Annotated in this window: 47 protein-coding genes and 2 pseudogenes; 24 read left to right on the forward strand and 25 right to left on the reverse strand. The window is 63.0% G+C overall.

Annotation, left to right across the window (positions count from 1 at the left end; all coding sequences use genetic code 11):
• Nucleotides 1–108 precede the first annotated feature (108 nt).
• Complete coding sequence (locus B3397_RS14115) at nt 109–1,083, forward strand: 2-hydroxyacid dehydrogenase (protein WP_296251102.1); 975 nt, start codon at nt 109–111, stop codon at nt 1,081–1,083.
• 161 nt (nt 1,084–1,244) lie between these two features.
• On the opposite strand, the gene B3397_RS14120 is transcribed toward B3397_RS14115, so the two are convergent.
• Nucleotides 1,245–2,141: a DMT family transporter gene (locus B3397_RS14120; RefSeq protein WP_296251104.1), complete on the reverse strand. Its 897-nt coding sequence runs from the start codon at nt 2,139–2,141 to the stop codon at nt 1,245–1,247.
• A 135-nt stretch (nt 2,142–2,276) separates the two neighbouring features.
• Here B3397_RS14120 and B3397_RS14125 point away from each other — a divergent pair, with 135 nt between their 5' ends.
• On the forward strand, nt 2,277–3,155 hold the full coding sequence (locus tag B3397_RS14125; protein WP_296251302.1) for an AraC family transcriptional regulator: 879 nt from the start codon (nt 2,277–2,279) through the stop codon (nt 3,153–3,155).
• Nucleotides 3,156–3,170: 15 nt separating this feature from the next.
• On the opposite strand, the gene B3397_RS14130 is transcribed toward B3397_RS14125, so the two are convergent.
• The 6 genes from B3397_RS14130 to B3397_RS14155 are packed head-to-tail and all read right to left on the reverse strand — an operon-like array spanning nt 3,171 to nt 9,350.
• Nucleotides 3,171–5,558 (reverse strand): TonB-dependent siderophore receptor, encoded by a 2,388-nt coding sequence (locus B3397_RS14130; protein WP_296251107.1) that lies wholly within the window; start codon nt 5,556–5,558, stop codon nt 3,171–3,173.
• A gap of 15 nt (nt 5,559–5,573) precedes the next feature.
• A complete protein-coding gene (locus B3397_RS14135; protein ID WP_296251108.1) occupies nt 5,574–6,557 on the reverse strand; it encodes a FecR family protein in 984 nt (327 codons plus the stop codon).
• A complete protein-coding gene (locus tag B3397_RS14140; protein WP_296251110.1) occupies nt 6,554–7,138 on the reverse strand; it encodes an RNA polymerase sigma factor in 585 nt (194 codons plus the stop codon). The genes B3397_RS14135 and B3397_RS14140 overlap by 4 nt, the downstream gene beginning before the upstream one ends.
• Before the next feature lie 3 nt (nt 7,139–7,141).
• On the reverse strand, nt 7,142–7,468 hold the full coding sequence (locus B3397_RS14145) for a DUF3325 domain-containing protein (RefSeq protein ID WP_296251303.1): 327 nt from the start codon (nt 7,466–7,468) through the stop codon (nt 7,142–7,144).
• Nucleotides 7,468–9,048, reverse strand: coding sequence for a PepSY-associated TM helix domain-containing protein (locus B3397_RS14150; RefSeq protein WP_296251112.1), 1,581 nt, complete (start codon nt 9,046–9,048; stop codon nt 7,468–7,470). Before B3397_RS14150 ends, B3397_RS14145 begins: the two co-directional genes overlap by 1 nt.
• Nucleotides 9,045–9,350, reverse strand: a complete 306-nt coding sequence (locus B3397_RS14155; RefSeq protein ID WP_296251113.1) for a DUF3649 domain-containing protein — start codon at nt 9,348–9,350, stop codon at nt 9,045–9,047. Before B3397_RS14155 ends, B3397_RS14150 begins: the two co-directional genes overlap by 4 nt.
• Nucleotides 9,351–9,561: 211 nt before the next feature.
• Between B3397_RS14155 and B3397_RS14160 the strand changes: the two genes are divergently transcribed.
• The 5 genes from B3397_RS14160 to B3397_RS14180 all read left to right on the forward strand — a co-directional run bounded on the left by B3397_RS14160 (nt 9,562) and on the right by B3397_RS14180 (nt 14,794).
• The gene (locus tag B3397_RS14160; RefSeq protein WP_296251116.1) at nt 9,562–10,065 is read left to right on the forward strand and encodes a sigma-70 family RNA polymerase sigma factor; all 504 of its coding nucleotides are present in this window, start codon (nt 9,562–9,564) and stop codon (nt 10,063–10,065) included.
• Nucleotides 10,062–11,015: a FecR domain-containing protein gene (locus B3397_RS14165; RefSeq protein ID WP_296251119.1), complete on the forward strand. Its 954-nt coding sequence runs from the start codon at nt 10,062–10,064 to the stop codon at nt 11,013–11,015. Before B3397_RS14160 ends, B3397_RS14165 begins: the two co-directional genes overlap by 4 nt.
• A 111-nt stretch (nt 11,016–11,126) precedes the next feature.
• Nucleotides 11,127–13,484 carry a TonB-dependent Fe(3+) dicitrate receptor FecA gene (gene fecA / locus B3397_RS14170; RefSeq protein ID WP_296251121.1) on the forward strand — a complete coding sequence of 786 codons (2,358 nt, stop codon included), beginning with the start codon at nt 11,127–11,129 and terminating at the stop codon, nt 13,482–13,484.
• 347 nt (nt 13,485–13,831) lie between these two features.
• Nucleotides 13,832–14,236, forward strand: a complete 405-nt coding sequence (locus tag B3397_RS14175; protein WP_296251125.1) for an HPF/RaiA family ribosome-associated protein — start codon at nt 13,832–13,834, stop codon at nt 14,234–14,236.
• Nucleotides 14,237–14,458: 222 nt separating this feature from the next.
• Nucleotides 14,459–14,794 carry a DUF3509 domain-containing protein gene (locus tag B3397_RS14180; protein ID WP_296251129.1) on the forward strand — a complete coding sequence of 112 codons (336 nt, stop codon included), beginning with the start codon at nt 14,459–14,461 and terminating at the stop codon, nt 14,792–14,794.
• A 40-nt stretch (nt 14,795–14,834) separates the two neighbouring features.
• On the opposite strand, the gene B3397_RS14185 is transcribed toward B3397_RS14180, so the two are convergent.
• A complete protein-coding gene (locus B3397_RS14185; RefSeq protein ID WP_296251130.1) occupies nt 14,835–15,275 on the reverse strand; it encodes a phosphate-starvation-inducible protein PsiE in 441 nt (146 codons plus the stop codon).
• Between the two features lie 208 nt (nt 15,276–15,483).
• Between B3397_RS14185 and B3397_RS14190 the strand changes: the two genes are divergently transcribed.
• Nucleotides 15,484–15,798, forward strand: a complete 315-nt coding sequence (locus tag B3397_RS14190; protein WP_296251131.1) for a YebG family protein — start codon at nt 15,484–15,486, stop codon at nt 15,796–15,798.
• A gap of 586 nt (nt 15,799–16,384) precedes the next feature.
• On the opposite strand, the gene B3397_RS14195 is transcribed toward B3397_RS14190, so the two are convergent.
• Nucleotides 16,385–17,407, reverse strand: coding sequence for a Leu/Phe/Val dehydrogenase (locus B3397_RS14195; protein ID WP_296251132.1), 1,023 nt, complete (start codon nt 17,405–17,407; stop codon nt 16,385–16,387).
• A gap of 107 nt (nt 17,408–17,514) precedes the next feature.
• On the opposite strand from B3397_RS14195, the gene B3397_RS14200 reads away from it, so the two are divergent.
• On the forward strand, nt 17,515–18,321 hold the full coding sequence (locus B3397_RS14200) for a SirB1 family protein (RefSeq protein ID WP_296251134.1): 807 nt from the start codon (nt 17,515–17,517) through the stop codon (nt 18,319–18,321).
• A 16-nt stretch (nt 18,322–18,337) separates the two neighbouring features.
• Here B3397_RS14200 and fahA read toward each other — a convergent pair whose 3' ends face one another.
• From fahA to B3397_RS14220, 4 genes and pseudogenes are all read right to left on the reverse strand, one after another.
• Nucleotides 18,338–19,636, reverse strand: coding sequence for a fumarylacetoacetase (gene fahA, locus B3397_RS14205; RefSeq protein ID WP_296251136.1), 1,299 nt, complete (start codon nt 19,634–19,636; stop codon nt 18,338–18,340).
• A gap of 3 nt (nt 19,637–19,639) precedes the next feature.
• Nucleotides 19,640–20,929, reverse strand: a complete 1,290-nt coding sequence (gene hmgA / locus B3397_RS14210) for a homogentisate 1,2-dioxygenase (protein ID WP_296251137.1) — start codon at nt 20,927–20,929, stop codon at nt 19,640–19,642.
• 392 nt (nt 20,930–21,321) lie between these two features.
• Nucleotides 21,322–22,185 (reverse strand): annotated as a pseudogene (locus B3397_RS14215) (alpha/beta fold hydrolase); the annotation flags it as partial.
• A 172-nt stretch (nt 22,186–22,357) separates the two neighbouring features.
• Nucleotides 22,358–22,813: a flavodoxin gene (locus tag B3397_RS14220; protein WP_296251141.1), complete on the reverse strand. Its 456-nt coding sequence runs from the start codon at nt 22,811–22,813 to the stop codon at nt 22,358–22,360.
• A 140-nt stretch (nt 22,814–22,953) separates the two neighbouring features.
• On the opposite strand from B3397_RS14220, the gene B3397_RS14225 reads away from it, so the two are divergent.
• Both B3397_RS14225 and B3397_RS14230 read left to right on the forward strand, forming a co-directional pair.
• Nucleotides 22,954–23,415 carry a PAS domain-containing protein gene (locus B3397_RS14225; RefSeq protein WP_296251142.1) on the forward strand — a complete coding sequence of 154 codons (462 nt, stop codon included), beginning with the start codon at nt 22,954–22,956 and terminating at the stop codon, nt 23,413–23,415.
• Between the two features lie 63 nt (nt 23,416–23,478).
• Nucleotides 23,479–24,081, forward strand: coding sequence for a PilZ domain-containing protein (locus B3397_RS14230; protein ID WP_296251143.1), 603 nt, complete (start codon nt 23,479–23,481; stop codon nt 24,079–24,081).
• 15 nt (nt 24,082–24,096) lie between these two features.
• On the opposite strand, the gene B3397_RS14235 is transcribed toward B3397_RS14230, so the two are convergent.
• A complete protein-coding gene (locus tag B3397_RS14235) occupies nt 24,097–25,014 on the reverse strand; it encodes a MerR family transcriptional regulator (protein WP_296251144.1) in 918 nt (305 codons plus the stop codon).
• Between the two features lie 238 nt (nt 25,015–25,252).
• Here B3397_RS14235 and B3397_RS14240 point away from each other — a divergent pair, with 238 nt between their 5' ends.
• The 5 genes from B3397_RS14240 to B3397_RS14260 all read left to right on the forward strand — a co-directional run bounded on the left by B3397_RS14240 (nt 25,253) and on the right by B3397_RS14260 (nt 27,768).
• Nucleotides 25,253–25,819 (forward strand): antibiotic biosynthesis monooxygenase, encoded by a 567-nt coding sequence (locus B3397_RS14240; RefSeq protein ID WP_296251145.1) that lies wholly within the window; start codon nt 25,253–25,255, stop codon nt 25,817–25,819.
• 119 nt (nt 25,820–25,938) lie between these two features.
• Nucleotides 25,939–26,640 (forward strand): dihydromonapterin reductase, encoded by a 702-nt coding sequence (folM, locus tag B3397_RS14245; RefSeq protein ID WP_296251147.1) that lies wholly within the window; start codon nt 25,939–25,941, stop codon nt 26,638–26,640.
• 67 nt (nt 26,641–26,707) lie between these two features.
• The gene (gene folX / locus B3397_RS14250) at nt 26,708–27,079 is read left to right on the forward strand and encodes a dihydroneopterin triphosphate 2'-epimerase (RefSeq protein WP_296251150.1); all 372 of its coding nucleotides are present in this window, start codon (nt 26,708–26,710) and stop codon (nt 27,077–27,079) included.
• A gap of 58 nt (nt 27,080–27,137) precedes the next feature.
• Nucleotides 27,138–27,434, forward strand: a complete 297-nt coding sequence (locus tag B3397_RS14255) for a DUF1244 domain-containing protein (protein WP_296251152.1) — start codon at nt 27,138–27,140, stop codon at nt 27,432–27,434.
• Entirely contained in the window at nt 27,427–27,768 is a 342-nt protein-coding gene (locus B3397_RS14260) for a HopJ type III effector protein (RefSeq protein WP_296251153.1), read from the forward strand. The genes B3397_RS14255 and B3397_RS14260 overlap by 8 nt, the downstream gene beginning before the upstream one ends.
• Before the next feature lie 478 nt (nt 27,769–28,246).
• Here B3397_RS14260 and trxB read toward each other — a convergent pair whose 3' ends face one another.
• Both trxB and B3397_RS14270 read right to left on the reverse strand, forming a co-directional pair.
• Nucleotides 28,247–29,209 carry a thioredoxin-disulfide reductase gene (trxB, locus tag B3397_RS14265; RefSeq protein WP_296251155.1) on the reverse strand — a complete coding sequence of 321 codons (963 nt, stop codon included), beginning with the start codon at nt 29,207–29,209 and terminating at the stop codon, nt 28,247–28,249.
• Between the two features lie 120 nt (nt 29,210–29,329).
• A complete protein-coding gene (locus tag B3397_RS14270) occupies nt 29,330–29,929 on the reverse strand; it encodes a peroxiredoxin (protein WP_296251157.1) in 600 nt (199 codons plus the stop codon).
• A gap of 236 nt (nt 29,930–30,165) precedes the next feature.
• Here B3397_RS14270 and cysZ point away from each other — a divergent pair, with 236 nt between their 5' ends.
• Nucleotides 30,166–30,894 (forward strand): sulfate transporter CysZ, encoded by a 729-nt coding sequence (cysZ, locus tag B3397_RS14275; protein ID WP_296251159.1) that lies wholly within the window; start codon nt 30,166–30,168, stop codon nt 30,892–30,894.
• Between the two features lie 123 nt (nt 30,895–31,017).
• Nucleotides 31,018–32,193: a glycosyltransferase family 4 protein gene (locus B3397_RS14280; protein ID WP_414704389.1), complete on the forward strand. Its 1,176-nt coding sequence runs from the start codon at nt 31,018–31,020 to the stop codon at nt 32,191–32,193.
• Here the strand turns inward: B3397_RS14280 and B3397_RS14285 are convergent.
• The 3 genes from B3397_RS14285 to B3397_RS14295 form a co-directional block, all read right to left on the reverse strand.
• Complete coding sequence (locus B3397_RS14285) at nt 32,186–33,289, reverse strand: NADH:flavin oxidoreductase (RefSeq protein ID WP_296251161.1); 1,104 nt, start codon at nt 33,287–33,289, stop codon at nt 32,186–32,188. The two genes, B3397_RS14280 and B3397_RS14285, sit on opposite strands and share 8 nt — an antisense overlap.
• Before the next feature lie 180 nt (nt 33,290–33,469).
• Complete coding sequence (locus B3397_RS14290; protein ID WP_296251163.1) at nt 33,470–33,952, reverse strand: glutathione peroxidase; 483 nt, start codon at nt 33,950–33,952, stop codon at nt 33,470–33,472.
• Between the two features lie 163 nt (nt 33,953–34,115).
• Nucleotides 34,116–34,601 carry an FKBP-type peptidyl-prolyl cis-trans isomerase gene (locus tag B3397_RS14295; protein WP_296251165.1) on the reverse strand — a complete coding sequence of 162 codons (486 nt, stop codon included), beginning with the start codon at nt 34,599–34,601 and terminating at the stop codon, nt 34,116–34,118.
• On the opposite strand from B3397_RS14295, the pseudogene B3397_RS14300 reads away from it, so the two are divergent.
• The 4 genes and pseudogenes from B3397_RS14300 to B3397_RS14315 all read left to right on the forward strand — a co-directional run.
• Nucleotides 34,570–34,668 (forward strand): annotated as a pseudogene (locus B3397_RS14300) (DUF3565 domain-containing protein); the annotation flags it as partial. The gene B3397_RS14295 and the pseudogene B3397_RS14300 sit on opposite strands and share 32 nt — an antisense overlap.
• Before the next feature lie 170 nt (nt 34,669–34,838).
• Nucleotides 34,839–36,971 (forward strand): phosphate acetyltransferase, encoded by a 2,133-nt coding sequence (gene pta / locus B3397_RS14305; RefSeq protein WP_296251167.1) that lies wholly within the window; start codon nt 34,839–34,841, stop codon nt 36,969–36,971.
• A gap of 51 nt (nt 36,972–37,022) precedes the next feature.
• On the forward strand, nt 37,023–37,172 hold the full coding sequence (locus B3397_RS14310) for a hypothetical protein (protein ID WP_296251169.1): 150 nt from the start codon (nt 37,023–37,025) through the stop codon (nt 37,170–37,172).
• Nucleotides 37,172–40,420 carry an ATP-binding protein gene (locus tag B3397_RS14315; RefSeq protein WP_296251172.1) on the forward strand — a complete coding sequence of 1,083 codons (3,249 nt, stop codon included), beginning with the start codon at nt 37,172–37,174 and terminating at the stop codon, nt 40,418–40,420. The genes B3397_RS14310 and B3397_RS14315 overlap by 1 nt, the downstream gene beginning before the upstream one ends.
• A gap of 62 nt (nt 40,421–40,482) precedes the next feature.
• Here B3397_RS14315 and B3397_RS14320 read toward each other — a convergent pair whose 3' ends face one another.
• Nucleotides 40,483–41,181: an OmpA family protein gene (locus B3397_RS14320; RefSeq protein WP_296251174.1), complete on the reverse strand. Its 699-nt coding sequence runs from the start codon at nt 41,179–41,181 to the stop codon at nt 40,483–40,485.
• A 291-nt stretch (nt 41,182–41,472) separates the two neighbouring features.
• On the opposite strand from B3397_RS14320, the gene vapB reads away from it, so the two are divergent.
• Both vapB and B3397_RS14330 read left to right on the forward strand, forming a co-directional pair.
• On the forward strand, nt 41,473–41,715 hold the full coding sequence (gene vapB, locus B3397_RS14325) for a type II toxin-antitoxin system VapB family antitoxin (protein WP_296251176.1): 243 nt from the start codon (nt 41,473–41,475) through the stop codon (nt 41,713–41,715).
• Between the two features lie 19 nt (nt 41,716–41,734).
• On the forward strand, nt 41,735–42,136 hold the full coding sequence (locus B3397_RS14330) for a type II toxin-antitoxin system VapC family toxin (RefSeq protein ID WP_296251307.1): 402 nt from the start codon (nt 41,735–41,737) through the stop codon (nt 42,134–42,136).
• Between the two features lie 12 nt (nt 42,137–42,148).
• Here B3397_RS14330 and B3397_RS14335 read toward each other — a convergent pair whose 3' ends face one another.
• The 5 genes from B3397_RS14335 to B3397_RS14355 form a co-directional block, all read right to left on the reverse strand.
• Nucleotides 42,149–44,878: a LuxR C-terminal-related transcriptional regulator gene (locus B3397_RS14335; RefSeq protein ID WP_414704390.1), complete on the reverse strand. Its 2,730-nt coding sequence runs from the start codon at nt 44,876–44,878 to the stop codon at nt 42,149–42,151.
• Between the two features lie 391 nt (nt 44,879–45,269).
• Nucleotides 45,270–46,634: a DUF1329 domain-containing protein gene (locus B3397_RS14340; protein ID WP_296251178.1), complete on the reverse strand. Its 1,365-nt coding sequence runs from the start codon at nt 46,632–46,634 to the stop codon at nt 45,270–45,272.
• Nucleotides 46,635–46,660: 26 nt separating this feature from the next.
• The gene (locus B3397_RS14345) at nt 46,661–48,538 is read right to left on the reverse strand and encodes a DUF1302 domain-containing protein (RefSeq protein ID WP_296251180.1); all 1,878 of its coding nucleotides are present in this window, start codon (nt 48,536–48,538) and stop codon (nt 46,661–46,663) included.
• 335 nt (nt 48,539–48,873) lie between these two features.
• Nucleotides 48,874–50,553, reverse strand: coding sequence for a fatty acid--CoA ligase (locus B3397_RS14350; protein WP_296251182.1), 1,680 nt, complete (start codon nt 50,551–50,553; stop codon nt 48,874–48,876).
• 113 nt (nt 50,554–50,666) lie between these two features.
• Nucleotides 50,667–51,296 (reverse strand): LysE family translocator, encoded by a 630-nt coding sequence (locus B3397_RS14355; RefSeq protein WP_296251184.1) that lies wholly within the window; start codon nt 51,294–51,296, stop codon nt 50,667–50,669.
• Nucleotides 51,297–51,560: the final 264 nt, after the last annotated feature.

The following is a 51,560-nucleotide window of genomic DNA, read 5'->3' on the forward strand; positions in this document are numbered from 1 at the left end:
GAGGGGACCATTCACCGCCAATCCCCAACCCTGCACGCACCCAATTGTCTCCCCCCTAGTGCAAATGTTAGCGTGCTTACATTCATCCGCCCGACGAGCACAATCCCAATGAAAAAAACCGTACTGGCCTTCAGTCGCATCACGCCGCCCATGGTCGAGCGCCTCGAACAGCACTTCAACGTCATCGTCCCCAACCCCAAGCAGGGCGATATCGCCGCGCAATTCAACGAAGCTCTGCCCCAGGCCCACGGATTGATCGGTGCCGGGCGCAAGCTGGGCCGTGAACAGCTGGCCAGCGCCGCGCAGCTGGAGGTGGTGTCCAGCGTTTCGGTGGGCTACGACAACTACGATGTGGGCTACTTCAACGAGCGCGGCATCATGCTCACCAATACCCCTGACGTGCTGACGGAAAGCACCGCGGACCTTGGGTTCTCGCTCATCATGAGCAGTGCCCGTCGGGTCGCCGAGCTGGATGCCTGGACCAAGGCCGGCCAGTGGAAAGCCACGGTCTCGCCGGAACAGTTCGGCACTGACGTGTTCGGCAAGACCCTGGGCATCGTCGGCCTGGGTAACATCGGCGCGGCCGTGGCACGCCGTGGTCGGCTGGGTTTCAACATGCCGATCCTGTACAGCGGCAACAGCCGCAAGCCAGAGCTGGAACAAGAGTTGGGCGCGCAATTTCGCAGTCTGGCCGAGTTGCTGGCCGAAGCGGACTTCGTGTGCCTGGTGGTGCCGTTGAGCGAGAAGACCCGACACCTGATCGGCGCCGCCGAGTTCAAGCAGATGAAGCGCAGTGCGATTCTGGTGAACATTTCCCGGGGGCCAGTGGTGGACGAGACGGCGCTGGTCGATGCCTTGCGCAACGGCGATATCCGCGGCGCGGGACTGGACGTATACGAGAAGGAACCGCTGGCGGAGTCGCCGTTGTTCCAGTTGAGCAACGCGGTGACCTTGCCGCATATCGGCTCGGCCACCTCGCAGACTCGCGAAGCCATGGCCAACCGAGCCATGGACAACCTGACCGCAGCGCTGCTGGGCAAGCGCCCCCAGGACCTGGTGAATCCGCAGGTGTTCAACGGCTGACCTGGCACACATTTGTGCTGTCCATGCCGACGCCTTCGCGGCTGCACGCCGCTCCTACAAACCCCCACCCCCCTGTAGGAGCGGCGTAAAAGCCGCGAAGAGCCCACCACCAATCCCCTGTAGGAGCGGCGTAAAAGCCGCGAAGGCGTCGCCACGCTCCATCAGGCTGCCTTCAACACCGGCACCACTGCTTTGGGTTTCCTGAACACCAACACATTGCCCAGCATCACCAGCACCAACCCGGCCAACGCCGGCGTCGTCCACTGGTAGCCTTCCATGTACGCCGACACATTCAGCGCCACCAACGGAAACAGCACGGTGCAGTAGGCCGCCCGCTCCGGTCCCATCCGCCCGACCAAAGTCAGATACGCGGTGAAACCGATCACCGACCCTGGAATCACCAGATACAACAACGAGCCCAGGTACTGCCCACTCCAGTCCATCGTGAATGGCACCCCGCTGACCAGGCAATACATCGCCAGCATCCCTGCCCCATAGGCCATCCCCCAGGCATTGGTCGTCATAGGTCGCAGGCCGGCTTTCTGCTGCAGGCTGGAAAGCATGTTGCCCGCCGAGAAACACAGGGTACCCAGCAGCGCCAGCCCCAGGCCAAACAAGGTCTGCGCACTGGCCTGGTGGCTGCCCAGCTCTGGCCAGAACAGCAGGCCCAATCCCGACAACCCGAGTGCCCCGCCCGCCAGCACATTAGCGGCGATCCGCTGGCCGAAGAACAGCCGTGCGTTCAAGGCGTTCCACAAGGTTGCCGTAGAGAACACCACAGCGATGAGTCCGGTGGGTACCCACTGGCTGGCCGTCAGGAAACACATGAAATTGACACAGAACAGGCACAGCCCCTGTGCCACACACACCAGATGCCCGCGCCGATCCATCGGTTGCAGACGGCGCGCGATCAGCAGGATCACAAACAGCACCAAGGCCGCCAAGGCGAAGCGGTACACAATGGACACCGGAATGGCGACCACGCCCAACTGCAACTTGAGGGCGATCCAGGTGGTGCCCCAGATCAATACGGTCAGCAGATACAGCGATAGGTTCATGGCAGTGCCCTCCTGAGCAGGCTGCCATTGTCCAAGCCCCCCGTGCGGCGCCGCTTGCATAAACTTGCGCTTTTTCGCACCGCCTGGCTGGCAAGCCAATGCCCAGGCAGTACCATGCACGTCGAGGTATCGACCATGACGGCATTGCAGCACATCCAGGTATTCCAGGCTTTGCACAGCTCGGCCAACGCACGCCTGGAGCACAGCGCAGAACTGGGTGACGGCCTGGTAGCGGCACTGTGGAACAACCACCATGACGCCCAGGAATACCAGGCACCCACCCACCACACCCTGTCCTGCTACATTGGCGGCGGCACCGGCACCTTCCGCCGTGATCGGCCATGGGAAAAGGGCGCCCCGGACAAACTGTGCATCCTGCCGGCCGGTCATGAGTCGGCCTGGGTGATCAATGGCGACATCCGCCTGGCCCATCTGTATTTCAGCGAGGAGCAGTTTGCCCTGGGCTGCATCGCCCTGCTGGACCGCGAGCCGCGGGAAATGCAGTTGCGCGAAGATACCTTCCTCGATGACGCGCAGCAGGCGCGGCGCTTTCGTCAGCTCATCGCCATGAACTGGACCGAACCCGGCGAGCGCCTGCTCACCAGCAGCCTGGCCCACGAGATGCTCAGTCACGCGGTGCTCAACCAGGTTGGGGTACGCGAGGGCCTGCGCTTGAAAGGGGGTCTGGCGGCGCATCAACGGCGCCTGCTGCGCGAGTACATCGAGGCGAACCTGGCTGAACCCTTGAGCCTGGGCCAGTTGGCCGGGCTGTGCAGCCTGTCCGAATACCATTTTGCGCGGATGTTCCGCACCAGCTTCGGCCTGCCGCCTCATCAATACGTGCTGGCCCGCCGCATCGTGCGGGCCCGCATGCTGCTGCGCGAGGGGCGACTGCCGCTGGGTGAGGTGGGCCTGGCGTGTGGCTTTGCCAGTGCCAGTCATTTCACCAATCGATTCCGGCAGGTGATGGGGGCGGCGCCGGGGGAGTATCGAATGGCATTTGCCAGAGGATGATTGTGCAGGTGCGGCCTAGAACTCCAGGGTGGTCGAAATCGACAGCTGCCGGGCATCCCCCATCGACACAAAGTAACGGTTCACGCTGGAGGTGTAATACACCCGGTCGAACAGGTTTTTCAGGTTCACCTGCAGCCCTAGCTTCTGCCCCTGGAAAGTGGTGTCGTAACGGGCAAAGGCATCGGCCACCGTGTACGCCGGCAGGTCGAAGTCATTCTGCGGGTTGCCGGCCCGCTCCCCGACAAAGTGGGCGCCAGTACCCAACCGCAGGCGGTCGCCGCCCAGCACCGCGCCCCACTCATACACCCCATACAGCGCGCCGCTGTGGCGGGCGACATTCTGCAGGCGGTTGCCTTGATAGTTCGGGTCGCGCGCCACCCAGGCATCGGTAAAGGCATAGTTGCCGACCAGGCTCCAGCGCTCGCTGAGCTGCCCGCTGAAGTCCAGCTCCAGGCCCCGTGAACGCACTTCACCGGCATTGCTGTAGGTGGTGTTGGTGGTCGCGGCATCGTAGTTGGCCACCAGCACGTTGCGTTTGCGCAGGTCGAACAGCGCCAGATTGGCCTCCAGACCGTCGACCCCTTCGAACTTGATACCCACTTCCCAGGCTTTGGCCTGCTCCGGGGCGATGGCCGAATCGATCACCGTGCCACCGCTCAACGCAGCGATGGTGGAATTGGGTTTGAAAGACTCGCTGTAGCTGGCATAGAACGACAGTTCAGTGGACGGTTGATACACCAGCCCGGCGCGCGGCACCCAAGCCTGGCCGGTGGCATCGGTATTGACCTGAAACGGCCGACCCTTGCCGGCCAGTTGGTCGTAGCGCTGATAGCGTGCCCCCGCCACCAGTAACCATTGCTCGCTCAAGTGCAGCGAATCCTGGATGAACAACGCGTTGCTGCGCAGGGTATCGCTCTGATTGCTGTCGGCGGCGCTGACCTGGGAGCCCTCGACCTCGCGTCCATACACCGGGTTCAAGTAGCTGAAGGTGGCCAGGCTGCGCTGGCGGATCAGTTCGCCGCGGTAAATCTTGCGGTACTCGTCATCCACGCCCAGCAACAGGTCATGCTGCACGCCCGCCACCTCCAGCTCACCGGCCAAGGTCAACAGCATGAAGCGGTCGCTGCTCAGGGCGCCGCCGGTGCCGTCCATACTGCGCGTCAGCGTGCCTTGGGCACTGTCCACGGCGGTGACCCGCACTTGACTGGCATCGTAGGTCTCGCGGTTGTAGCTGTAACCCAGATGCAGCCGCCACGAGTCCGCCAGGCGATGGTCGACTTCCAGACGGTACCAGTCCGAGCGGCCGCGCATGTCGTTGAACGGCTCGTCCAGGCGACGACTGGCGGGAATGTCGAGGGGCCGTTGGGTGACCGGATCGATGGCCGTGCCTCGGTCGAAGGGGTAGACGAACTCACGGTGTTCATAACTGGCCAGCACCTGGGTATCTTCGCCCAGCCACGCCAACGACGGCGCCACCAGTGTCTCGCGGTGCCCGCCGTAGTTGCGCCAGTAGTCCTCGTCCGCATGGTCCAGAATCAATCGATAGGCCAGGTTGGATGACCCCAGAGCTCCCGTGCTGTCCAGGCTTGCACCCTGGCCATTGTTGCCGCCCGCGTAACGGGAACCACGCACGGTCACGGCGTGGTAGGCGTCGAGCTGCGGGCGTTTGCTGACCACATTGATCACCCCTCCCGGGTCCTGGATGCCATAGAGCAAACTCGCCGGCCCCTTGAGTACCTCGACCTGCTCGGCGGTGGCATTGAGGTTGCGGCCCTGCACCATGGGCATGCCATCGCGCAGGATAGAACCATCGCGGTTGTCGCCGAAGCCTCGTTTCATCAGGGTGTCCTGCGTGCTGCCCAGGGTATTGCCTTGAGTCACGCCGCTGACATTGACCAGGGCGTCATCGAGATTGCGCGGTGCCTGGTCGCGCAACACCTGGGCGGGCACCACATTGACCGTTTGCGCGCTGTCACGGCCAGCGCTGCCGCGCAGCACGGCCGGATGGTCCGGTGCCTGGTAGTCCGCCAGCGGCCAGGCGCGGGATGAGATCGCTGTCGCGCCCAACTCCATGATCGGTGCCATGGCCATCTCCCTGGCCTGGTCCTGCCGCCGCGGCAGCACGGTCAGGCTGCCCGGCCCCAGTCGCTGCCAGGTCAAGGGCGTATCGCCAAGGAGTCGCTGCAGCGCCGCCTCGGCCGTCATCTGGCCAGAGACCGCCGGGGCCTGCACGTCATAGGCGTTCTCATCGGTGTAGATCACGCTCAGTCCGGTGATCCGGCTGAACTGACTGAGCGACTGCGGCAGGGATTGGGCAGGCAGGGCGAAGGAATAACGCGTCTCGGCGGCAACCTGCCCTGTCCAGGCACAGGCGCAGACCAACAGCAGGGCATATCGCAGCATCGGCGGCCCCGGCCTTCAGCGCAGCACGATCATGCCGCCGGGCAGCTTGTGCTGAGCGAACCCCAGTACCCGCTGCAGCGAATCCAACACCGCTTGCGGCTTGTCGCTGGGGAAGCTGCCGCTGATGGTCCGCTGGCCCAGCTCGTTGCTGAACAGCAGGATGCGTCCCGGGTAGTAGCGGCCCAGGTCGCGTACCACATCCGCCAGCGGTGCCTTGTAGTAGTTCAGCCAGCCCTCGCGCCAGGCCAGTTGCGCGGTGCTGTCCACGGCATGCTGGGGTTGCGCCACGCCATTGCTGTAGGCCACTTGCCGATTAGCGCCAAGCACCTGCTGCTCCGGGCTTTTCTGCGCGCTGACCGCCACGCGCCCTTCGAGCACCGTCACCTGAGCGCCTTCGTTGTGCAGGCGCACCTCGAACTGGGTGCCCAGCACCTTGGCTTCACCGTCTGCGGCCTGCACCACGAAAGGCTCGCCCGTATGCGCAACGTGAAAGAACGCCGCGCCACGGCGCAGTTGCACACGCCGCATGCCATGGCTGAAGTCCACGGCAATGGCGCTGTTGGCATCCAGGATGACTTCGGAATTATCGGCCAGGGTCACGCTGCGCAGGTGGCCCACGGGGGCCACGTAATCGGCGCCCAGGTCCTGGACCTGCTCCAGCGGGTTCCAACCGGCGCCGACGCCGATCATCAGTACCAGACACGCGGCAACGGCCAAGGCCGCAGCCCAGTGTCGAGACGCGGGCGGCCGAGGCGCGTCCATGGCCGCCAGGTAGCCCTGCAACGCATGGGCGTCTTCCCGAGCCAACTCACCGGCCGGCCCCTCGCACAACTCCCACAGCACTTGCGCGCGGACATAGGCCTCGGCGTGGGCGGGGTCGGCGTGCAGCCAGGTATTGAAGCGCATGCGTTCAGCGGCATCGGGCTGGTCGCGCAAGCGGGTCAGCCAGGCCAGGGCCTGGTCTTCCTGTTCGGCGGTCACCACAAGGTTGCTGTTCATGGGCCGTCGATCCCTGGCTGGCGTGACGCGATAATGGGTTCGCGCAGGCTGGCCTTGCACGCTTGAAGAGCGCGCATCATATGTTTTTCCACCGCACTTTGGGAGAGATCCATGGCCCGTGCGATATCGGCGTAGGTGCGGCCATGGATCCGATTGAGCAAGAAAATCTGCCGAGTGCGTTCCGGCAACCCCCGCAGCGCCGCCTCGACATGGCGCAGGTCGGTGCTGGCCTGCAGGGCGATCTGCGGCTCGGGGACACTGTCCTCGTCGGGCGGCAGAAGCTGGTCGTTGGCTCGATTCCTCGCACCCTGACTGCGCAGATGGTCGATGGCGATATTGGTGGCGCAGCGCAGTAGATAGGTAGGCAGCTCGTCGACCTGCACCAGAGGCCGTCGCCAGAACCGCACAAACAGATCCTGAACCAGATCGGCCGCAGTGGCCTTGCAGCCTACCCGACGGCTGACCAGCGCTTCCATCTGCGCCCGCTGCGCCAGGAACACCTCGAGGAAACGGGCCCGTGGGTCGGCAGTGTCACCTGGGCGGTCGTGCTGCGGCTCCGGTCCGGCGCTTGTGCGGTGCACCGATCAGAACCGCGCCAATGCCACGAAGGGCCCCAGCAGCACTCCGACGCCCGCCAGGGCCAGTGCCCAGCGCGGCCGGTAGGGCAACAGCCACACCAGCAGCACCGCACTGCCCATCAGCACGGCGGTCCAGCGCACCAGGCCCATCGCCCAGCCGGCACTCATGACCGACGCCCACAGCGAGAAGCCCAACAAGGCCCAGCCCGCCATTCGCAACTGCACCTTGCGCCCGGCCGTAGGCGTGATGCCGAGCATCTGCTGATGATGTCGTTCCATCGCCAGGCACAAGGCACTGAAACCTGCATAACTGAGCATGCCTGCTGCAAGCATCACTGCACCTCACCTTCAACCATCGTCCGCACCCGTGCCGCCCGATCCTTGGGCTGAACAACGGCCGTGGCTCTGCGGCGCAATTTCAACACGACCCAGGCCAGCAACAGGCCGCAGCCCAAGGCACTCAGATCGACACCGGCCATGACCCAGTCGCCAGCCGCGATGGAGGCCGGCAGCCCCTGCTCGGTGGTCAGCAGGTTCAACACCGGCAGTGCGGCGAACGCCAGCGCGGCCAGGCTCAGTTGCTCGACCCAAGCCGTAGGCCCCTTACGGAGCAGGGCGTGAACCAGACACAGCAGCCAGACCACGAAGAAGGTGTCGACTTCCAGGCCGGCGCGGCCAGGGGTGGCCACCGGGATCAGGCGATTGGCCCAGAAGAACCCCGCCACCGCCAGCAACAGCCCCGCCATGCTGGCGATATTGAGCACTTCCACCAGGCGCAGTTCCAGCGGCCGCACCCCACTGCGGGCGTGCTTGAGCTGGCGTTTGTTCAACCACATCACCAGCCCGGTGCCGATCAACAACGTGCTACCGACGCCGCTGAGGAAGTACAGCCAGCGCAGGACCGGGCCGGCAAACAGCCCCATATGCAGCCCATAGAAAGTGCCACCGATGACCATGGGCGTAGCGCTGGCCCGAGGTTGTTCGAGCGTGGCGCCGGTGACGCCGTTGAAGGTGATGGCGGCACCCAGATCGCGACTGACGCTGTCTCCACCATGCCGGTTGAAACTGACCTGGGCATTGACGTCACCGGGAGCTTGTACACTCACCCGGCCGATGCGTCCGCCGGGCCACTGCTGCTCGGCACGCTCGTACAGGCTGCCCAGAGGCAGCAGGGGCGCGGCCTGCCCAGCCGCCACCACCCTGGCGCCGCCGGGGAACAGATCGTTGAAGAACGCCTGGGTATCACCGCCATAACGGGTGACGATACTGGCCGGCATCAGCATGGTCATGAAGATCACCAGACTGCTGTAGCTGATCATCAGGTGGAAGGGCAATACCAGCACACCCACGGCGTTATGCCCATCGAGCCAGGAGCGCGCGCCCTTGCCGGGACGAAAGGTGAAGAACTCCTTGAAGATTTTCTTGTGGGTGATGATGCCGGTGATCAAGGTGACGAACATCACCATCGCGGCCAGGCTGCTGAGCCAGCGCCCCCACGGATAGCCCATCTGCAGCTCATAGTGGAAACGGTAGAAGAAGTCGCCGCCCCGGCTGTCACGGGCTTGCACTTCGGTGCCGGTGAGCGGGTCGAGGGTCTTGCGGGTGAAGCTGCCGCGGCCCGTCTTGCCCGGGTCCTGCCACATCACCGTAAGCGCCGGCTCGCGCTCATCCGGCAGGCCGATGAACCAGCGCGAGGATTGGCCGGCATTGGCCTGCAGGTAGCGTTGCGCATGCTCCAGGCTGGCTCGGCCATCGACCGCGCGCAAGGGCAGTTCCGGTTGCGCCCAGTGGCTGATCTCTTCCTTGAAATAGGACAAGGTGCCCGTCAGGAAGATGGCAAACAACAGCCAGCCGAACACCAGTCCGGCCCAGGTGTGCAGCCAGGCCATCGCCTGCCGGAAACCTTCTCTCATGGTTGGTAGAGCCAATGCAGCACGCCGCTGGCCGCCGCCAGCACCAAAGCCGGCATCGCCAGGCCCAACCAGGCGCGCCCGGCCGTACGGCAGGCAAAGCACCACAGCACCGCCACCAGGTACACCAGAAACGACAGCATCATGGCGCTGACCACGGCTTCGCCCCGGGCCATGGGCAGCAACCAGGCCACGCAGACGCTGGAAAGGGCTGCGAGCACGTAGCCGCCGAGGACGGCAGCCAGCACCCTTGAAGCCACGGCCCAACGATAGGAGGCGGGCACGCCGCCGACTTTGCTTCTCATGAATGACCTTCGACCGCCGCGCAACGGCGCAGGAAATGATAGCCCGCAAGTTTAATGATAAATATTCTCATACGCAAAGAGATCCTTCGCTACACGCGACTGTTCGTGTATCGACAGCGACACATGGCTGCCTTGCTGAAACGGTCATCACCCCCGTAGAATACGAACAATTCTTATTCTGCTGCGCATCCATGGCGCCGGAGTGTTCGCGGTGCCCGTTGCCAATCCCCCCGCCTCGCCATCGGTCGAGGGCCTTTACGTTGCCCATCGCCAGTGGCTGACCGGCTGGCTGCGCAGCCGCCTGGGCTGCCCCGACAGCGCTGCCGACCTGGCCCAGGACACCTTCATGCGCCTGCTGACGGCCCGCGAAGCCCCGACCATCAACGAGCCCCGCGCCTTCCTGACCACCGTGGCCAAGCGCGTGCTGTTCAATCACTACCGACGCCAGGATCTGGAACGCGCCTATCTCGAAGCGTTGAGCCAGTTGCCCGAGCCTCTGGTGCCCTCTGAAGAGCACCGGGCGATCATCCTGCAGACGTTGATCGAGCTCGATCAGTTGCTCGATGGCCTGCCGGTGCCCGTCAAGCGTGCCTTCCTGCTGGCGCAGGTCGATGGCCTGACCTACAACGAAATCGCCGCCGAGTTAGGGATCTCCCTGGCCACGGTCAAGCGCCACTTGAACAAGGCAGCCATGCGCTGCTATTTCGCCCTGTGAACGCCTTCCGTGCCTTTGCGCCGCACGTGGCCGAGCAAGCCGTGCACTGGCTGGTGGAAATGCAGGAAGGCCCCCTCGATCCGCGCCAGCAGCAGGCCTGGCAGCAATGGCTGGTCGCCGACGGTGAACACCGTCGTGCCTGGGAGCATATCCAGCAGGTCAATCAACGCCTGCACGGCCTGTCGGCGCCGCTGGCGCATGCGACCCTGAGCGCGCCCCGCTCGCCTGGTCGCCGCCGGGCCATCAAGGCACTGCTGCTGTTGGCGATGGCCGGCGCCAGCGGCGTCGCCCTGCGCAACCAGCAGGTGCTGGGGCCCCTGATGGCCGACTATCGCAGCCCGGTGGGTCAGCGTCGGCAGATGCAACTGGATGACGGCACGCTGCTGCACCTCAACACCGGCAGTGCCGTGGACATCAGCTACGATGCCCATCAGCGGTTGATCCGTCTGTTGGAGGGGGAAATCCTGCTCACCGGGGCCGCCGATACCCGGCCCCTGCGGATCGCCACGGCCCAGGGCTCGCTGATGCCAGGCAAGGCTCGGGTCAACGTGCGGCAATTGGGTGACAGCACCCGCGTGGCAGCCTTTGACGGCAGCGTGCAGCTGAGCCCCTTGGCCCTGCGAGGCTACCCTTTGCGCCTGGAAGCCGGCCGGCAGACGGTTTTCGACGACCGGCAATGGAGCCCACCCGTGGCCCTGGACAGCAACAGCGGCGCCTGGGTCGAGGGCATGCTGGTCGCCGCACACATGCGTCTGGCCGACTTTCTGAGTGAACTGGGTCGCTACCGCCGAGGCCAGCTCAACTGCGACCCTGAGGTGGCGAATCTGTTGATCTCGGGCAGCTATCCCCTGGCCGATACGGAAAAGATCCTCGAACTGCTGGAAATCGCATTGCCGGTAACCGTGCGTCGGTTCACCCGCTATTGGGTCAATGTCGAAGCGCGCGTCTGACGGCCCGCGAAGGAACATTGAAAAAGTTGGCATCTCCGTGAGCCGTTTTCCCTTTCTCGCGTGACAGACAGGGTAACTCCCCTCTACATCCCTGTTTGGAAGGCCCTCTGCATGTCCACCCAGCTCACCCCCCTCGCCCGCGCCCTGCGCTGCCTGTTCCTGGGCACCAGCCTGAGTTTTGCCCAGCTCTCGGTGGCTCACGCTGCCCAAGCCACCCCGCGCACCTATCACATCGCACCGGCGAGCGTGGAAACCGCCCTCAATCAGTTCGGCCGCGAAGCCGGCGTGCTGATCTCGTTCGGCTCGCAGCTGGCGGGCACGCTGCAGAGCCGCGGTCTGGAAGGCGAATACGGCACCGAGCAGGCCCTGGCCGCACTGCTTGAAGGCACTGGGCTGCAAGCCCGCGCCGTGGGCGACGACGCCTACAGTCTGGAACCCGCGCCGGTGGCCGACAGCGGTGTCGGCAACGGTCCTGTGGAACTGGGCGCGTCCAGCGTCGTGGGCGACTGGCTCGGCTCGGCCGAGCAGAACAACGTGTTCGAGCATCCCGGTGCCCGAGACGTGATCCGTCGTGAAGATTTCGAACGCAGTGGCGCCGCCACCGCCCGTGAGGTACTCAACCGGATTCCGGGTGTCAGCGCACCGGAAAACAACGGCACCGGCAGCCACGACATGGCCTTGAACTTTGGCATCCGGGGTCTGAACCCGCGCCTGGCCAGTCGCTCCACCGTGTTGATGGACGGCATCCCGGTGCCCTTCGCGCCTTATGGCCAGCCGCAGCTCTCGTTCGCTCCGGTGAGCATGGGCAACATGGACGCGGTCGACGTGGTGCGCGGTGGCGGCGCCGTGCGCTATGGCCCGCAAAACGTGGGCGGTATCGTCAACTTCGTCACCCGGGCCATTCCCGATGTGCCCACGGTCAAGGCCGGGCTGCAGACCGAAACCAGCCCCTCCTCCAGTCACGACGGGTTCAAGACCAGCGCCAATCTGCTCGCTGGCGGCACCGCCGACAATGGGCTGGGTGGCGCCCTGCTGTACTCCGGCATCCGCGGCGGTGACTGGCGCGAGCACAGCGATACCCAGATCGACGACTTGATCCTCAAGGGCAAATACCAGATCGATGACGCCAACAGCCTCAACGCCGAGGCCCAGTACTACGAGGGCGAAGCACAGATGCCGGGCGGTCTGAGCACGGCCGCCTACGATGCCGACCCCTACCAGTCCACGCGCCTGCAGGACAAATTCTGGGGCCGTCGCACCCTGGTCAACTTCGGCTACCGCTATCAACAAGATCGCCGCGAGTTCACCGCCAATACCTTCTTCACCAAGACCTTGCGCAGTGGTTATCTGGACCAGGGCTCGTTCCTTTCGCTGTCGCCACGAGAGTACTGGGTACGGGGCCTGGAAACCCGCTTCTCGCAAGGCTTTGACCTGGGTCCGAGCTCACACGAGATGAGCGTAGGGTATCGCTACATCAACGAAGCCGGCCACGAACTGCGCTATCGCGAACCCATTGCCGCCAACCGCCTGCCGACCAGCGACAGCCGCAACGACCGCGACACTCGCGGCGGCACCGAAGCCCATGCCATTTACCTGGACGACCGCATCGACATCGGTAAATGGACGTTCACCCCGGGCATCCGCTACGAGATGATCGATTCGCAGCAAACCAACAACCTGACCAACGTCAAATATCAGGGCGACTACAACACCGCGCTACCGGCTTTGAACGTGCTGTATCACGTCAACGACAGCTGGAACCTGTACGTCAACACCGAGGGTTCGTTCGGCAGCGTGCAGTACAGCCAGATGCCCAATCGCGTGAGCAGCGGTGAAGTCAAACCCGAGAAGGCACGCACCTGGGAGTTCGGCACACGCTACGACAACGGCACCCTGCGCGCCGAGATCGGCGCGTTCCTGATCAACTTCGACAACCAGTACGAGAGCAACCAGACCACCGACAGCGTGATCGCCCGCGGCGAAACCCGGCATCAGGGCATCGAGTCCAGCATCAACTATGCACTGGACGGCCTCAGCCCCGCCCTGGCTGGATTCGACGTGTACGCCAGCTACGCCTACGTCGACGCAACCATTCGCGAAGACGGACCTAACAAAGGCAATCGCGTGCCCTTTTCTTCGCGCCACAAAGGCACCCTGGGTGTGCGCTATACCGAGGGCCCATGGAAGCTCGATCTGGACAGCGTCTATCAGAGCAGCCAGTTCGCCGACAACGCCAACACCTCCAGCGAAAGCGCCGACGGCAGCACCGGGCGGATACCCGGCTACATGCTGTTCAGCAGCCGTGCCGCGTACGATTTCGGTCCGCAGCTGTCTGACCTGAATGTGGCGGTGGGGGTGAAGAACATTTTCAATCATGAGTATTTCACCCGTTCGTTTGACGATAACAACAAGGGTAAATACGTGGGTGAGCCGCGCACTGTGTATGTGCAGACGTCGGTTGCGTTCTGAAGGGGGGGTTTGCCAGGGGGGTCGGCGGTGGATGGTCCCCTCACCCCAGCCCTCTCCCTGGGGGAGAGGGAGCTTAAGGCAGTACGCGGTGTTGCGACTGACGGTGTTCGGCCCCCTCTCCCTCAGGGAGAGGGCTGGGGTGAGGGGACCATCCACCACCATTCCAACACCCTACCCAACCTCCCCCCGAAGAATCCAGAAACGATTAAAAGTTCGAAAACATTTCCGGATATTTATCTTCCCTCAGGGGTTGAATTGTTTCTCCAACTGCCTGACCTTGTAATCAAGAGGCAATGCTTATCACGGCATTCGAAACTCTTGCGAGCAAGCCGAATAAGGGAAGAACTATGCAAATCCAAGTCAACAGCGATAACCATATTGAAAGCAGCATCCGACTGGAGGAGTGGGTACGTACCATCGTTGAAAGCACGCTCGAACGCTACGAGGAAGACCTGACCCGCGTCGAGGTTCACCTGAGCGATGAAAACGGCGAGAAGCCTGGCCCCCATGATCTGCGTTGCCAGATGGAAGCCCGACCTAAAGGTCACCAACCGATTTCCGTGACACACAAGGCTGACACCCTGGATCAGGCTGTCGACGGTGCCGCTACCAAGCTGAGCCACGCTTTGGAGCATTTGTTCGGCAAGCTGCGCAACAAGCGTGCAAGCCAGCCGCAAAGCGTCGATGGTCCGAAGAACGACGCCCTGCTCGAAGAAGAATTTCTCGAGAACGAACAGGCACTTAACAACTAGGCTAGAGCAGTCGAGCCAAACGAAAGCGAGCCAATGGCTCGCTTTTTCATGTCTGCTATTTAGACACTCGCCACAACGGGCACGCCAATTGCTTCGCAGAATATCAGCGTAGGAAAATCAGCCAGGAAGAAGCAAAAGACCACCGGTGGTCTGGAGCGTCGAACTAATCATGATCACGCCCAGTCAATTACTGCAGTCTTAAACAAAGTCAGGTGACGCATTATGGACAATCCTTTCCAAGCTATCAGCGATGCGTTCCAGCCTGAGTATCGAGTCAACCTGAGCATTCAGCGGCTCGACGGGAGCATCATGTTGACCCTCTCCAACGAGAAGGGTGTGGCGGCCAAGCGCATGATCAGCGCCGAGCAACGCAACGATCCCAAGCGCATGAGCCGACTGATCGAAAGCATCAAGTTCGGCATGGCCATCGAGCAGGGCCACAGTGCGATGCAGATTCTGGCCGCGATGACCGACGGCGCCGATGTGAAGAAGCTCATGGCTCAACCTGCTGCCCCCACCTGGCGTGCAGACAACAGCGGCCTGGCCGTCGGTATCTGAATGGCTGCCCCGCCTGGCGGGGCATCACAGCTCGAATGCTTCAGCTGTCCGACTTTTCCTTCACCGATGGGTAGCGCGACGACGCATAGCGCACGACCAGAATGGCGAAGGCCAGCAACAGAATCCCCCCGCACAGATAGATGATGCCCAGATCCGGCGCATTGTGGTGGGAGACATCGCCGATCAACAGCCGAGTCAAGGCAGTGATGGCGACATAAAGCAGGAAGCGAATCGGCATGTGGTTGGTCTTGAAGTAGATCCCCACCATCGCCCCCAGCTCTAGGTAGATGAACAGCAGCAGGATGTCATCCACGCTGACGCTGCCCTTCTCCACCATGCCCAGGAACGCCATCACCGCTGCCCACGCGGTAATCGCGCCAATGCCGAACAGCGCCAGGTAGTGAAAACTCTCCACGCACAGGTTGCCCAGCGAATCCGCCTGGGAGTGCAGGCTCTTGCGCAGCTTTTCGGCCCATTTCATTGCGTGTGTTCCTTGCTCATGCGGAAAAATCGAGTTGGCTCATCTACTGTATGCAGAATAAAGGCCACGGTTTGGCTATGAGAAGGCGCCAGACTGTCGCAGGGCACGCAGCGACCCTGTTCTTTGCCGATAAATTGGATTAAGCTATCACTGTATAAACAAACAGTATTCGTGACTGAACAATTTTCCAAGGCATATGAGGTGGTGAATGGCCGTCGAAGTGGTATACCGCAGCAGCCGAGATCTGGAGCGCCTGTTTATGGACAAAGCTGAAGCCGATCGTCATGACAAGATGCTTGAGCTGGCAGAGCTATTGTCCGAAGTGTTGCACAAGGCCGTGCCGTCGCTCAGCGACCAGCAGGTAGAGGATGCCGGCATCTACATGGCCAAGCATCGCGATGTCTTTGCCAAGGCCTTCAAGAGCCAACCCGACGCGTTGTCCGAACTGCTGGTGGAAGCCGTAGAACCCGAAGCCCCCGCGGAAGAACAACCCCCCAAACCCCGCAAAGCCGAAAAAGCCTGACCGTAGCAGCGGCGTAAGCCGCGTCAGCCCCCATTCACCGCACACCACAGACCAGAATCCAACCTGTAGCAGCGGCGTAAGCCGCGTCCCGCCCCACCGCCTAACTCCCGACGGACCGAGGCGCCGCGGACCCGGCTTACGCCGGTGCTACAGTTCCCGCACGCGCACCTGAAATCAGCCTGTAGCAGCGGCGTAAGCCGCGTCCCCCCCGAGGCACCCACACACCGCGGATCAGAATCCAACCTGTAGCAGCGACGTAAGCCGCGTCCCGCCCCACCGCCTAACTCCCGACAGACCGAGGCGCCACGGACCCGGCTTACGCCGGTGCTACGTTAGCCGTGGCTCAGGGCCATTTTTTCGCATGCCTGGATGATTTCCCGGGCAAGGGATCTGCAGCGTTGGATCAGGTTTCGAGTGTGCATGGCGTCAGCTCCGAAATCGTAATGCACCGTTTCTGTTCGCCACCGGGTTTCCATGCTCCGGCGCAATACAGCAACGACGCTGGCAATGCCCCTGGCACTGCGCTCAGCGCAAAGGCAGTCCAGCCTGTGCAAGACTCGCGCCGACTCCTTTGCCGCCACCAGGGTCACAGGCCATGCACCAGCTTCTGCGCGAGCATTTCCGCCACCTGCGCCGGTGAGCGTTTCTCTGCCTGGGCGTGGGCATAGATCTCTGTCAAACGCGCACCGATATTCGACAGATGGGCGGTGATCACCGAACTCCCCTGCCCCTGATGCGTCAGCGCCGCATGAATCAGGCCACCGGCGTTGATCACATAGTCGGGCGCATAGAGAATACCCCGACCCTCCAACTGATCGGCCACCTGCAAATTGGTCAACTGATTATTGGCAGAGCCGGCCACTGCCGCGCAGCGCAGCTGGGTGACACTCTGACCGTTGAGGATCGCGCCCATGCCGCAGGGCGAGAAGATATCGCAGGGGGTGCCGAGCAAGGCATCGTGGGTCACCGGGTGAGCGTCGAACTGCTCTACCGCCAGCTGGGTGCGCCCCATGTCCAGATCGCTGACCAGCAGTTCAGCCCCGGCAGCGTGCAGATGCTCGGCGACGGCGAATCCCACGCTGCCCAGGCCTTGCACGGCAATCCGCAGCCCCTCCAGGTCACGGCTGCCCAAGCGCGCCATTGCCGTGCTGCGAATGCCGGCGAACACCCCCAGCGCCGTGTGCTGAGACGGATCACCGGCCGCCGTGGTGCTTGTCACGTGCCCGGTGTGCTGGGCAATGCAGTCCATGTCAGCGGTGGAGGTGCCGCTGTCGATCGCTGTGATATAGCGTCCCTGCAAACTTTCGATAAAGCGCCCGAACGCCTCGAACAACGCCGCGCGATCCGCCACATGGGCACTGCGGATGATCACCGCCTTGCCGCCGCCCAGCGGCAAACCAGCCAACGCCGCCGTGTAGCTCATGTTCTGGGCCAGGCGTATGGCGTCCGCCATTGCACTTTCATCGTCGGGATAGGCCAGGTAGCGGCAGCCGCCCAGCGCCGGCCCCAGCCGGCTGTTGTGGATGGCCACCACCGCACGCAGGCCGGTCACAGGGTCGAAGGCCAGGTGCAGGGCTTCGGTGCGAGTGCTTTGCATGAGCACAAACATCGACGGACTCCCCCCATTGTTGGTCCATAGAGTGTAGTGCAAGGCCCAAACGCCACTGGACGAATTCCCCGCACAGGTCTAAAAGAGGAGCATCAGCGGAGATTCCCATGGACCCACGCCAAGCCTGCCTGGCCTGCCTTGCGCAAAACCCACCCGCCACCTTCGAAGCGGCCCTATGGATTGCAGCCGAACACGATGCCGGCGTGCGTCCGCCACATATCCTGGCGCAACTGCGCGAGCTGGAAATGCAGGTCAGCCTCGGTTTACCGATGTTGCCGGTCAATGAATTGGGGCAGCCGCTGCTGCGCCGGCTCAGCACGCTGGGCTTCCAGCAGGACGACCTGCATCCCCTCCGGCCGCAGGCTGCGCTGCTGGACAAGGTGCTGCAACGCAAGCGCGGGCAGCCTTTGGCCTTGGCACTGGTGGCGTTGGAGTTGGCGCGCCGCCTGGGCATTCCCCTGGTCGGCGTGAATTTTCCCGGACATTTTCTGCTGCGCGTACCCGGTGCCGACCATCAGCTCGACCCGTGCGGCGGACGACGTCTGTACCCCGCCGACTGCCGTGAGCTGCTGGGCCGCCAATTCGGTCCGCAAGTGCCCCTGGCCGCCGAACACATGGCCGAAGCCGGGCCCAGAAGCATGTTGCAACGGTTATCGCGTAACCTGCGCCAACTGCACAGCACTCACGATGACGAGATCGCCGCCCTCAAAGATGCCGAGCGGGTGCTCGAACTGGGCCCGGCTACGGTCAGCGATTACCTGGCGCGCGCCGGGCTTTACCAGAAGCTCGACTGCCCGCAAGCCGAACGCTATGACCTTGAACACGCCCTGCTGCTCAGCGACGACCCGATCCAGCGGCTGCGCCTGACCACCCGGCTGAGCCAACTGCCCCAGGCCATGGGTTCGGTGCATTGAGTAACCGCTGAGAACATCAAACGCTGCGCGCGGCCACCACCTGTCCGCGACACTCGCCGAAGCCAATGGATACATGACCGTCGCGATGACAGGATGCGCGCAGGATGATTTCGTCGCCGTCCTCCAGAAAGGTCCGTGACTCACCAGAAGGCAAACGCAGGGGATGCCTCCCACCTTCGGTCATTTCCAGCAGGCTGCCCAGTTGGTCTGGCCCTGCACCGGACAGGGTGCCCGTGCCGAACAGATCGCCTGCCTGCAACTGACAACCGTTGACGCTGTGATGGGCGACCATTTGGGCAATCGTCCAGTACATACTCAAACTGTTGCTGCACGCCAGGCGATGTGCCGGCAACCCCTGCGCCACCATGGCCTGGGTCAGAATCAGCACCTCCAACTCGATGTTCAGGGCGCCAAGGGCCTGGTCTCCTGGGTTCCACAAATACGCCATGGGTGGCGGATCACCCGCCGGACGTTCCGGCTGCGCGCAACGAAACGGCGCCAGGGCCTCCATGGTCACCACCCACGGCGAAAGCGTGGTGATGAAGCTCTTGGACAGAAAGGGTCCCAGGGGCTGATATTCCCACGCCTGGATATCCCGCGCGGACCAGTCGTTGAGCAGGCACAGGCCCGCGACATGCTCACCCGCCTCGGCAATTGGCACAGGCTGACCCAAGGGGTTGCCCTGGCCGATCCAGACACCCAGCTCCAGCTCGAAATCCAGCCGCTGGCAAGGTCCGAATACCGGCTCGACGTGCCCCGCAGGCAGGGTCTGGCCCTGGGGACGCTGTACGGCAGTGCCCGAGGGGCGCAAGGTCGATGCACGCCCGTGATAGCCGATGGGCACATGTTTGTAGTTGGCCAGCAAAGGGCTGTCCGGGCGGAACAGTCTGCCTACGCGAGTGGCGTGTTCGATGCCAACGTAGAAGTCGGTGTAGTCGTTGACGCGCGCGGGCAGGTGCAAGGTGCACTCTGCACTGTCCAACAGGCATTCACTCACCATCGATTGCTGCGCTGCGCCCTCCACGAGCAACTCGAGCAGACGCTCGCGCAAAGCGACCCGAGGTCCACGCCCCAGCTCGAACAAGCCGTTGAGTTCACCACCGAGCGTGGCCTGGACCGCCGCCCGCGCCGGCCCTTCCAGCAGCCCGCGGGCCACCAGCGCCTGCAGGTCGAGCAGCTGGTTGCCGATTGCCACGGCAACCCTTCTGCCCTCGCCCTGCCGGCTGAAAATGCCCAGGGGCAAATTCTGCAATGGAAAATCCCGATGACCGTTGGCCGACGCCACCCAGCTGGATAACGGTGCTGAAGCGTGCATATTTCAAGATCCCTGCGCGTTGAAGGTCACGGGTATCGATGCCCAGCACGCGTCATAGTCGCTCTGCAGCTGCGCGCTGTTGAGCGCAAACTCGCTGGGGCGCAACACCTGGCTGGTTTCGAACATGAAAGCCATGGTCTGGTCGAGGCGCGTGGGCACCAGCTCGGCAGCGATAGCGCGCGTGCAGGTCGGTCCATCGGGCCCGTGGGCGCTCATGCAACTGTGCAGCGAGGCGCCACCCGGCACGAAGCCCTCGGCCTTGGCATCGTAGGCCCCACAGATCAGCCCCATGTATTCGTTCATCATGTTGCGGTGAAACCACGGCGGTCGGAAGGTATCTTCGGCCACCATCCAGCGTGGCGGGAAGATCACAAAGTCGAGGTTGGCCAAGCCGTGCACGCTGCTGGGCGAGGTCAGCACGGTGAAGATCGAGGGGTCCGGGTGGTCGTAGCTGACGGTGCCCATGGTATTGAAACGTCGTAGATCGTATTTGTAGGGCACGTTGTTGCCATGCCAGGCCACCACGTCCAACGGCGAATGGGCCAATTCACAGCCCCACAGCTCACCGAGAAATTTCTGCACCAGCGGAGTGGGCGCTTCTACCTGTTCGTAAGCGGCCACGGGCGTCAGGAAGTCGCGCGGATTGGCCAGCCCGTTGCTGCCGATCGGCCCCAGGTCCGGCAGGCGCAAGGGCGCGCCGTGATTCTCGGCGATATAGCCTCGCGCCTGGGCGTCGAGCAACTTCACACGGAATTTCAGGCCCCTGGGCAGTACGGCGATTTCTTCGGGCTCAAGCAGCAAGGCGCCCAGCTCGGTTTCGATGCGCAGGCGCCCCGCCTGGGGCACTACCAACAGCTCACCGTCGGCGTTGAAAAACACCCGCTGCATGGAGCAGTTGGCCACGTAGTGGTAGATGCTGATCCCACCGGGGGTATCGGCGGCACCCGTGGCCGCCATGCCAAGCCAGCCGTCGAGGAAATCGGTGGGCTCGCCGGGATCGACTGGGGGATTCCAGCGCAGTCGGTTGGGCGTGGGTGAGGCTCGGCGCATGCCGGTGAGCTGCCGTGACAGGCGTTCGAACGCCGGATGCTGGGCCGAAGGGTGGATGCGGTACAGCCAGCTGCGCCGAGCTTCGGCCCGGGGCATGGTGAACGCGGTACCGGAGAACTGTTCGGCGTAAAGCCCGAAAGGAGCCCGCTGAGGTGCATTGCGGCCGATCGGCAGCGCGCCAGGCAGGGCTTCGCTGGAAAACTGATTGCCAAAGCCGCAGAGATACTGCAAGTCGGTGTTCATCGAGACTCCTGTGCTTGTTGTTTTTGTCTTAAGCCAGAGCTCAGAAACTAAGTCGCGCGGGGGGTGGCGTCAAGTTGGTGCAAGGCAATGGATGTTCCCGGGTGTGTCGGCGCCGGTACGTGTGAACCGGACGCCGACACTGTTACCAGATGCGTAACGGTGATTGTCAGGAACCCTGGTATTTCAAGCACTTGCCGGCGCCTAGAATACCGCCAACGGCGCCGTACCCGACTGGCAGATCAAGGCTTGAAGGGCACGGCCTCCGCCTTGTGTTCATCGACGTTGATTTGAAGCTCCTTATCGAACGTCTTGTTTGGCCGCTGCTCTGCAGCGGCCTTTTTTATGGCCCCGATTCGAGCAGGGCCGGCCAATGTCGCGCAGCAGCGCAGCACCTGGCGGAAGCTCAGGTAGTGGCGCAGCACCAGGTCCGGCGCCTCGGTATGGGGATAGTGGCCGATCATGTCCAACGCCACAGTGTCTGGCCAGGCGATCATCTGTCGATAGCGTGCGAGCATGGAGGCGCCGGAGATGGGGTCCGCACTGCCGTTGATCAGTCGCATCGGCACCCCGGACTGCTGCATGGCCTTGAGCCAGCGAGCACGTTGAACGCGCCGCTCCGGAATGTAGTCGATGAGTCGATGCAGCACCCGGTTGCCCTGCCCCGCCTTGATCAGGCTCCAATGGTCGTCCACTTCGCTTTCGCTGGGGCCGGTATGGGGGCCGTAAAGACGCAATACGCTTCTGAACAATGTGTCGCGATTGAACGCCCGCGCCACCCAACTGCCCAGTGGGCTAAGCAGTAGCCGATGCATCAGCAAGGGTTTATGGGCTTCAGGGAACACGCCGCCATTGAGGAAGACGCAGCTGGCAACGCGAGCCCTGCCCTCGGCGTGGCGCGCCAGCAACTCCTGACAGACGCTCACCCCATAGCCATGACCCATGACATGCACCGGCTCGCGCACCCCCAGATGGTCGAGCAAGGCTTGCTGGATATCGGCTTGCTCAGTCAGGCTGTAGGCGTGATTCAAGGGCTTGGCGGAGTCGCCGAAGCCGAGCATGTCGCAGGCAATCAGCCGGAATCGCTGCGCCAACGGCCGCCACAGGTAGTGCCAATCCCAGCTGGCACTGGGAAAGCCATGAATAAGCAGCAAGGGCTCGCCCTGTCCCGACGTCCAGTAGCGCAATGTGTGATTCTGAAAAACAAAGCTCTGCCCTCGCGTGCGCCAGACACGCAGAGGAATTTCGGCGATGGCCATCAGCGGTACATTCCTTTGGGAAGTCGCGGTCGGAAGGGCAGTCCGGCAATGCATTTCATCTCGGCACGATTGTGCGGCCCGGTGTGCAGTCAGGCCTGTGCTCTGAGCGCAGTCTAGTCACGGGCTGCAAACACGCGAGTCTCCTTGCCAGCCAGCTTGATGGCCTTGCGAGTCAGCCGACCAGCAGTTCGCCAAACGCCTGGAGCCAGGGTTCGGCATCGGTCTCTGGGGTGACGGTTTCGCTGGCGTCCAGGCGCAGCATCGGCTGCACTTCGCGTACACCCAGTTCGGTAAACAGCTCACGCATCTGTTCGCCCCCGCCGCAGTAGGTGTCGCCGTAGCTGGAGTCACCCAGGGCGATGACTGCGCCCGGCAAGCCGCGCCAGGCACCGGGCAGCACATCGCGGACCTGCGAATAGAGCGGCATCAGATTATCCGGCAACTCGCCCATGCCGGTGGTCGAGGTGACGGCCAGAAAAGCCTCGGGGGCGAAGGCCTGAATGTCGTCCAACTGGGCCCGTGGGTTGTACCACGCCTCGTGGCCCTGGGCCTTGAGCTGCTGCTGAGCGTGCCGGGCGACTTCCTCGGCGGTGCCATAGACTGAACCTGAGAGAATGGCGACTTTCATAACGTAGTGTCCTGGGCAGTATCAAGACACCGATAGTAACAGCCAACCCAGGCTTTGGAATGCCGCGCCCTTTGGGCCCTACTCGGCTGCTCGCGGCCTGCATGGATTAGACTACGCCTTCCCGGGCTCGGAATTCGAACATGATCAACGCGAAACTGCTGCAACTGGTGATTGACGCCTCCCACGACGGCATCGTGGTGGCGGAACAGGAAGGCGAAGACAACATCCTCATCTACGTCAATCCTGCTTTCGAGCGCATGACGGGCTATTCGGCGGTGGAAACCCTGTATCAGGATTGTCGCTTTCTGCAAAAGGACGAACGCGACCAGCCTGCACGTGCCCGTATCCGCGCGGCGATCGATCAAGGCTTGCCGTGCCGCGAGATCGTGCGCAACTACCGCAAGGATGGCAGCAGCTTCTGGAACGAGCTGTCCATTACCCCCGTGCACAACGAAAGCGATCAGCTGACCTACTACGTCGGCGTGCAGAAAGACGTCAGCAGCGAAGTGGCTGCCCAGCAGCGCATTGTCGAACTGGAACAGCAGGTGGCACATCTGCAGCAGCGCTTCGACCAATTGCAGCGCCTACCGGGCAGCCGCTGAAGCGTTAAGTCGATGTCGGCCCTATACTGTCACTCTATTCCTTGATGTAGACGAGTCTGCCCCATGCAACCCGACGCCCTCCTGACCGAGGAGGAACTGGAATTCCTCCGGGCCATGCAGCACAACCCGAAACTGAACACGGGTGACGGTATCGTCAACCTGTCGCTCAAGGGTGGCCCGCAGGTCAGGGAGTTGCTGATGCGCCTGGCTGCTCACGAACAGGTCACCATCGAAGGCCATCTGGAGAACCAGCAGATCAGTTTCCCGTTGCACCTGGTGGAAGATGAGTTCCACGCCGTGCACCTGCAACTGGGTGCGCCGAGCATCTACGAGGACGGTCCGCAACTGCGGCCATGGCGCCTGACGTTGGCCGAACCCGTCGTGCTGGAAGACGCCGAGGGACGCATCAGCAACTACTGGGTGCGAGATATTTCCTTCAAGGGTGCGCTACTGGAGGCCCGCAATGGCGCCGAAGCGCCCCGACAGTTCGAGCTCTGGTTCAGTCCGCAAGGCTATGCGCCCATGGCGCTGCGCGGCTCGATGATCCGCAAGACCGAAGAGGGGCTGTTCGCCTATCGGCTGAGCCAGAGCAACAGCAAGGACATCGAGTGCCTTCGCCAGTACATCTTGCAGCAACATGAGCTGCTGCAACCCCCCGCCGCCTGAGCCCGTTCGCGCCCGTCAGCTGTCGAGGTGGCCCACCAGATACTGTTCGAGCCGGCGTTGCATCAGGCGTCCGTCATTGCCCAGGCAGGCAATGTCGGTGCCCACGAAGCTGTCCTGGGCCATTTCCGACAGCTCTCCACAGAGCAGCAACGGGCAGTCGAGCGACTGACCCAGCTTGCTGATCTGCCGCGGCAAGGATACCGAAGGGGGTTTGTTGGAAAACACCACCATGGCATCCGGGCCGACCTTGTCGCACACCAGGCTGAGTTCTTCCAGTGACTGGCCCAGCCCCAACACCTGCACCCATACCTGCGGGCTGCTGAGCAACAGCCCGGCCACCAGCAGTTCCAGCTCGCGGCACTGCCCCGGCAACGCCGCCAGCAGCACTTGACTGTCCTGCCCATGATTGCGCGCCAACTGCAGACGCTGCAGCGTGCGTGCTCGCAGAAACGTATCCAGAAACAGCCATTCGCTGGCCTGACCGAAGCGCTCCTGATCGATCAGCAACTCCTGCCACACCGGCATCAGCACATCCTGAAACGCCACAGCCACCGGATAGCTGGAAAATACCTGACCGTAGACCTGTTCCAGTCGCGCTTCGTCGAAGTCGCGCACGCAGCGCTTGACCTGCTCCTGCCACTGCTGCCATTCGTTCTGATCCAGGCGAGGCTCGCCGGGTGCGGTCCGCGACAGCTGGGCACGCGCCAGAATCTTGCCGACCTTGCTCACGGCCACACCGCGCTCGATCCAGCCCAGAATGCTGCGCACTTCGTCGATGTCGGCCAGCGAGTAGAGCCGGTGCCCGCTTTCGGTGCGTGTGGGCTGGACGAGCCCATAACGACGCTCCCAGGCCCGCAGCGTCACCGGGTTGATACCGGTGATTCGCGCGACTTCGCGGATGGGATACAGCTCTTCGTGAGCCAGATCAGCCATGGGGGGCGCAAGGAGGGGGAAGTCGGTCATCGCTACTGGGGCCGCAGGTGGTGACATTGGCCTCTAGTGTAAACCCTCTAATCGGTTTGAGGTTTATTGATCGAACCAACCGACGGTAGGTGTGTGTCCAAGTGAATTGAGGAATAATACTTGCTTGATTCCAAGTGCAGCCCACCACCCCGGCGCTGCACTTTTATTGAGGCCCTACCCGGGACGCTCGACAGTACGGAGATACACAATGTCTACCACCCCCGTCACCCTGATGGTTGCGCGTCGCGTGGCCGATGGCAAATACCAGGATCTGATCGCCTGGCTGCATGAGGGCGAGCAACTGGCCACCGATTTTCCCGGTTACCTGGGCTCCGGCGTTTTGGCCCCGCCTCCCGACGACGATGAATTCCAGATCATCTTCCGCTTCGCTGACGAAACCACTTTGCATGCCTGGGAGCACTCGGCCTCGCGCCGTTCGTGGCTCAGCCGTGGCAGCAACCTGTTCGCCCAACCCCATGTGCACCGCGTCAGCGGCACCGAAGGCTGGTTTGGCGACAGCGGCCTGCAGCGTCCGCCGCGCTGGAAACAGGCTGTGGCTATCTGGCTGGCGTTCTTTCCCGTGTCGTTGATCTTCAACTTCCTGTTTGGTCATGTGTTGAACGAGATCAGCCTGGTGCCACGGATCATGCTCAGTACCCTGGTGCTGACCCCGATCATGGTGTTCGTGTTTATCCCGTTGTCGACGCGCCTGCTGCGCAACTGGCTGCATGCAACGCCTGCCCGAGTGGCGCTGCCCAAGGCGAAGGCGGCCTGAGGGCGCTGACGCAGGCCTCGCGTACAGGGACTGCGTCACTCACGAGCCGAGCGGCGCCGATCGGCTGTGCAGCTGTGATATAAATCACCCCTGCACACCGCCCACTACGAGCCCGTCACATGCCCCACCCGATTCTCATTACCGGCGCCAGCCAGCGCATCGGCCTGCACTGCGCCGAACGCCTGCTGGGTGAAGGTCAGCCCGTCATCATCAGCTATCGCCAGGAACGGGAAACCGTTGCCCACCTGCGGGAAATGGGCGCGGTCACCATTCATGCCGACTTTGCCAGTGAAGCCGGGATCATGGCCTTCATCGACGAGCTCAAGGGGCATACCTCGCAGCTGCGCGCCATCGTCCACAACGCCTCGGCCTGGATTGCCGACAGCGCCAGCGACGAGGCCGCCGCCTTCGTGCAGATGGTCAACGTGCATATGCTTGCGCCGTATCTGATCAACCTGCACTGCGCCGACATGCTGCGCGCTTCCAGCCCCGCCGACATCGTTCACATCAGTGACGATGTCACCCGTAAAGGCAGCGCCAAGCACATGGCCTACTGTGCCAGCAAGGCGGGGCTGGACAGCCTGACGCTGTCGTTCGCGGCCCGCTTTGCCCCCGCCATCAAGGTCAACGGCATCGCCCCGGCGCTGATCCTGTTCAACCCCGACGACGATGCCGACTACCGCTACAAGTCGCTGGCCAAATCGGCCCTGGGTATCGAACCCGGGGCCGAGGTGATCTACCAGAGCCTGCGCTACCTGCTGGAAAATCCCTACGTGACCGGTACCACCTTGACCGTGAACGGCGGCAGGCACGTAAAATAGGCTCACTTGCCGGGCGCCTTGCAATGCCTGGGCCCCCGTATACCGATCAACTGCGGAGCACACAGCAATGGCACAACTGGAGCCAGGAATGGCACGCATCCGGGTCAAAGACCTGCGGTTGCGCACCTTCATCGGTATCAACGAAGACGAAATCGTCAACAAGCAGGACGTGCTCATCAACCTGACCGTGCTTTACCCGGCCCAGGAAGCGGTACGCGACAACGACATCGAGCACGCCCTGAACTACCGGACCATCACCAAGGCGGTGATCCAGCACGTGGAGGGCAATCGTTTCGCCCTGCTCGAAAGGCTGACCCAGGAGATCCTCGACCTGGTCATGCACAACCCGGCTGTGCGCTACGCCGAAGTCGAAGTCGACAAACCCCACGCGCTGCGCTTTGCCGAATCCGTATCGATCACGTTGGCGAGCCGCCGCTGACTGCGACGGCCATCAAGAGGCGCGCCCAATCGCCCCCCTCTCACTCCCGGAGAACCCCATGAACGACCAACAACGCCTGGAGCTCGAAGCTGCCGCTTTCCGCCGACTCGTTCAGCACCTGGACGAACGCAAGGACGTGCAGAACATCGACCTGATGAACCTGGCCGGCTTCTGCCGCAACTGTCTGTCCAAGTGGTACAAGGCCGCCGCCGACGACCGCCAGGTCGACATCAGCCTCGATGACGCCCGCGAAGTGGTGTACGGCATGCCCTATGCCGAATGGAAAGCCACTTACCAGAAAGAAGCCAGTGCCGAACAGCAGGCGGCCTTTGCCCAAGGAAAACCCCATGAGTGACCTGAACACCCTGCGCGCCAGCCTGCACAGCGGTGAGCACGCCTTCGCCGACACCTTGGCGTACATCGCCGAGCACTATGACTACCAGCCTCAGGCATTCGTCAACGGGACGTTGCACAGCACCGCCGGGCAGAACGAAGGCTCGTGCAAGACCATCGGCCTGGGCCTGCTCGAAGGGCTGAGTGACCAAGACGTACTGTTGGCCTTCGGTGAGCACTACCGCTCGGTCCTGGCCACCCCCGAAGGCACCGACCACGGCAATATCCGCAACCTGATCGAGCACGGCCTGGCCGGCGTGAAGTTCGAAGGTCAGCCTCTGGTCCGCAAGGGCTGATCCACAGGCACAAAAAAACCGACCTGGGCAGGTCGGTTTTTTGTGCCCGGCTCGCGGGCCCCATCGCGGGGAGAACCCGCTCCCACAGGAAATGCCGTTACTCTCAGGAAACACCAACCCCCCTGTGGAAGCAGGTTCTACCCCCATTGGCCGCGCCGCCGTCCCAAATCAGAACCCCACCCCCCTGTGGGAGCGGGTTCTACCCGCGATGGCCGCACCGCCATCCCGAATCAGAACCCCACCCCCCTGTGGGAGCAGATTCCACCCGCGATAGCCGCACCGCCCTCCCGGATCAGAACCCCAATCCCCTGTGGGAGCGGGTTCTACCCGCGATAGCCGCGCCGCGGTCCCGGATCAGAACCCCAATCCCCTGTGGGAGCGGGTTCTACCCGCGATAGCCGCGCCGCGGTCCCGAATCAGAACCCCAATCCCCTGTGGGAGCGGGTTCTACCCGCGATGGCCGCGCCGCGGTCCCGGGTCAGAACGAAGCGTTGGCCAGCCCATCCAGGTACCGCTCGACATCCAGCGCTGCCATGCAGCCTGCACCGGCCGAGGTGATCGCCTGGCGATACACATGGTCAGCCACGTCACCGGCAGCAAACACGCCGTCGACGCTGGTAGCGGTCGCATTGCCTTCACGCCCACCCTGTACCACCATGTAGCCATCCTTCAACGCCAACTGACCTTCGAACAGCGAGGTGTTCGGCGTGTGGCCGATGGCGATGAACACACCATCCACCTTCAGCTCGTCGGCGATCCCGTCGTTGTTGCGCAGGCGCGCCCCGGTCACACCCATGTTGTCGCCGACAACTTCTTCCAGCGTGGCATTGAGCTTGAGCTCGATCTTGCCCTCAGCGACCCGGGCGTGCAGCTTGTCGATCAGGATCTTCTCGGCGCGGAAGGTATCGCGACGGTGCACCAGAGTCACCTTGCTGGCGATGTTGGCCAGGTACAGCGCCTCTTCCACTGCCGTGTTGCCACCGCCGACCACCGCCACTTCACGGTTGCGGTAGAAGAAGCCGTCACAGGTGGCACAGGCCGAAACGCCTTTGCCCATGAACGCCTCTTCGGACGGCAGGCCCAGGTAGCGAGCACTGGCGCCAGTGGCGATGATCAGCGCGTCACAGGTGTAGGTCGCGCTGTCGCCGGTCAGGGTGAACGGCTTGGCCGCCAGGTCGACGGCATTGATGTGGTCGAACACCACCTCGGTCTCGAAACGCTCGGCGTGCTCGCGCATCCGCTCCATCAGAGCCGGGCCGGTCAGGCCATGGGGATCGCCCGGCCAGTTGTCGACTTCGGTAGTGGTGGTCAGCTGGCCACCGGCCTGCATGCCAGTGATCAGCAGCGGCTTGAGGTTGGCCCGCGCCGCATAGACCGCAGCGCTGTAACCCGCAGGGCCCGAGCCCAGGATGATGACGCGGGAGTGACGGACTTCAGACATGGCTAACTCCTATCGACCGGCGCACAGAGCGGCCTGGTCGCGATGCCGACGACGCGGCTGGAATAAAAAGGACTGACAGACACCTTGGGGAAGGTTCATGTCGCCAGCCCGAAAACGGCATTACAAGCTGCTGGCGTTTTCCGCCAGGTAGTCGGCCACGCCCTTGGCGTCGGCCTTCATGCCTTTCTGGCCCGGACGCCAGCCTGCTGGGCACACCTCGCCGTGCTCCTCGGTGAACTGCAGCGCTTCGACCAAACGAATCATCTCGTCGACTTCACGGCCCAGCGGAAGGTTGTTAACCACCTGATGCTGCACGACACCTTTCTGGTCGATCAGGAACGAGGCACGCAGTGCCACGCCTGCTTCATGTTCGATACCGTAGGCACGGGTGATTTCGTGTTTGACGTCAGCGACCATCGGGAATTCGATCGCACCAATGCCGCCCTTCTCGACCGGCGTGCTGCGCCAGGCGTAGTGGGTGAACTCGGAGTCGATGGACACACCCACCACTTCCACACCCAGCTCACGGAAGCGGGCGATGCGATTGTTGTGTGCGATGATTTCCGATGGGCACACGAAGGTGAAATCCAGTGGCCAGAAAAACAGTACGACGTACTTGCCGCGCAGCGACGACAGCTTGAAGCTTTCAACGATGGTGCCATCGCCCAGTACAGCGGCGGAATCGAAATCGGGTGCTTGCTTGTTGACCAGAATGCTCATGGTGAACTCCTTGAAAGCGAAGATAGGGAAGGGTTTGAAATTTGATGTCGGCAAGCTTAACGAGCTGAGCTGGATTAGGGAAATACCCTTTGGCAATCCACACCATAGGCGAGCTCTATGCGCAGGTCATGCCCTCTGGCGATCGGCGCCACGTTGTTACCAGGCATTGCCACGGTTTCGCCCATCGCCCAAAGCCGGTAATGTCGGCGCCATCCACCCATCTGGAGCCGTTGTCGATGCCCCTGCCCGCCCTGTCCGGCCCGCAATACCTGCGCGAAGGCCTGAAAATGGTCCTCTCGCCCGGCCTGCGCCTGTTCGTATTGCTGCCGCTGACGATCAACCTGATCCTGTTCGTGGGTCTGATCTACTTCGCCGGCCATCAGTTCAGCCTCTGGGTCGACCACCTGATGCCCACCCTGCCCAGCTGGCTGAGTTTTCTGACCTACATCATCTGGCCGATCTTCGTGGTGCTGGTCGCGTTCATGGTGTTCTTCACCTTCACCATGCTGGCCAATATCATCGCCGCGCCGTTCAACGGCTTCCTGTCCGAGAAGGTCGAGGTGGTGGCTCGCGGCAAGGACGACTTCCCGCCGTTTCGCTGGAGCGAGCTGATCGAAATGATCCCGCGCACCCTGGCCCGGGAAGGGCGAAAACTCGCCTACTTCGCCCCGCGCGCCCTGGCATTGTTCATCCTGTCGTTCATCCCGGTGCTGAACATCATCGCCGCGCCGCTTTGGCTACTGTTCGGTATCTGGATGATGGCCATCCAATACATCGACTACCCCGCCGACAACCACAAGATGAGCTGGCAGGACATGCTTGCCTGGCTGCGCCAGAAGCGCTGGCAGAGCCTGGGTTTCGGCGGCATCGTCTACGTGGCACTGCTGATTCCGGGGGTCAACCTGCTGATGATGCCGGCGGCAGTGGCGGGGGCGACGCTGTTCTGGGTGCGGGAAAGGGGCTGATCCTCCCTTGGGCGAGTGCACCAATCCCGGATGCACCGCCCGACAGCCCCGTCTGCGCAAGGATTCATAAATCCCTCACATAAGCGCCACACCTCCGCAATCCAGCCCCCTGAGACTGTTCCAATGACAGTCGCCCCGCTGCACATCACGCTCATCACCGAGACCTTCGCTCCCGAGATCAATGGCGTGGCCACGACCCTCGGCCGCCTCAGCGAGGGGCTGCGTGCTCGTGGGCATCATGTGGACCTGGTGCGGCCGCGCCAGGCCCATGACGATGGCCGCGGCAGTGACGATGAAGTGCTGCTGTGCCGCGGTTGGCCGGTGCCGGGCTGTCCCGGTGTGCAGTGGGGCCAATCGTCGATGCACAAGCTGCTGCGGCGTTGGCAGCGGCGGCGGCCGGACGTGCTGTACATCGCGACCGAAGGACCGTTGGGGTTCAGCGCGTTGCGCGCAGCAAGGCGCTTGGGCATCGCCGTCGTGAGCGGCTTTCACACCCACTTCCAGCAGTATTCCAGCCAATACGGACTGGGAGCGATGGCGCGGTTGCTGACCCACTACCTGCGCTGGTTTCACAACCATACCCGCACGACCCTGGTGCCCAGCGTGAGTCAGCGCGTAGAGCTGGAAAGGCGCGGTTTCGAGCGCTTGCAGCTGCTTTCGCGGGGCGTCGATAGCCAGCTGTTCCACCCGGCGCGACGCAGCCTGTCACTGCGGGAAAGCTGGGGCCTGGGCGCTGACGACGTCGCCGTACTCTATGTGGGGCGATTGGCCCCGGAGAAGAACCTGGGTTTGCTCAAGCGTACCTTCGAGCATCTGCGCATGCTTTACCCGCGCCGCAACCTCAGGTTGGTGATCGTGGGTGATGGGCCGCAGCGCGCTGCGCTGCAGCAACAACTGCCCGAGGCAGTGTTTTGCGGCACCCTGCGCGGCGAGGCCCTTGCAGAGCATTACGCAAGCGCCGATATGTTCGTGTTTCCCAGCCTTACCGAGACCTTCGGCAACGTCGTGCTGGAGGCCCTGGCGTCTGGGCTGGGCGTGGTGGCATACGACGAAGCGGCGGCGGCGCAGCACATTCGCCACGGCCATAACGGCGCGCTGGCGATGCCGGGGGACGAGGCAGCCTTCATCGAGGCAGCCAGCTGGCTACTGGAGGGCTGCGAAACCTTGCGCCGCGTACGTCTGAACGCCCGTCAACATGCCAGACGTCAGGGCTGGGAAGCCATCGTCGATCAGTTCGAGAGCCAGCTGGCGGGCGCCTGCCATGGGCTAACCGAGGCAGGCGCCGCCGCGATCAGGTGAGGCTCGACAGCGCTTCGCGGCTGAACGGCAAAATGTCCTGCTCGCGGCCTTCGCGCACTTTTGCCGCCCAGTCCGGGTCCACCAGCAGCGCGCGACCCACGGCCACCAGATCGAACTCCTCTCGGCCCAGTCGCGCCAGCAGGTTTTCCAGGCTGGCCGGCTGCGCGACCTTGTCGGTGTCGACCATGAACTGCAGGAACTCGCCGTCCAGACCGACACTGCCTACGGTGATGGTCGGCTTGCCAGTGAGTTTGCGCGTCCAGCCCGCCAGGTTAAGGTCGGACCCTTCGAACTCGGGCTCCCAGAAGCGTCGGGTCGAACAGTGAAAGATATCCACACCGGCGTCGCACAGCGGTTGCAGAAACTCGGCCAGCGCTTCAGAGGTCTGGGCCAGGCGCGCGCTGTAGTCCTGCTGCTTCCATTGAGAAAAGCGCAGGATGATGGGGAAATCCGGGCCGACCGCAGCGCGGATCGCCTGGATGATCTGCACCGCGAAACGCGCGCGATTGGCCATGCTCCCACCGTATTCATCGGTACGCTGGTTGCTGCCTTCCCAGAAGAACTGATCGACCAGGTAACCGTGGGCACCATGGATCTCCACGCCATCCATGCCCATCGCCTGGGCGTCGCGAGCCGCCTGGGCGAACGCGGCAACGACCTCGGCGATGTCTGCATGGCTCATGCCGTGGACCACGACGTTATCGTTCTTCACCTTCTGCATGGGGCCGTAGCCGGGCACGCTGGGGTCCGGTTCGGTACCCAGCTTGCGCACACTGCCCACATGCCAGAGCTGTGGGATGATCTTTCCGCCCTCGCCGTGCACGGCGTCGACCACTCGCTTCCAACCCGCCAGGGCATCTTCGCCATGGAAACGTGGCACATCGGGGTAGCCGTTGGCGGCCTTGTGGCCCACGGTGGTGCCTTCGGTAATGATCAGCCCCACGCCAGCGCCAGCGCGGCGCCGGTAGTATTCGACCACCTGAGCATTGGGCACGCCGCCAGGGCAAAACGAGCGCGTCATGGGCGCCATGACGATGCGCGAGGACAGCACCAGGGAGCCGAGGTGGAAGGGTTGGAACAGGGCTTGGGCTGACATCGGACATTCCTCGATTGAAGGTTCGTCGAGCAGCATAGTGGGACGACCGGGGCGCGCCCAGTATCATTGATGTGGGTGATGACGTGATGTGGGCTGGCAGGTCTGACGCTTTCGCGGCTTTACGCCGCTCCTACAGTTGCGTGTCGGCTTTACCGTAGGAGCGGCGTAAGGCTCTGGTTCTTAACCCAAAGCCTTCTCGATCGCTTGAACGAGGACCGGATCGTCTGGTGTGGTGCGCGGCGAGAAGCGCGCCAGCACGCGACCATCCTTGCCTACCAGAAATTTCTCGAAATTCCAGGTGATGTCTCCTGGAAACTCAGCGCCTTCCCCGGCCAACAGACGGTACAACGAGTGCCGCTGCTGACCGTTGACCTCCAGCTTGGCACCCAGCGGAAAGGTGACGCCGTAGTTCACGCTGCAGAACTGCTCGATCTCGGCCGCGGTGCCGGGCTCCTGCCCCGCGAACTGATTGCACGGCAGCCCAAGCACGGTGAAGCCCCGGTCCTTGAAAACCTGATAGAGGTTTTCCAGCCCGGCGTATTGTGGGGTCAGGCCGCATTTGGAGGCCACGTTGACCACCAGCACGACCTGGCCTTTGAATGGCGTGAGGGGCAACTCGCCGCCATCCAGTGTCTTGAGTTTGAGGTCGTGGAACGCACTCATGTAAAACCCCCATGCAGCGAAGCGGAATCGAGTGATCGACAAACCCGGAAACCTGCCCTGCAGATACACGAAAAGCGCTCATCCAGTCCGTCGAACACCTGGAATCAGGTGTTCGAGCAGCCTCGACCAGCGCCTTGCAGGCTATCCGGGCGTTGCGCGGATATCAGTGGTGGTGACCACCTTCGCCATGCACGTGACCGTGTGCGACTTCTTCCTGGCTGGCATCGCGAATGTCGACGACCTTGACCTGGAAGTTCAGGCGCTGACCGGCCAGCGGGTGGTTACCGTCGACAGTGACGTCGTCGCCGTCCAGGTCGCGGATGGTGACGATCTGCATCTGGCCATCGGGCGCGGACGCGTGGAACTGCATGCCCACCTCGAGTTCGTCGACACCTTCGAACATGCTGCGCGACAGGGTGCTGACCAGCTCGGCGGAGTACTCGCCGTAGGCTTCTTCAGGCTCGACAGCGACGTTCAGTTCGTCGCCGGTGGTCTTGCCTTCCAGGGCCTTTTCAAGGCCTGGGATGATGTTACCTGCGCCATGCAGGTACACCAGCGGCGCGCCGCCGGCGGAGCTGTCGATAACCTCGCCAGCGTCGTTGGTCAGGGTGTATTCGATGGAGACAGCCTTGTTGGCGGCGATCAGCATGGGGCGAGACCTTTTGCATAAGAATGTAGAACGACCAAGTGTAACCAAGGGTTCGCGCGAAAGCGAACCTGCCGGGCCATTGGTCGACGGGTCGCAGCCTTCAGACTGCCAGTGGCAGGGAGCATTTTTCTCCCGTCACCTGAAAGATGTGACTGTCGCCAGACCGATTCGTTTCTGCTTGCAGCCTGTAGCACGAAGCTTGTAGCGTGCAGCCCAAAGCTCACTCGAGAAGCTCGCATGCAAACTTTCTTTATCGCGCCGACCGACTTTGGCGTAGGCCTGACCTCCATCAGCCTGGGGCTGGTGCGCACCCTGGAGCGCGCCGGCTTGAAGGTGGGCTTCCTCAAGCCCATCGCCCAGCCCCATCCCGGCGACCTGGGACCAGAGCGTTCCACCGAGCTGATCGCACGTACCCACGGGCTGCAACCGCCCCGGCCGCTCGCCCTGACCCATGTCGAGCGTATGCTCGGCGACGGCCAACTGGATGAACTGCTTGAAGAAATCGTCACCCTTTACCAGCAGGCCTGCATGGGCAACGACGTGGTGATCGTCGAGGGCATGGTGCCCACTCGCCACGCCAGCTATGCGGCGCGGGTCAACCAGCATCTGGCCAAGAGCCTGGATGCCGACGTCATTCTGGTGTCCGCAGCCGAGAACGAAGTGTTGGCCGAGCTTTCCGGCCGCGTGGAATTGCAGGCGCAGCTGTTCGGCGGCCCCCGCGACCCGAAGGTGCTGGGGGTCATCCTCAACAAGGTGCGCACCGAGGAAAGCATGGAGGCCTTCGCGGCTCGGCTCAAGGAGCACTCGCCACTGCTGCGCAGTGGCGATTTCCGCTTGCTGGGGTGCATTCCCTACCAAGCCGACCTGAATGCGCCGCGCACTCGCGATGTCGCCGAGTTGCTGGGCGCTCAGGTGATCAACGCCGGCGACTACGAGCAGCGGCGCATGAACAAGATCATCATCTGCGCGCGCACGGTGCTCAACACCGTGCAATTGCTCAAGCCAGGCGTGCTGGTGGTGACCCCGGGCGATCGCGACGACATCATTCTGGCCGTGAGCCTGGCCGCCATGAACGGTACGCCGTTGGCCGGCCTGCTGCTGACCAGCGACACCCGTCCCGACCCACGCATCCTTGAACTGTGCCGCGGCGCCCTGCAGGCCGGCCTGCCGGTGCTGTCGGTGAGCACGGGTTCCTACGACACCGCGACCCTACTCAATCAGCTGAACAAGGAAATCCCCATCGATGACCGCGAACGCGCGGAGATCATCACCGACTTCGTGGCCAGCCATCTCGATGCCACCTGGCTGCACCAGCGTTGTGGCACACCGAGAGAGCTGCGGCTGTCGCCCGCGGTCTTCCGCTACCAGTTGATCCAGCGCGCCCAGCAGGCAAGCAAGCGCATCGTGCTGCCCGAGGGCACCGAGCCGATGACCGTTCAGGCCGCCGCCATCTGCCAGGCCCGAGGCATCGCACGCTGCGTCTTGCTGGGTCCGCAGGACGAAGTCCGGGCGGTGGCCGCCGCCCATGGCATCGAGCTGCCCGAAGGGCTGGAGATTCTCGATCCGGAGTTGATCCGTGCACGCTATGTGGAACCCATGGTGGCGCTGCGCAAGAGCAAGAACCTCAACGCGCCCATGGCCGAGCAGCAACTGGAGGACAACGTGGTGGTGGGCACCATGATGCTGGCCCTGGATGAAGTGGACGGGCTGGTGTCCGGTGTCATCCACTCCACCGCCAACACCATTCGCCCCGCCCTGCAACTGATCAAGACCGCGCCAGGCCGTCGCCTGGTGTCATCGGTGTTTTTCATGCTGTTTCCCGATCAGGTGCTGGTGTATGGCGACTGCGTCATGAACCCCCACCCCAGCGCTGATGAGCTGGCGGAAATCGCCTTGCAGAGCGCTGAATCCGCCGAAGCCCTGGGTATTGCCCCGCGCGTGGCGATGATCAGCTATTCCAGCGGTGACTCTGGCAGTGGCGAAGAGGTGGAAAAGGTCCGCGAAGCCACTCAGCTGGCTCGCGAACTGCAGCACGATCTGCTCATCGATGGTCCGTTGCAGTATGACGCCGCCGCCAACGAGACCGTCGCCCGTCAGTTGGCCCCGCACAGCCCGGTGGCTGGAAAAGCGACGGTGTTCGTGTTTCCAGACCTGAACACCGGCAACACAACGTACAAGGCGGTGCAGCGCAGCGCCGATTGCGTGAGCCTGGGGCCGATGCTGCAAGGGCTGCGCAAGCCGGTCAACGACATGCCTCGCGGCGCCCAGGTAGACGACATCGTCTACACCATCGCCCTGACCGCCATCCAAGCCCAGCGAGCGGAAGAGGCCGAGCGCGACCTTGCCGGACTCACGCGAGCGCCTGGCTGATTTGCGCAACCCCTGGGGTGGGGCCATGCTCAAGGCACGCCGCTGCGACAAATGTCAAAAGCGCGCAACCACCCGATCGGTGACGCCATGCTGCTCAGCCATACCACCATCGCCCCAGGCACGATCGGCCTGCCGAATGAGCACAGCATTGAGTACGGGATGCGCCAGGTGGATGTCGCCCGGCGCAGCCCGCCGGGTTGATGAACGTGCTGGCCAGGCGTCTGCCGCCCTGGGGCATGATGGCGCTGCTCGGGCTGCTCGTGCTGTTCGGCGCGCAGGTCATGGCCCAGCCGCCCCCCGAGCACTTTTCCCTGCTGGGCCGCTCCAGTGCCGCACAGGGCTGGGTGCAGCTGGATGCCCGGGATTGGCGCTGGCTGCGCAGCAAGGCTGTGTTACGTCTGGGCGATAGCGCGCCGGACTATCCGCCGTTCGCCCTCACCGCCAATGGCAAGGACTACGAAGGGCTGAGCGCCGACTATGCGGCGCTGATCGGCGAACTGCTGCACCTCGATGTGCAGGTTCGGCGCTATGCCTCAAGAGAAGCCGCCGTGCGCGCACTGAAAGACCAGGAGATCGATGCGCTGGCGACCGCCAATGGCTTCGAGGCCGCTGACCCGGCCCTGGTACTGACCCATGCCTATGCCGACGATCAACCTACCCTGGTCACGCGCACCACGGCGCCCGCCCCGTTACCGGCGGACCTGGCAGGCAAGACCGTGGCGATGCTCTACCACTACCTGCCACCCGAACAGGTCCAGGCGTTCTACCCCCAGGCCCGGATCAGGCTCTACCCCTCGCTGCTCAGCGCCATGGGCGCGGTAGCCTTCGGCCGAGCGGACGTGTATCTGGGTGACTCCATCAGTGCCAACTACCAGATTCACAACAATCAGTTGACCAACGTCGAGCTCAACGACTTCTCGCAAATGGCCGTACAGCCGTTCAGCTTCGCCCTGCGACGCGAAGACCAACGTTTGCTGAGAATCATCAACACTGCCTTGGATGCCGTGCCTGCCGATGAGCGCATCAGCGTATCGCGCCGCTGGAACGCCCTGGGCACCTCGATGGCGGGGCGCACCCGGCTGAGCCTGAGCCTCGACGAGCAGCGCTGGATGAACGAGCATCCGCGCGTTCGCGTCACCATCGATGAGCATTTCTTTCCGATGACGTTTCTTGATCGCGAAGGTGAGTTTCGCGGCATCGCCGCCGATCTGCTGGCCCTTATCAGCCTGCGCACCGGGCTCAGCTTCGACGTACGCACCGGCCAATCCCGTGCGCACATGATCGACCAGATCGACGGCGGCGAAGCAGACATGGCCGCGGCACTGTTACCCAGTATCGAGGGCGAAGGCGACGGCCGCCCCCACTTCACCCGGCCTTACCTGACGACGCCCTTCGTGTTGGTCACCGCGCGAGGCGACGATCGCTATCGAGAAATCGAGCAGCTGGCTGGCCGCCGTCTGGCGATAGAGGCCACCAGCCCGCTAGTCAACTGGTTGAGCAGCCAGTATCCCGCCGTCCAGTTGCTGCGCACCGATACCAGCGAAGAGGCCTTGGCGATGGTGGCGCGCGGCAACGCCGAGGCGGCGGTGCACACCCTTATCGTCGCCCGATCGCTGATCGCCCACGACTACCGCGACAGCCTGGAAATCAGCAGCACCCTGGGCATGACGCCCGCCAGCACCGCGCTGGCCGTAAGCCCGAACCAGCCGCACCTGTACTCGATCCTCGAAAAGGCCCTGTCGAGTATCTCACCCGAACAAATGGATACGCTCACCCAGCGCTGGCGCGGCGACCTGATCGTCGATGACAGCGACTGGCAGGAGCACCATCTCGTGTTATTGCGCAGCCTGGCGATAGCCGCTGCGGTGCTGCTGGTGGCATTGGCCTGGATCGCCTACCTGCGACGGCTGATCCGCAAGCGGCGGCACGCCGAAGCCGCTCTGCAGGCCGCCAAGGACGCCGCCGACGATGCCAACCGGGCCAAGAGTACCTTCCTGGCAACCATGAGCCACGAGATCCGCACCCCCATGAACGCGATCATCGGCATGCTCGAACTGGCCTCGAAAAAAGCCGAGCGCAATATCCTCGACCGCGTAGCCATCGATGTGGCAGCCGAAGCCGCGCAGAACCTGCTCGAGCTGATTGGCGACATTCTCGATCTGTCGCGCATCGAATCCGGACATCTGACACTGGCCCCGGAGCCTGCCAACCTGCGCGACCTGATCAGTTCGGTGGCGCGTATCTTCGATGGCCTGGCGCGGCAGAAGCACTTGACCCTCAGGCAAGTGCTGGAGCCGTCGTGCGACTGCCGGGTGATGATCGATCCGATTCGCTTCAAACAGATCCTTTCGAACCTGCTGGGCAACGCGGTGAAATTCACCAGCACGGGGGAAATCACTCTGCTCGCCTGCGCCGAAGCGGCAGGTGAGGGACAGTTGATGCTGCGCATGAGTGTTCAGGACACCGGCGTCGGGATATCAACCGCCGACCAGGCGCGCTTGTTCAAGCCCTTCAGTCAGGCGAGCAACGACCCTGAATCGGTGCGCAGCGGGTCGGGGCTCGGCCTGGTGATCTGTCGCAGCCTGTGCGAGCTGATGGGCGGTACGTTGACGCTCCACAGCGAGTCAGGCCAAGGCACGCGGGTGGTCGTTGTGCTGAGCTTGCCGCTTGCACATGACCCGACGGCACGCCCGGCGCCGCTCTCGGCCGAATCCACGGCACCGGCCTTGAATGTGCTGGTGGTCGACGACTACCCGGCCAACCGCTTCCTGCTGACTCAGCAGATGGGTTACCTGGGCCATCAGGTGCAGACGGCCGAAGACGGCAACCAGGGCTTGCAGCTGTGGCGCACCGGGCGCTTCAATGTCGTGGTCACGGACTGCAACATGCCGGGAATGACCGGCTACGCGTTGGCCCGAGCCATTCGCCAGGAGGAGCTCGAGCAGGATCTACCACCGGTAGTGATCCTGGGCTTCACTGCCAATGCACTGCCGGAGGAATACCAGCGCTGTATCGATGCAGGCATGGACGACTGCCTGTTCAAGCCCATTGGCCTTGAGGCACTGGCCGCTCACATGCCGGCTCGTGGCGATGCACTGGCCCCCGGCGCCTTCGACGAGAACCTGGGGCTGAGCACCTTCGTACACAGCGTCAGCGCCGACCCGTTGGCCCAGCGGGCGCTGCTGAAGGCGCTGGGCGACAGCATTGCCGAGGACTTGAACCAGTTGCTGGCCCTGCACAGGGAGAACGACCGGCCAGGCCTTGCTGACTTGGCCCATCGGATAGTGGGCGGCGCATCGATGGTGAATGCGCAGGACGTCATCGACGCCTGCCACGATCTGGAGGCTGTTTGCCGGGAGGCATCGACCTTGCCGCTGGCCGAGGTCGTCGAGCGCTTGCACGGCGTCATGCAGACGCTGGCGTTGGAGATTGCCCAGCACCTGCACTAGCCGCTTCGCCCGCGCAAAAAAAAATCCCGCTACAAGAGCGGGATTGGTGAGCCGGTTGCTGTTTACTGCTGCGGGTACTGTTGCCCTGGAATGGGCTTGAGGTTGACCTCGACACGACGGTTCTGGGCACGCCCGTTGGCATCGGCGTTGCTGGCAATCGGCTGATCGGGGCCGGCGCCACGAACCGAAAGACGCGAGGCGTCGACACCCTGGGACGTCAGGTAGGTGCTGACCGCCTGAGCACGCTGCAACGACAGGTCCATGTTGTGCTGACGGCTGCCGGTGCTGTCGGTGTAACCGACAATTTCAATGTTGTTCTCGTTGAACTGCTTGAACGAGCCGGCCAGGTTATTGAGCGGCGAATAGAAGCTGCTGCTGATATTCGACGAGTCGGTGGCGAAGGTGATATTGCCCGGCATGATCAGCTTGATCTGATCACCCTGGCGCTGAACTTCAACACCGGTGTTGGCCATGCTTTCACGCAGAGCAGCTTCCTGTTTATCGGCGTAGTAGCCGTAGCCTGCGGAAGCGGCACCCACTACAGCGGCGCCGATCAAGGCACCTTTGCCGCGGCTGTTATGGTCGATGGCTGCACCGGCGACGGCACCCGCCAGGGCCCCGAGTCCACCGTACTTGGCCGTCTTGCTGACACCGGAAGATCCCTGCGCCTGGCCCTGGTTGTCATAAGGGTTCTGCGAAGCGCAGCCGGACAACAGGGCAACGGCGGCGGCAACGGTGATCAAGCGACGCGAGACGAACATGGGCAGCTCCTACACTACAAGACAAGAATGCAACGGCGGGTCGTAGACCTCTGACAGGCTTGGAGAGCGAAATCGGCAAAAGATTCCGTGCCGCCATCAGCGCTGGCGCGCGCAATGGACAGTAAACAATCTTTCCAGCCTGCTGGTGATAGCCGCTCTATCATGCTCCGACGCGATTTCAAGGAAGATGAAAACGTGCCCCAATCCGCTCGCCTCAACATGAAACCGACCGCCACGGCTCGTATCCATATGCTAGCATATGGAGATCCATCCAGCCGCGAGGTGACGCACATGCGAACCGTGTCCATTTTCAAGAACAGTACCAGCCAGGCGATCCGAATCCCCAAGGACATGGAGTTCAAGGGCATTCAGGAACTGGAGATCCGCAAGGAGGGCGATACGTTGATCCTGCGCCCGGTGCGTCCCTCCTGGAGCTCCCTGGCCAATGAGGCCGCCGCCGACAGCGACTTCTTGCAAGACCGTCCTGACGTTGTCGAAGACGGCCGTATCGATTTGGGCCAAGGGGCGGAGTAGTCCGGTGAGCACAACCTACATGCTGGATACCAACATCTGTTCATTCATCATGCGCGAGCGGCCTCGTGCTCTGCTGGAGCGGCTCGAAGCGTGCGTCGGTCAACGTGGAGTGGTCGTGGTGTCGGCGATTACCTACGCTGAAATGCGCTTCGGGGCAACGGGTCCGAAGGCCTCGCCCCGCCATGGCGCGCTGGTGGATCAGTTCGTGAAGCGCCTCGATGGTGTGTTGCCCTGGGACATGCACGCCGTCGATGCGACAACGCAGATACGGGTTACCCTCGCCCAGGCCGGTACGCCGATAGGCAGCAACGATGCGGCTATTGCCGGTCACGCCTTGGCCACCCAGTGTGTGCTGGTGACCAACAATGTCCGAGGATTCCAACGGGTCCCGGGGCTCAACTATGAGGATTGGACACGGTAGACGGCACGCCGCCTAGCCAAGCAACCCGAGCGTCTTCGCCCGAGCGACCGCCTGGGTGCGCCGCTCCACCCCCAACTTACCGTTGATATGGCTGGCATGGGTCTTCACGGTGTGCAGCGAGATGAACAGTTCCTCGCTGATTTCCTGATTCGAATGCCCCAGGGCAATGAGCCGCAATACAGCCAGCTCTCGGCTGCTCAGTGGGTCGTTGACACCCTGAACAGCCGGCACCCGAGCATGCTCCGGCAGCAGCTTCAGCAATGCCTGCTGCACAGGGCACGGCGGGCGCCGCAGCAGTTGCTCGCGCACCCACACCGGATGGCTGTTGAGCAGAACGTGCAACGGCTGCAGGCCACCGCCCAGGGTCGCCTGCAAGGTGTGTGCGAACAGTTGGCAGGCCTCGTTCTCTTCGCCCTGCTCGAGCGCCAGCACGACCGATTGCGCCAGCGCGTGTGCGGTGAGCAGATGGCCACCGCTGTCGCTGCCCTGCTCGGCCAGCCGACGCAAGCGTTGTTGTGCCTGCTCGGGGCAGCCTTGCAGACGCTCCAGCAGGGCCCGTTGCAGTTCGATGTGCAGAGGCAATTGTGGATGAAACTCGGGGGCGGCCGCTGGCTGTGCCCCGCCGTAGGTCTGGGCCAGGCGCAGCAACCATACTTCTGCCAGATCGAGATGGCCTTGGGCGAGCCACAATTCACATTTGAAGACCGTGATCATGGCCAGGTAATACACCGGCGGCACGTCCCAGATGTGCATCAGCCGTTCGGCTTCGGCCAACTGCGCAAACGCTTCGGGATAATGGCCATCGCGCCCGTCCAACGCCGCCAGGACGCAATGACCGATCAGCACGCTGATGTCGCGACAGGCCCGGGCTTCCACCAATCCCGCCTGCAGGTGCGCGCGGCCTTCGTCGGCCTTCAGGCACAGCGTCAACAGGTAGCCCTGGTAAAGGGTCAAGCGCCCGCGCACGGCATACAAACGCTCCACAGGCAGCCCCTGCAAGCGTGCAAGACCACTGCGAACCTCTTCCAGCGCCCGGGATATCTGGCCGCGCGCCTGCAGCACACGAGCGCGGTCGTAGTGGGCCAACGCTTCGAACAACGGGTTGCCCACGCGCTGGGCCAGCTCCAGGGATTGCCGATTCAACGCCCGCGCACGCCAGAAATCGGTATCGGCAATGGCCAGGTTGGACAATGTCGACAAGCACATCAGCCGTTGCCCGTAGCGTTTGTTCGGCAGGCTTGCCAATGCCTCGGTGCAGTAGGCCAGGGTTTTTTCCCGATCCCCGCGGCCCCGCGCAATGATCCCGCTCAAGGCCAGCCACTGGGCCAGCATGGAGCGCTGAGCCGTTGCCGACGGCGCTGGCAGGAATCGACCCAGATGACTGGCCAGCGCCTGCGCCGCATCGAGCTGACAGGCCAGGCCCAGCGCCCAGCTGTACAGCACGATAAGCCTGGGGGTACTGACCAGCAGGCTGTCGGGCAGGTCCATTTTCCAACGCAGGAGCATGCCGACGTTCTGCTCGGCCAGTAGCTGCTCTTCCGAAAGGTTCTGCACCAGGTTGGCGGCCACGTCCAGGTGACCTGCGCGCAGGGCCTGCTCGACCGCTTCATCCAGCAGCCCTTGTTGGCCGAACCAACCGCAGGCGCGCAGATGCAAGGTCGCGGGCTGCACGCTGATATCCGCCCCCTGACGCGAGCGCAGCAGGTCGGAAAACAAGTGGTGGTAGCGGAACCACTCGCCTTTCTCGTCCAGCGGCACCAGAAATACCTGATGGGCCTTCAGGTAGGCCAGCATCGCGGCGCTGTCGTGGCTGTCGCGCATGGCATCGCACAGCCCTACGCAGAAGCGATCCTGGCAGGCCGTGTCATACAGGAAAGCCTGAATGTCCGGCGGCAAGCGGTCGACAACCTCTTCAAGCAGATAGTCGCGCAGCAGGCCCTCACTGCCATTCAGGCGCTGCGACATGGGGTTCTCTGGCGCCGCTTGTCCGGCCGCCAGTTGCCAGAAGCGCAAGCCTGCCACCCAGCCTTCGCTGCGCTGGATCAACGCCCGCAGCGCCGGGGCGGGCAGTTCACTGGCCTGCCTGCCAAGCACGGCGATAGCTTCGTCGTGGCTCAAGCGCAGATCCTGCTCGCCCAGCTCCAGCAACTGCCCGTGCAGGCGCATGCGCGCCAGCTGCCAGGCCGGTCGCTGACGGCTGGTCACCAGCACCTGCAAACCCTCGGGCCGCTGCTGCAGCAGGAACTGCAAGCACGCATCGAGCACTTCGCCCTGAGCCAGATGATAGTCATCCAGCACCAGCAGCAACGGACGTTGCATGCTGAGGCACGGACGCAATTCTTCGAAGAGGCCTTCCAGCCAGTGCTCGAAAGCGAAAGGTTGATGACGCTGGCGCATGCCCAACAACACAGCGGCAGGGCTGCCAATCTCGGGGAAATGCAGTTGCAGGCCTTCGAGCAGCCGTTCCAGGAAGCGGCCGGCGTCGGCATCGCGTCGATCAAGGCTGAGCCAGAGGCTTTTCCAGGCCGGCGGCAGGTTCTGGCAGAACTCCACCGCCAGCGAACTCTTGCCAAAGCCGGCTGGGGCGCACAGCAGCAACAGATGCCCCCCCGCAGCGGCCAGCCGTTCACACAGCGCCGGGCGAGCCACATGGCCCTGGGGCAAAGGTGGGCGGAAGCTGGTTCTGCGCGGCATCGCGGCGACAGGATGCGCGATGGCTGGCGTGCTGGACAGATCAGTCATGGCCGGCTCTTGTTAGTGCTGCTTCGGCTAGGTGATGTCCGCAGACTAGCGGGTAATTCGAGGTAATTGAATATGGGCAGGGTTATTTCAGTGGGGGAATGCAACAAAGTGTGACAGGTGCAGGCGTCGGTGCCTGTGCCGGCCCCATCGCGGGTAGAACCCGCTCCCACAGGGTTCGGCGCAGGGGGCTTGAAACGGAACAGGTCTGATGACACAGAGGGACATTGCAAGCCTCGCTTGCCATGCCCCCCTGTGTAGCCACACCTCCTGTCCTGTGCAGGCACACTCCCTGTTCTGTCTACACACACCTCCTGTGTCTATACACCCCTCCTGTGGGAGCGGGTTCTACCCGCGATGAGGCCGGTACAGCCCCGCCACCATCACGGTCGAATCACCGCACGCCATCCTGACGCAACGCTGCTGGCGTGAAGTCAGCCGTGGTGGCAGTGAACCCGAACTCGTAGGCCTGCTTCTCCTCGTTCTTCATGCCCAGCGCCAGATACCGCCCGGACTGCAGGTCGTACAGCGTCTCCAGGGCATACCAGGGCACCTGCTTGTCGTAGTAGTTCTGGGCATGGGCTTCGGCTACGCGCCAGAGCTGGCCACGGCCGTCGTAATGATCGATCACTGCCGCCTGCCAGGTGTCTTCGTCGATGTAGAAGTCACGCTTGGCGTAGATATGCCGCTGACCGGGCTTCAACGTCGCCACCACATGCCACACGCGACGCAGCTCGTAACGTGCCAGGTCCTGGTTGATGTGTCCGGCCTTGATGATGTCGGCGTACTTGAGGCTCGGCGAGTCCAGTTTATAGCTGTCCTGGGCGGTGAACATTTCCATCTTGCCCTCCAGCTTCCAGTCATAGCGGTCCGGAGCGCCGTTGAACATGTCCAGGTTATCGGACGTGCGCAGGCCGTCCGCCGCAGTACCCGGTCCGTCGTAGGCCACCTGCGGCGCGCGTCGTACGCGGCGCTGGCCGGCGTTGTAGATCCACGCCTGGCGCGGCTCGGCCACCTGATCGAGGGTTTCGTGGACCAGCAGCACGGTCCCGGCCAGACGCGCCGGGGCGGTAACGCTCTGCTTGAAATAGAACAGCACGTTGCCTGGATTCTTCGGATCGAAATCCTTCATCTTGTCGCGGAACACGAACTGGTCCTGGAAGTACACCAGGCTGTAGGAGCCATTGGGTTGCGGCGTCGCCTGGGTGACCCGACGCGTCACGCTGCCACCGCGGTAACGGGTGATATGGTTCCAGATGACTTCCATGCCACTTTGCGGAATGGGAAACGGCACGGCGGTCTGGAAATTCTCCAGGCCGTTGCCTTCACCGATCAGCTTGGTGCTGGTGGCGTTCTGCTTGATGGCGGCGAACACCTCATCCGGCACCGTGGCACCCCGATGAGAGGGATAGACCGGCATCTTGAAGGTCTCGGGGTAACGCTTGAACATCGCGTACTGCCCCGGGGCCAGCTTGGCCTTGTACTGCTCCACATTCTGCGCGGTGATGGTGAACAGTGGTTTCTCGTTGCCATAGGGGTTGGAGAGAAAGCCCTTGGCGTCGGCCGTACCGGCGTTTTTCGCCATTGGCGTCCACGCCGGGATCGAGCCGTCGGCGTTGCCGGCTTTCTCGGCGCCCATGGGCGTCAGGGTCGTCCCCAGCTTGGCAGCCTCACTGGCCGACACCGCCGCCATCACACCGGTGGCCATCAGCGACAATCCCAGCACACCTGCCTGCATCAACATTCTGCTTTTTTTCATGTGTTTGTCTTCCTGAAAGACCGACCTTAGAAGTTCACGCCGAAGCTGAGCGCGACGAAGTCGCGGTCATCCACGGTGGTGTACTTGCCGTCGAAGAAGTTGGTGTAGGAAAGGCTCGCGGTGTAAGTGTTCTGGTACTCCGCATCCAGGCCCAGGCTGACCGCCTTGCGACCCTCTTCGAAGTTGCCCCCAGGACCCGGCGAGTAACCGGACACGTCATGGGACCACGCTACGCTGGGCTTGAGATTGACCCCCGCCACTACGCTGTTGTAGTCCCAGATCGCCCTCGCGCGGTAGCCCCACGACGTGGTGGTGGTGAAACCACCGTTGGTGCAGTTGCGTGAGCGGTTGTTGGTTGCAGCGCCTAGCCCGGCGCCATTGATAGTGCTGGTGTTGAGAATCTGCGAGCAGGTGTTCAGGGCGCCCGTGGCCGGCAATGCACCTGGACCGAACACCGGGTCGCGGCCGTAGCGCAGCTCGGAACTGCTTTCCAGGCCGCCGACGTGGGTCACGCCCACCTCGCCCACCACGGTCAGACGCTCGGCACCCATCACCTGGTCGAAGAAGTGAGTCAGTGTGGTCTGGAACTGGGTGATTTCCTTGCGCCGATAGCCGGGAAGATCCTGCCCTGGTGTACCGCTGATCAGCGAGGCGTTGGTGAACGCCCCGCCCAGAGGACGCACGCCCGCGTAGAGAATGTCTGTGGTGTTGAGCTGCACGGGCGCGTTGGGCCGGTAGCTCAGCTCGCCGCTCCATGCCGTGCCGGTGGGCAAGGTGGTGGAAAAGCTCAGGCCATAGAGGCGAATGTCTTCGGGGTACTCCACGTAATAGCTCGAGTTGCCAGCCACGATCAACGGCGCCAGCGCACCCGCCCGGGCAGCGGCGGCATAAGCGGCCGGGGATGCAGCTTTACCGCTGAAGATCGGAGCGCGGCTGTGGTAGTTCATGAAATAGGCACCGAACTCGGTGTCCAGCGGGTCGTAGTTGTAGCGAAAGGCGACACCGAACTGGCCGCCGTCGCGAGCATCGCGGTCGGGGCCGCGGCGCACCAGCACGCCTTCGCTGTTGATGTCCACCCCCGAAGCGGTCAGCAATGGCAAGGCTGCGCCAGGAATCGTCGAGCGTGTGTTGAGCAGGCGCAGGTTATTGCTGCAGCCGTCGGCAATCACGTCCGGCTGGGAGAAGAACGTGCCGCAGTTGTCGACGACGGTCTGATCCCATTCCAGTTGGTAGAAAGCTTCGGCCGACAGGTTGTCGGTCAGGCTCTGAGACACGTAGAACATGTTGACCGGGATCAGCCCTTCCTTGACCTCAGCCCCTGGGCGACGGAACGCGGCGACATCGATCGGGTTGATCGAGTTGATACCATTCTGGATGAAGGTGCTCTCACCCCAGCTGACGACCTGCTTGCCCAGGCGTACGGAGCCCGGCTGATCGGCAATCGCATAGTTGTGATAGACGAAGGCGTCGAGGATCTGCCCGCCGGAAGACTGCGCGCCTTCCTTGCGGTTCGAATCGCTGATGTCCTTGAACTGTCGACCTTCGTCCTTGAGTTCGAAGTCGTACCAGTACTTGCCGCGAATGAACACGCCGGTATCGCCGTACTTGAGCTCCAGGTCGTGCAGGCCCTTGAAGATCTTGGAGAAGGTTTCGCCCTTCTTGAAGTTCAGGTGACCGTCGTCGGAGGTCTGCGACAACCCGTGCCCGCCGTTGTTGACGCCGATCAGGTTCTTGTTCGGACTGGCGGTGGACCAGCTCGCGCCAACCGACAGCGAGGAGTCGAATTGACCTTCGATTTCACCGATGTTGAAACTGACGGCAAAGGCCGGCGCGGCCAGGGATGAAGCGATGCTGACGGCCAACGGCAGTTTCGCCCGGCGCCAGAAAGGATTTGCTGAGGTCATCGACGCTACTCCATGTTCATTATTGTTATGGCAGTGAGCCCCTTGGAAAACCTTCGGCCAGGCGCCTGTCCAAGTCCCCGCGAACGGTCGAAGTCGTGTATCGCCAGCGTCGCGCGACGTGACAAAGGCGATACATCTGTGCAAACGACTATAGCTAGCGGCCACCACTGCATGATCCCTCTAAAGTGTGATTTGCAGCGCCGACCCGCAGGCGTGAGTCATGAGCTGTCTTGCCGTTATCGGCAGGCGCAATCATGGCTTAATTTAACGGCTTGGCAAGGCGACGAATGGCCACGAGGTGTCTGCCGCGCTGGTTTCAGCGCGGCGCAAAGGGATCAGAGGGTCGACAGAAAGGTACTGTTGGCAGCTTGCCACTCAAGTATTTCAACACGTATCCGTTTCTTGTCGAGCTTGCCGACGCTGGTCTTGGGAATTTCTGTAACAAGGGCGATCTGGCTTGGAATCGCCCACTTGTTGATGTGTCCCAATTCCACGAATGGCTTGAGATGTTCCTTGAGCTCGGCGGCGCTCAGCGCCTGCCCTTCATGCAGTACCAGCAGGGCAAAAGGCCGCTCCCCCCATTGCGGGTCGGGAATGCCCACCACTGCTACTTCGCGTATCGCGGCGTGGCGACTGATCAGGTCTTCCAGTTCCAGGGACGATACCCATTCACCGCCCGTCTTGATCACGTCCTTGATGCGATCACGAATATCGATCACGCCCATGGCGTCCAGCGTGGCGACGTCACCGGTGTGCAGCCAACCGCCTTGCCACAGTTCGGCGCCCTTTTGCGGCTCGCGGTAGTAGCCCATGGTCAGCCAGGGCGCGCGCAACACCAACTCGCCCTGGGTCTGGCCGTCGGCGGGCAGAAAGTTGCCTTGGGTATCGACGATGGCCGTTTCCACCAGGGGCACCGGCACACCGGCCTTGATCCGATAGGTGATGCACTCGTCGTCACCGCTGTCCAGCAGCTCTTCGTTCAAGTGCGCGCAGGAAATCAGCGGGCAGGTTTCCGACATGCCGTAGGCTGCCGTCAGCTGGATACCGCGGGCTTTGGCGGCCTGGTACAAGGCGCGGTTCAGTGCGCTGCCGCCGATGATGATCTTCCAACCCTTGAAATCCAGATCGGCAGCTGCCTTGCAGTTGAGCAACATCTGCAGAATGGTGGGCACGCAATGGGAGAACGTGACCTTTTCCCGCTGCCACAACTGGACCAGCATGTCGGGCTCGTAGCGACCGGGGTAGACCTGCTTGATGCCCATCATGGTGGCGGCATAGGGGATGCCCCAGGCGTGCACGTGGAACATCGGGGTGATGGGCATGTAGACGTCGTTGGTGCCCAGTAACCGAGTGCTGTCTACGCTGCCCACCACCGCCGCCTCGGTCAGGGTGTGCAGGACCAGCTGGCGATGGGTGAAATACACGCCCTTGGGATTGCCCGTCGTGCCAGTGGTGTAGAAAGTGGTGGCCACCGAGTTTTCGTCGAAGTCGGGAAAATCATAGACGGGGCTGGCCGCTTCCAGCAATTGCTCGTACTCACCGATGAGTCCCGGCAGGTCGGCGCTCTTGTCCGGACCGTCGGTGAGCAACAGGGTTTTTTCCACCGTCTTGAGATGGCCGGCGATACCGTTGTACAGCCCGATGAAGTCGCTGTTGACCAATACGAACTTGTCATCGGCGTGGTTCATGGTGAACAGGATTTGTTCCGGCGACAGCCGTACGTTGATGGTATGGATGACGGCACCGATCATCGGCACCGCGAACATGCATTCCAGGTAGCGATGGCTGTCCCAATCCATCACCGCCACCGTGTCGCCTGCCCTGACCCCGGCCTCGGTCAGCACATTGGCCAGCCGCGCGATGCGCTCGCCCAAGGTCAGATAGCTATAGCGCAGCTGGTCGCGGTAGACGATCTCGCGGGTTTTCTCGTAACGGCGCCCCGACATCAGCAACCGCTTGATCAGCAGCGGGTATTGGTAGGCCCCTTCGGCCGGCGGAATCACGCGAGTCTGCATCGTGGGGCTCCTGTTTCTGAGTGCGAGGAACGTGGCTCGTTTCTACACTCTAGTTGCCCTTGGACGCTGTCAAATCAGCCAAAGGGATGATTCGACAGCACACACGTTGCCGATCAGTGCATTTCGGTCAGGGCGATCTTCACCCCGAGTGCCACCAGCACGGCGCCCATGGCCCGATCGAACCAATGGCCCATGCGAGCGAACCCGGCGCGCACGCGCGCCTGGCTGAACAGCATGGCCACCAGGCAGAACCAGGCGCCGGTGGCCACGGCCAGATAGACGCCATAGCCGGCCTGCACCAGCAGCGGCGTATGGGGGTTGATGACCACGGTGAACAGGGAGAGGAAGAACAGCGTGGCCTTGGGGTTCAGGCCGTTGGTCATGAATCCGGCGACGAAGGCGGCCTTCGGGGTGCGCTCGACGTGCTGCGCCACTGGCGCATCGGTGGTGGCGGCGGCGGGCTTGGCGCGCAGTGCCTTGTAGCCGATGTACAACAGATAGGCAGCGGCGGCCCACTTCAGGATGTTGAACAGCACGATGGACTGAGACACGATCAAGCCGATGCCCAGCAACGAATAGCCCACGTGCAGGAATATCGCGGTGCCCACGCCGCAGGCAGTCCATGTGCCGGCACGACGGCCGTGGGTGACGCTTTCGCGGACCACCACGGCGAAGTCAGGGCCCGGGCTGGCCACCGCCAGCAGATGGATGAGCGCAACGGTGAGAAATTCTGTCCAGTACATGGGTGGGGGCTCCGCGGGGCAGTTGTTACAAGATTGTTCCGGGGGGATACCTTACGCGGGATGGGAGGGATTCGACAGGTACAGTTGGGGGTGGAATCTGTTGCATGGGCTGGTTGCGGCATGGTTTGGGGGCGGGGGTGAATGGTCCCCTCACCCCAGCCCTCTCCCTGAGGGAGAGGGAGCCGTACGCGGTGTGCTTCTAGCCCCTCTCCCTCAGGAAGAGGGGGCCGTACGCGGTGTGTGTGCTTCTAGCCCCCTCTCCCT

Origin of the sequence: Pseudomonas sp. UBA4194 (assembly GCF_002379585.1) — a bacterium.
In the GTDB taxonomy this organism is placed as follows: domain Bacteria; phylum Pseudomonadota; class Gammaproteobacteria; order Pseudomonadales; family Pseudomonadaceae; genus Aquipseudomonas.

Excerpts from the sequence above, each read along its gene's own strand:
- B3397_RS14115 (WP_296251102.1), top strand. The coding sequence starts at position 109 with ATGAAAAAAACCGTACTGGCCTTCAGTCGCATCACGCCGCCCATGGTC.
- B3397_RS14120 (WP_296251104.1), bottom strand. The coding sequence starts at position 2,141 with ATGAACCTATCGCTGTATCTGCTGACCGTATTGATCTGGGGCACCACC.
- B3397_RS14125 (WP_296251302.1), top strand. The coding sequence starts at position 2,277 with ATGACGGCATTGCAGCACATCCAGGTATTCCAGGCTTTGCACAGCTCG.
- B3397_RS14130 (WP_296251107.1), bottom strand. The coding sequence starts at position 5,558 with ATGCTGCGATATGCCCTGCTGTTGGTCTGCGCCTGTGCCTGGACAGGG.
- B3397_RS14135 (WP_296251108.1), bottom strand. The coding sequence starts at position 6,557 with ATGAACAGCAACCTTGTGGTGACCGCCGAACAGGAAGACCAGGCCCTG.
- B3397_RS14145 (WP_296251303.1), bottom strand. The coding sequence starts at position 7,468 with ATGCTTGCAGCAGGCATGCTCAGTTATGCAGGTTTCAGTGCCTTGTGC.
- B3397_RS14150 (WP_296251112.1), bottom strand. The coding sequence starts at position 9,048 with ATGAGAGAAGGTTTCCGGCAGGCGATGGCCTGGCTGCACACCTGGGCC.
- B3397_RS14155 (WP_296251113.1), bottom strand. The coding sequence starts at position 9,350 with ATGAGAAGCAAAGTCGGCGGCGTGCCCGCCTCCTATCGTTGGGCCGTG.
- fecA (WP_296251121.1), top strand. The coding sequence starts at position 11,127 with ATGTCCACCCAGCTCACCCCCCTCGCCCGCGCCCTGCGCTGCCTGTTC.
- B3397_RS14175 (WP_296251125.1), top strand. The coding sequence starts at position 13,832 with ATGCAAATCCAAGTCAACAGCGATAACCATATTGAAAGCAGCATCCGA.
- B3397_RS14180 (WP_296251129.1), top strand. The coding sequence starts at position 14,459 with ATGGACAATCCTTTCCAAGCTATCAGCGATGCGTTCCAGCCTGAGTAT.
- B3397_RS14185 (WP_296251130.1), bottom strand. The coding sequence starts at position 15,275 with ATGAAATGGGCCGAAAAGCTGCGCAAGAGCCTGCACTCCCAGGCGGAT.
- B3397_RS14190 (WP_296251131.1), top strand. The coding sequence starts at position 15,484 with ATGGCCGTCGAAGTGGTATACCGCAGCAGCCGAGATCTGGAGCGCCTG.
- B3397_RS14195 (WP_296251132.1), bottom strand. The coding sequence starts at position 17,407 with ATGTTTGTGCTCATGCAAAGCACTCGCACCGAAGCCCTGCACCTGGCC.
- B3397_RS14200 (WP_296251134.1), top strand. The coding sequence starts at position 17,515 with ATGGACCCACGCCAAGCCTGCCTGGCCTGCCTTGCGCAAAACCCACCC.
- fahA (WP_296251136.1), bottom strand. The coding sequence starts at position 19,636 with ATGCACGCTTCAGCACCGTTATCCAGCTGGGTGGCGTCGGCCAACGGT.
- hmgA (WP_296251137.1), bottom strand. The coding sequence starts at position 20,929 with ATGAACACCGACTTGCAGTATCTCTGCGGCTTTGGCAATCAGTTTTCC.
- B3397_RS14220 (WP_296251141.1), bottom strand. The coding sequence starts at position 22,813 with ATGAAAGTCGCCATTCTCTCAGGTTCAGTCTATGGCACCGCCGAGGAA.
- B3397_RS14225 (WP_296251142.1), top strand. The coding sequence starts at position 22,954 with ATGATCAACGCGAAACTGCTGCAACTGGTGATTGACGCCTCCCACGAC.
- B3397_RS14230 (WP_296251143.1), top strand. The coding sequence starts at position 23,479 with ATGCAACCCGACGCCCTCCTGACCGAGGAGGAACTGGAATTCCTCCGG.
- B3397_RS14235 (WP_296251144.1), bottom strand. The coding sequence starts at position 25,014 with ATGGCTGATCTGGCTCACGAAGAGCTGTATCCCATCCGCGAAGTCGCG.
- B3397_RS14240 (WP_296251145.1), top strand. The coding sequence starts at position 25,253 with ATGTCTACCACCCCCGTCACCCTGATGGTTGCGCGTCGCGTGGCCGAT.
- folM (WP_296251147.1), top strand. The coding sequence starts at position 25,939 with ATGCCCCACCCGATTCTCATTACCGGCGCCAGCCAGCGCATCGGCCTG.
- folX (WP_296251150.1), top strand. The coding sequence starts at position 26,708 with ATGGCACAACTGGAGCCAGGAATGGCACGCATCCGGGTCAAAGACCTG.
- B3397_RS14255 (WP_296251152.1), top strand. The coding sequence starts at position 27,138 with ATGAACGACCAACAACGCCTGGAGCTCGAAGCTGCCGCTTTCCGCCGA.
- B3397_RS14260 (WP_296251153.1), top strand. The coding sequence starts at position 27,427 with ATGAGTGACCTGAACACCCTGCGCGCCAGCCTGCACAGCGGTGAGCAC.
- trxB (WP_296251155.1), bottom strand. The coding sequence starts at position 29,209 with ATGTCTGAAGTCCGTCACTCCCGCGTCATCATCCTGGGCTCGGGCCCT.
- B3397_RS14270 (WP_296251157.1), bottom strand. The coding sequence starts at position 29,929 with ATGAGCATTCTGGTCAACAAGCAAGCACCCGATTTCGATTCCGCCGCT.
- cysZ (WP_296251159.1), top strand. The coding sequence starts at position 30,166 with ATGCCCCTGCCCGCCCTGTCCGGCCCGCAATACCTGCGCGAAGGCCTG.
- B3397_RS14280 (WP_414704389.1), top strand. The coding sequence starts at position 31,018 with ATGACAGTCGCCCCGCTGCACATCACGCTCATCACCGAGACCTTCGCT.
- B3397_RS14285 (WP_296251161.1), bottom strand. The coding sequence starts at position 33,289 with ATGTCAGCCCAAGCCCTGTTCCAACCCTTCCACCTCGGCTCCCTGGTG.
- B3397_RS14290 (WP_296251163.1), bottom strand. The coding sequence starts at position 33,952 with ATGAGTGCGTTCCACGACCTCAAACTCAAGACACTGGATGGCGGCGAG.
- B3397_RS14295 (WP_296251165.1), bottom strand. The coding sequence starts at position 34,601 with ATGCTGATCGCCGCCAACAAGGCTGTCTCCATCGAATACACCCTGACC.
- pta (WP_296251167.1), top strand. The coding sequence starts at position 34,839 with ATGCAAACTTTCTTTATCGCGCCGACCGACTTTGGCGTAGGCCTGACC.
- B3397_RS14310 (WP_296251169.1), top strand. The coding sequence starts at position 37,023 with ATGTCAAAAGCGCGCAACCACCCGATCGGTGACGCCATGCTGCTCAGC.
- B3397_RS14315 (WP_296251172.1), top strand. The coding sequence starts at position 37,172 with ATGAACGTGCTGGCCAGGCGTCTGCCGCCCTGGGGCATGATGGCGCTG.
- B3397_RS14320 (WP_296251174.1), bottom strand. The coding sequence starts at position 41,181 with ATGTTCGTCTCGCGTCGCTTGATCACCGTTGCCGCCGCCGTTGCCCTG.
- vapB (WP_296251176.1), top strand. The coding sequence starts at position 41,473 with ATGCGAACCGTGTCCATTTTCAAGAACAGTACCAGCCAGGCGATCCGA.
- B3397_RS14330 (WP_296251307.1), top strand. The coding sequence starts at position 41,735 with ATGCTGGATACCAACATCTGTTCATTCATCATGCGCGAGCGGCCTCGT.
- B3397_RS14335 (WP_414704390.1), bottom strand. The coding sequence starts at position 44,878 with ATGACTGATCTGTCCAGCACGCCAGCCATCGCGCATCCTGTCGCCGCG.
- B3397_RS14340 (WP_296251178.1), bottom strand. The coding sequence starts at position 46,634 with ATGAAAAAAAGCAGAATGTTGATGCAGGCAGGTGTGCTGGGATTGTCG.
- B3397_RS14345 (WP_296251180.1), bottom strand. The coding sequence starts at position 48,538 with ATGACCTCAGCAAATCCTTTCTGGCGCCGGGCGAAACTGCCGTTGGCC.
- B3397_RS14350 (WP_296251182.1), bottom strand. The coding sequence starts at position 50,553 with ATGCAGACTCGCGTGATTCCGCCGGCCGAAGGGGCCTACCAATACCCG.
- B3397_RS14355 (WP_296251184.1), bottom strand. The coding sequence starts at position 51,296 with ATGTACTGGACAGAATTTCTCACCGTTGCGCTCATCCATCTGCTGGCG.